Origin of the sequence: Streptomyces sp. NPDC057682 (assembly GCF_042799575.1) — a bacterium.
Lineage (GTDB): Bacteria > Actinomycetota > Actinomycetes > Streptomycetales > Streptomycetaceae > Streptomyces.
Genome location: NZ_JBHVIN010000014.1, coordinates 1 through 57,671 on the forward strand (window position 1 = coordinate 1; position 57,671 = coordinate 57,671).

47 protein-coding genes (1 of these 47 running past the window's edge) are annotated in these 57,671 nt (G+C 72.9%); 15 read left to right on the top strand and 32 right to left on the bottom strand.

Going from position 1 to position 57,671, the window contains the following annotated elements; translation table 11 throughout:
• Positions 1-264: 264 nt before the first annotated feature.
• The 3 genes from ACFVDM_RS24605 to thyX all read right to left on the bottom strand — a co-directional run bounded on the left by ACFVDM_RS24605 (position 265) and on the right by thyX (position 3,871).
• Positions 265-1,950: a ribonuclease J gene (locus ACFVDM_RS24605; RefSeq protein ID WP_383643979.1), complete on the bottom strand. Its 1,686-nt coding sequence runs from the start codon at positions 1,948-1,950 to the stop codon at positions 265-267.
• Between the two features lie 131 nt (positions 1,951-2,081).
• Entirely contained in the window at positions 2,082-2,981 is a 900-nt protein-coding gene (gene dapA / locus ACFVDM_RS24610; RefSeq protein ID WP_383643982.1) for a 4-hydroxy-tetrahydrodipicolinate synthase, read from the bottom strand.
• Between the two features lie 152 nt (positions 2,982-3,133).
• Positions 3,134-3,871, bottom strand: coding sequence for an FAD-dependent thymidylate synthase (thyX, locus tag ACFVDM_RS24615; protein ID WP_383643985.1), 738 nt, complete (start codon positions 3,869-3,871; stop codon positions 3,134-3,136).
• A 188-nt stretch (positions 3,872-4,059) separates the two neighbouring features.
• Between thyX and ACFVDM_RS24620 the strand changes: the two genes are divergently transcribed.
• The gene (locus tag ACFVDM_RS24620; RefSeq protein WP_383643988.1) at positions 4,060-4,299 is read left to right on the top strand and encodes a hypothetical protein; all 240 of its coding nucleotides are present in this window, start codon (positions 4,060-4,062) and stop codon (positions 4,297-4,299) included.
• A gap of 94 nt (positions 4,300-4,393) precedes the next feature.
• Positions 4,394-4,945 carry a hypothetical protein gene (locus tag ACFVDM_RS24625; RefSeq protein WP_383643990.1) on the top strand — a complete coding sequence of 184 codons (552 nt, stop codon included), beginning with the start codon at positions 4,394-4,396 and terminating at the stop codon, positions 4,943-4,945.
• 82 nt (positions 4,946-5,027) lie between these two features.
• Here ACFVDM_RS24625 and ACFVDM_RS24630 read toward each other — a convergent pair whose 3' ends face one another.
• From ACFVDM_RS24630 to eccD, 6 genes are all read right to left on the bottom strand, one after another.
• Positions 5,028-5,504 carry a hypothetical protein gene (locus ACFVDM_RS24630; RefSeq protein ID WP_383643993.1) on the bottom strand — a complete coding sequence of 159 codons (477 nt, stop codon included), beginning with the start codon at positions 5,502-5,504 and terminating at the stop codon, positions 5,028-5,030.
• A 12-nt stretch (positions 5,505-5,516) separates the two neighbouring features.
• A complete protein-coding gene (gene dapB / locus ACFVDM_RS24635; protein ID WP_383643996.1) occupies positions 5,517-6,269 on the bottom strand; it encodes a 4-hydroxy-tetrahydrodipicolinate reductase in 753 nt (250 codons plus the stop codon).
• A 46-nt stretch (positions 6,270-6,315) separates the two neighbouring features.
• Positions 6,316-7,695, bottom strand: coding sequence for a M16 family metallopeptidase (locus ACFVDM_RS24640; RefSeq protein WP_383643999.1), 1,380 nt, complete (start codon positions 7,693-7,695; stop codon positions 6,316-6,318).
• Positions 7,692-9,905, bottom strand: coding sequence for a polyribonucleotide nucleotidyltransferase (locus ACFVDM_RS24645; protein ID WP_383644571.1), 2,214 nt, complete (start codon positions 9,903-9,905; stop codon positions 7,692-7,694). Before ACFVDM_RS24645 ends, ACFVDM_RS24640 begins: the two co-directional genes overlap by 4 nt.
• 270 nt (positions 9,906-10,175) lie before the next feature.
• Positions 10,176-10,466, bottom strand: a complete 291-nt coding sequence (gene rpsO, locus ACFVDM_RS24650) for a 30S ribosomal protein S15 (RefSeq protein ID WP_018551846.1) — start codon at positions 10,464-10,466, stop codon at positions 10,176-10,178.
• Between the two features lie 176 nt (positions 10,467-10,642).
• Entirely contained in the window at positions 10,643-12,133 is a 1,491-nt protein-coding gene (gene eccD, locus ACFVDM_RS24655; RefSeq protein ID WP_383644002.1) for a type VII secretion integral membrane protein EccD, read from the bottom strand.
• A gap of 180 nt (positions 12,134-12,313) precedes the next feature.
• On the opposite strand from eccD, the gene eccCa reads away from it, so the two are divergent.
• Positions 12,314-16,258: a type VII secretion protein EccCa gene (eccCa, locus tag ACFVDM_RS24660; protein WP_383644005.1), complete on the top strand. Its 3,945-nt coding sequence runs from the start codon at positions 12,314-12,316 to the stop codon at positions 16,256-16,258.
• A gap of 129 nt (positions 16,259-16,387) precedes the next feature.
• A complete protein-coding gene (locus tag ACFVDM_RS24665) occupies positions 16,388-16,621 on the top strand; it encodes a DUF397 domain-containing protein (protein ID WP_383644008.1) in 234 nt (77 codons plus the stop codon).
• Positions 16,622-16,695: 74 nt separating this feature from the next.
• Here ACFVDM_RS24665 and ACFVDM_RS24670 read toward each other — a convergent pair whose 3' ends face one another.
• The 4 genes from ACFVDM_RS24670 to eccB all read right to left on the bottom strand — a co-directional run bounded on the left by ACFVDM_RS24670 (position 16,696) and on the right by eccB (position 20,300).
• Entirely contained in the window at positions 16,696-17,001 is a 306-nt protein-coding gene (locus ACFVDM_RS24670; protein WP_383644011.1) for a WXG100 family type VII secretion target, read from the bottom strand.
• A 50-nt stretch (positions 17,002-17,051) separates the two neighbouring features.
• Positions 17,052-17,405, bottom strand: coding sequence for a hypothetical protein (locus ACFVDM_RS24675; RefSeq protein WP_383644013.1), 354 nt, complete (start codon positions 17,403-17,405; stop codon positions 17,052-17,054).
• A 130-nt stretch (positions 17,406-17,535) separates the two neighbouring features.
• Positions 17,536-18,747, bottom strand: coding sequence for a type VII secretion-associated serine protease mycosin (gene mycP, locus ACFVDM_RS24680; protein ID WP_383644016.1), 1,212 nt, complete (start codon positions 18,745-18,747; stop codon positions 17,536-17,538).
• Between the two features lie 35 nt (positions 18,748-18,782).
• Positions 18,783-20,300 (bottom strand): type VII secretion protein EccB, encoded by a 1,518-nt coding sequence (gene eccB / locus ACFVDM_RS24685; RefSeq protein WP_383644019.1) that lies wholly within the window; start codon positions 20,298-20,300, stop codon positions 18,783-18,785.
• 346 nt (positions 20,301-20,646) lie between these two features.
• On the opposite strand from eccB, the gene eccE reads away from it, so the two are divergent.
• The 8 genes from eccE to ACFVDM_RS24725 all read left to right on the top strand — a co-directional run bounded on the left by eccE (position 20,647) and on the right by ACFVDM_RS24725 (position 32,158).
• Positions 20,647-21,819: a type VII secretion protein EccE gene (gene eccE, locus ACFVDM_RS24690; protein WP_383644574.1), complete on the top strand. Its 1,173-nt coding sequence runs from the start codon at positions 20,647-20,649 to the stop codon at positions 21,817-21,819.
• A complete protein-coding gene (locus tag ACFVDM_RS24695) occupies positions 21,819-22,535 on the top strand; it encodes a hypothetical protein (protein ID WP_383644022.1) in 717 nt (238 codons plus the stop codon). The genes eccE and ACFVDM_RS24695 overlap by 1 nt, the downstream gene beginning before the upstream one ends.
• 343 nt (positions 22,536-22,878) lie before the next feature.
• Entirely contained in the window at positions 22,879-25,908 is a 3,030-nt protein-coding gene (locus ACFVDM_RS24700; RefSeq protein ID WP_383644025.1) for an SCO5717 family growth-regulating ATPase, read from the top strand.
• 197 nt (positions 25,909-26,105) lie between these two features.
• A complete protein-coding gene (locus tag ACFVDM_RS24705) occupies positions 26,106-27,986 on the top strand; it encodes an ABC transporter substrate-binding protein (protein ID WP_383644028.1) in 1,881 nt (626 codons plus the stop codon).
• Positions 27,987-28,099: 113 nt separating this feature from the next.
• On the top strand, positions 28,100-29,185 hold the full coding sequence (locus tag ACFVDM_RS24710) for an ABC transporter permease (RefSeq protein WP_383644031.1): 1,086 nt from the start codon (positions 28,100-28,102) through the stop codon (positions 29,183-29,185).
• Positions 29,182-30,150 (top strand): ABC transporter permease, encoded by a 969-nt coding sequence (locus ACFVDM_RS24715; RefSeq protein WP_383644034.1) that lies wholly within the window; start codon positions 29,182-29,184, stop codon positions 30,148-30,150. The genes ACFVDM_RS24710 and ACFVDM_RS24715 overlap by 4 nt, the downstream gene beginning before the upstream one ends.
• Positions 30,147-31,169, top strand: coding sequence for an ABC transporter ATP-binding protein (locus ACFVDM_RS24720; protein WP_383644036.1), 1,023 nt, complete (start codon positions 30,147-30,149; stop codon positions 31,167-31,169). Before ACFVDM_RS24715 ends, ACFVDM_RS24720 begins: the two co-directional genes overlap by 4 nt.
• Positions 31,166-32,158 carry an ABC transporter ATP-binding protein gene (locus ACFVDM_RS24725; RefSeq protein ID WP_383644039.1) on the top strand — a complete coding sequence of 331 codons (993 nt, stop codon included), beginning with the start codon at positions 31,166-31,168 and terminating at the stop codon, positions 32,156-32,158. The genes ACFVDM_RS24720 and ACFVDM_RS24725 overlap by 4 nt, the downstream gene beginning before the upstream one ends.
• Before the next feature lie 49 nt (positions 32,159-32,207).
• Here ACFVDM_RS24725 and ACFVDM_RS24730 read toward each other — a convergent pair whose 3' ends face one another.
• From ACFVDM_RS24730 to rimP, 9 genes are all read right to left on the bottom strand, one after another.
• On the bottom strand, positions 32,208-33,161 hold the full coding sequence (locus ACFVDM_RS24730; protein ID WP_383644042.1) for a bifunctional riboflavin kinase/FAD synthetase: 954 nt from the start codon (positions 33,159-33,161) through the stop codon (positions 32,208-32,210).
• Positions 33,162-33,204: 43 nt separating this feature from the next.
• Positions 33,205-36,840 carry a trypsin-like peptidase domain-containing protein gene (locus ACFVDM_RS24735; RefSeq protein WP_383644045.1) on the bottom strand — a complete coding sequence of 1,212 codons (3,636 nt, stop codon included), beginning with the start codon at positions 36,838-36,840 and terminating at the stop codon, positions 33,205-33,207.
• A gap of 129 nt (positions 36,841-36,969) precedes the next feature.
• On the bottom strand, positions 36,970-37,866 hold the full coding sequence (gene truB, locus ACFVDM_RS24740; RefSeq protein WP_383644048.1) for a tRNA pseudouridine(55) synthase TruB: 897 nt from the start codon (positions 37,864-37,866) through the stop codon (positions 36,970-36,972).
• Positions 37,863-38,315 (bottom strand): 30S ribosome-binding factor RbfA, encoded by a 453-nt coding sequence (gene rbfA / locus ACFVDM_RS24745; protein WP_383644051.1) that lies wholly within the window; start codon positions 38,313-38,315, stop codon positions 37,863-37,865. Before rbfA ends, truB begins: the two co-directional genes overlap by 4 nt.
• A 22-nt stretch (positions 38,316-38,337) precedes the next feature.
• Positions 38,338-38,634, bottom strand: a complete 297-nt coding sequence (locus ACFVDM_RS24750; protein WP_383644054.1) for a DUF503 domain-containing protein — start codon at positions 38,632-38,634, stop codon at positions 38,338-38,340.
• A 137-nt stretch (positions 38,635-38,771) separates the two neighbouring features.
• Positions 38,772-41,840, bottom strand: a complete 3,069-nt coding sequence (gene infB / locus ACFVDM_RS24755; protein WP_383644057.1) for a translation initiation factor IF-2 — start codon at positions 41,838-41,840, stop codon at positions 38,772-38,774.
• A gap of 147 nt (positions 41,841-41,987) precedes the next feature.
• Positions 41,988-42,266 carry a YlxR family protein gene (locus ACFVDM_RS24760; RefSeq protein WP_383644060.1) on the bottom strand — a complete coding sequence of 93 codons (279 nt, stop codon included), beginning with the start codon at positions 42,264-42,266 and terminating at the stop codon, positions 41,988-41,990.
• Between the two features lie 98 nt (positions 42,267-42,364).
• Positions 42,365-43,405, bottom strand: a complete 1,041-nt coding sequence (gene nusA, locus ACFVDM_RS24765) for a transcription termination factor NusA (protein ID WP_147971225.1) — start codon at positions 43,403-43,405, stop codon at positions 42,365-42,367.
• Positions 43,406-43,407: 2 nt separating this feature from the next.
• On the bottom strand, positions 43,408-43,905 hold the full coding sequence (rimP, locus tag ACFVDM_RS24770; protein ID WP_383644063.1) for a ribosome maturation factor RimP: 498 nt from the start codon (positions 43,903-43,905) through the stop codon (positions 43,408-43,410).
• A gap of 177 nt (positions 43,906-44,082) precedes the next feature.
• On the opposite strand from rimP, the gene ACFVDM_RS24775 reads away from it, so the two are divergent.
• From ACFVDM_RS24775 to ACFVDM_RS24785, 3 genes are read left to right on the top strand one after another with little or no spacing between them, the layout of a single operon-like run.
• On the top strand, positions 44,083-44,607 hold the full coding sequence (locus tag ACFVDM_RS24775) for a hypothetical protein (RefSeq protein ID WP_383644066.1): 525 nt from the start codon (positions 44,083-44,085) through the stop codon (positions 44,605-44,607).
• Positions 44,604-45,131, top strand: coding sequence for a ferritin-like domain-containing protein (locus ACFVDM_RS24780; protein WP_383644069.1), 528 nt, complete (start codon positions 44,604-44,606; stop codon positions 45,129-45,131). Before ACFVDM_RS24775 ends, ACFVDM_RS24780 begins: the two co-directional genes overlap by 4 nt.
• Before the next feature lie 28 nt (positions 45,132-45,159).
• Positions 45,160-46,098: an aminoglycoside phosphotransferase family protein gene (locus tag ACFVDM_RS24785; protein WP_383644072.1), complete on the top strand. Its 939-nt coding sequence runs from the start codon at positions 45,160-45,162 to the stop codon at positions 46,096-46,098.
• 72 nt (positions 46,099-46,170) lie between these two features.
• Here ACFVDM_RS24785 and ACFVDM_RS24790 read toward each other — a convergent pair whose 3' ends face one another.
• From ACFVDM_RS24790 to ACFVDM_RS24835, 10 genes are all read right to left on the bottom strand, one after another.
• Positions 46,171-47,871 (bottom strand): proline--tRNA ligase, encoded by a 1,701-nt coding sequence (locus ACFVDM_RS24790; protein ID WP_383644075.1) that lies wholly within the window; start codon positions 47,869-47,871, stop codon positions 46,171-46,173.
• A gap of 73 nt (positions 47,872-47,944) precedes the next feature.
• The gene (locus tag ACFVDM_RS24795) at positions 47,945-48,520 is read right to left on the bottom strand and encodes a GNAT family N-acetyltransferase (RefSeq protein ID WP_383644078.1); all 576 of its coding nucleotides are present in this window, start codon (positions 48,518-48,520) and stop codon (positions 47,945-47,947) included.
• A gap of 49 nt (positions 48,521-48,569) precedes the next feature.
• Entirely contained in the window at positions 48,570-49,412 is an 843-nt protein-coding gene (locus tag ACFVDM_RS24800) for a GNAT family N-acetyltransferase (protein WP_383644577.1), read from the bottom strand.
• Positions 49,413-49,570: 158 nt separating this feature from the next.
• Positions 49,571-50,725, bottom strand: a complete 1,155-nt coding sequence (gene ispG, locus ACFVDM_RS24805; protein WP_383644081.1) for a flavodoxin-dependent (E)-4-hydroxy-3-methylbut-2-enyl-diphosphate synthase — start codon at positions 50,723-50,725, stop codon at positions 49,571-49,573.
• A 193-nt stretch (positions 50,726-50,918) separates the two neighbouring features.
• Positions 50,919-52,229, bottom strand: a complete 1,311-nt coding sequence (locus ACFVDM_RS24810; RefSeq protein WP_383644084.1) for a M50 family metallopeptidase — start codon at positions 52,227-52,229, stop codon at positions 50,919-50,921.
• Positions 52,226-53,479, bottom strand: coding sequence for a 1-deoxy-D-xylulose-5-phosphate reductoisomerase (gene dxr / locus ACFVDM_RS24815; RefSeq protein ID WP_383644087.1), 1,254 nt, complete (start codon positions 53,477-53,479; stop codon positions 52,226-52,228). The genes ACFVDM_RS24810 and dxr overlap by 4 nt, the downstream gene beginning before the upstream one ends.
• 82 nt (positions 53,480-53,561) lie before the next feature.
• Positions 53,562-54,335, bottom strand: coding sequence for a hypothetical protein (locus ACFVDM_RS24820; RefSeq protein WP_383644090.1), 774 nt, complete (start codon positions 54,333-54,335; stop codon positions 53,562-53,564).
• Positions 54,336-54,439: 104 nt separating this feature from the next.
• Entirely contained in the window at positions 54,440-54,934 is a 495-nt protein-coding gene (locus ACFVDM_RS24825; protein ID WP_383644093.1) for a nucleotidyltransferase domain-containing protein, read from the bottom strand.
• Positions 54,935-54,944: 10 nt separating this feature from the next.
• Positions 54,945-56,216: a 3-phosphoshikimate 1-carboxyvinyltransferase gene (gene aroA / locus ACFVDM_RS24830; protein ID WP_383644096.1), complete on the bottom strand. Its 1,272-nt coding sequence runs from the start codon at positions 56,214-56,216 to the stop codon at positions 54,945-54,947.
• Positions 56,217-56,405: 189 nt separating this feature from the next.
• On the bottom strand, positions 56,406-57,671 hold the 3' portion of the coding sequence (locus tag ACFVDM_RS24835; protein ID WP_383644099.1) for an aldehyde dehydrogenase family protein. It continues 180 nt past the right edge of the window; the window shows 1,266 of its 1,446 coding nt (coding positions 181-1,446); its start codon lies off the right edge, out of view — the gene reads right to left on this strand; the stop codon is at positions 56,406-56,408.

A 57,671-nucleotide genomic window follows, 5' to 3' on the forward strand; every position in this document is an offset into this window, starting at 1 on the left:
ACTCTATCAGACTCTTTCGTGTCCGATTCCCGGTCGAAGCGGGTCAAGCGTTTTTCGCTTTCCAGTTCTTCGCTTTCGCGTTTCCCTTTCCGGCGGAACCGACTTTATCAGAAGTTCTGAGTCGGAATTTCCACCCCTCCGCGGGGCTCGCGGCACACACATGTGCGCCGGGCTTCCCGTTGAGGCGGAGACGTAAACGTACTGGAGCGGAGCGCCCCGATGCAAATCGGGGGCCCCGCTCCGTAGTTCGCGCCGGTCGGGAGGTCAGACCTCGACGACGACGGGGAGGATCATCGGGCGCCGGCGGTAGGTGTCGGAGACCCACTTGCCCACCGTGCGGCGGACCAGCTGCTGGAGCTGGTGCGGCTCGACGACTCCGTCCTGGGCGGACTTGTCGAGTGCTTCCTGGATCTTCGGCACGACGGCGCCGAACGCGCCGTCGTCGATCCCCGAACCGCGTGCCTGGATGTGCGGGCCGCCGACGATCTTGCCCGAGGTGCTGTCGACCACGATGAAGACGGAGATGATGCCTTCGTCGCCGAGGATGCGGCGGTCCTTGAGGGAGGTCTCGGTGACATCGCCGACCGAGAGCCCGTCCACGTACACGTAACCGGCCTGGACCTTGCCGACGATCTTGGCCTTGCCGTCGATCAGGTCGACGACGACGCCGTCCTCGGCGATGACGATGTGGTCCTTGGGGACGCCCGTGAGCGCTCCCAGTTCCGCGTTGGCCCGCAGGTGGCGCCACTCGCCGTGCACCGGCATCAGGTTCTTGGGCCGGCAGATGTTGTAGAAGTACAGCAGCTCGCCCGCCGAGGCGTGCCCCGAGACGTGGACCTTGGCGTTGCCCTTGTGAACGACGTTGGCGCCCCAGCGGGTGAGGCCGTTGATCACGCGGTAGACCGCGTTCTCGTTGCCGGGGATCAGCGACGACGCCAGGATCACGGTGTCGCCCTGCACGATGCGGATCTGGTGATCGCGGTTGGCCATCCGGGACAGGGCGGCCATCGGCTCGCCCTGCGAACCCGTACAGACGAGCACGACCTCGTCGTCCGGCAGGTCGTCGAGGGTCTTCACGTCGACGACGAGTCCAGCCGGGACCCTCAGATAGCCGAGATCACGGGCGATGCCCATGTTGCGGACCATCGAGCGGCCGACGAAGGCGACCCGGCGGCCGTACTCGTGGGCCGTGTCCAGGATCTGCTGGATACGGTGGACGTGGCTGGCGAAGCTCGCCACGATGATGCGCTTCTGCGCATTGGCGAACACGTTGCGCAGGACGTTCTGGATGTCCCGCTCCGGCGGGACGAAGCCCGGGACCTCCGCGTTCGTCGAGTCGGAGAGCAGCAGATCGATGCCCTCCTCGCTCAGCCGGGCGAACGCGTGCAGGTCGGTGAGGCGGCCGTCCAGCGGGAGCTGGTCCATCTTGAAGTCGCCGGTGGCGACGGCCATGCCCGCAGGAGTGCGGATGGCGACCGCGAGGGCGTCCGGGATGGAGTGGTTGACCGCGATGAACTCGCAGTCGAAGACGCCGATGCGCTCGCGGCGGCCCTCCGCGACCTCAAGGGTGTAGGGCCGGATGCGGTGCTCCTGGAGCTTGGCCTCGATGAGTGCCAGGGTCAGCTTGGAGCCGATGAGCGGGATGTCCGGCTTCAGGCGCAGCAGGAACGGGACGCCACCGATGTGGTCCTCGTGGCCGTGCGTGAGGACGATGCCCTCGATGTCGTCGAGGCGGTCCCGGATGGTGGTGAAGTCCGGAAGGATCAGGTCGATGCCCGGTTGCTCCTCCTCGGGGAAGAGGACGCCGCAGTCGACGACGAGCAGGCGTCCGCCGTACTCAAAGACCGTCATGTTGCGGCCGATCTCGCCGAGGCCGCCGAGAGGGGTGACCCGCAGGGCTCCCTTCGGGAGCTTCGGCGGGGTACCGAGTTCAGGGTGCGGATGACTCAAAAGACTCTCCTTACCACGCGCGCCACGTACCGCTTGGGCACGTGGCGCGCATGTCATTCGTGCACTTGCTGTTGTCTTGGGTGCTGCTCCGTTGCGAGTGTTCCTCGCGTATTCAGTTGTGAAGTCCGTGGTTACAGCTGTACCCCACCGGCGGCCAGGTCGATCTTGAGCTGCGCCGTTTCCTGTGCGGTGAGTTCCACCAGGGGGAGGCGCAGGGGGCCGGCCGGGAGGCCCTGGAGGGTGAGGGCGGCCTTGGTGGTGATCACGCCCTGGGTGCGGAACATGCCGGTGAAGACCGGCAGCAGCTTCTGGTGGATCTCGGTGGCCTTCTGGACGTCGCCGCCGAGGTGGGCCTCGACGAGGGCGCGCAGATCGGGGGTGACCACATGGCCGACGACCGAGACGAGGCCGACCGCGCCGACCGAGAGGAGCGGGAGGTTCAACATGTCGTCGCCCGAGTACCAGGCAAGGCCCGACTGTGCGATGGCCCAGCTGGCGCGGCCGAGGTCGCCCTTGGCGTCCTTGTTGGCCACGATGCGCGGGTGCTCGGCGAGCCGGACGATCGTCTCGGTGTCGATCGGCACACCGCTGCGGCCGGGGATGTCGTACAGCATCACCGGAAGGCCGGTGGAGTCGGCGATCGCCGTGAAGTGCCGGAGCAGGCCTTCCTGGGGCGGCTTGTTGTAGTACGGGGTGACCGCGAGGAGGCCGTGGGCGCCGATACGCTCGGCGGTACGGGCCAGCTCCACGCTGTGTCGGGTGTCGTTGGTGCCGATGCCGGCGACGATGTGCGCCCGGTCCCCCACCGCCTCCAGCACAGCTCGTACGAGCTGCTCTTTCTCCGCGTCGCTGGTGGTCGGGGACTCGCCGGTGGTGCCGTTGATGATCAGGCCGTCGTTGCCTGCGTCCACCAGATGGGTGGCGAGCCGCTGGGCGCCGTCGAGGTCGAGAGCGCCGTCCGCCGTGAAGGGCGAGACCATAGCGGTGAGGACCCGCCCGAAGGGGGTCTGCGGAGTGGAGATCGGAGCCATGGGTAACACGCTACTCGTTGCTCGACGCGCGGTGCCCCCTCGGGGGGACAAGCAAGAGGAGCCCGGCACTGCCTGCTCGGGGGTTCAAGCAGTGCCGGGTCCGTTTGATCAGCCTAGATGAACTTCTCGAAACGCCGCAATACGGACACCGCCTACGGGGCCACGCGTCCGTTTTTGTTGAAGGCTGCATGGGTGAGCGGCATGAGCCGCGCCCAGTGGGCCTCCATCTGCTCGCCGACCATCTCGATCTCGCGCTGCGGGAACGACGGCACCGTCGCCAGCTCGTGCTGGGTGCGCAGGCCGAGGAAGTGCATCAGCGAGCGGGCGTTGCACGTGGCGTACATGGAGGAGAAGAGGCCGACCGGGAGCACCGCGCGGGCCACCTCACGGGCCACTCCGGCGGCCAGCATCTCCTGGTACGCCTCGTAGGAGCGGCGGTAGGAGTCCTCCATGGACTTGCTCGTGAGCGCGTGCTGCTCGGCGGTGCCCTCGACGAACTCGTACTTTCCGGGGCGGCCCTGCTGGACGAGCTTGCGGGACTCCCCCGGGACGTAGAAGACCGGCTGGAGCTCCCGGTAACGGCCCGATTCCTCGTTGTAGGACCAGCCGACGCGGTGCCGCATGAACTCGCGGAACACGAAGATCGGGGCGCTGATGAAGAAGGTCATCGAGTTGTGCTCGAACGGGCTGCCGTGCCGGTCCCGCATGAGGTAGTTGATGAGCCCCTTGGAGCGCTCAGGGTCCTTGGTGATCTCTTCGAGGGACTGCTCGCCGGCCGTGGACACACGGGCGGCGAACAGCACGTCGGCGTCGCCGGCGGCGGATTTCACCAGCTCGACGGTGACATCACTGCGGAAACTGGGCTGTGCGGATTCGGGGGTCTCGGTCACCGGCGGGGTCCTTCCAATGGCGTCGCTCGGGCGGCGCCCACTCTACGGGCCGCCACTGACAACGCCGTCCGTCACCACCCGCCCCGGGATTTCTTCGGCCAATCCGTCACATCCGGGCACCGATCGGACCTCCCGTGCGTCTGACTGTGCAGGAGCACCCGAAACAACGTTCCCAGGAGAGTCACCCCATGTTCCGCCGACGGGAGTCCGTCCCGTTCTCGTTCGTCGCCGAGGCCGACCGCTTCCGCAGTAACGTCACTCCGCCCCCGCGCGAGCGGGCCTCCGCCTCCGAGAAGGCCGGGCGGGCCCTGATGGGCCTCGTCGTGGTCGCCGGACTCGTCGGATCGCTGCTGCTGGGGCTCCCGGCCCTGTCGCCCGAGCAGTCGCCGCAGCACGCCCAGCAGACCGAGGCCGCGCACGGGCGCTGACTCGTACGGCCCCCCTGGGGTGGTCCGGCCGGTAGCCTCCTCGGTAGCCTCACCGGGCACAGCAATCGAGCGTGCTTGTGAGTGAGGATCAGTCGTGCCCCTGCCCTTCCTGACGGCCGACCGCGCGTTTGACGCGAGCGCCGAGGACGCCGCGCTGCCGTTCGACGACCACGACAGCTGGCGGCGCCCCTACCGTCTCGGCCCCTGGCGGGTCGCGTCGGCGGCCGTCCTGCTGCTGCTGGCCTCGTTCATCCTGTTCGCCGCGATGATCACGGCGTTCGCCGGGGCGGTGCCCGGGGCGGGGGCCTGTCTCGCGCTCGCCCTCGCGGTGATCATCTGCGCGTTGCGGATGCTGCGGATGGGTGCGTGGGTGAGCCGGCACGGGGTGCGCCGGGTCGGCTTCTTCGTGACCACGACGGTGCCGTGGAACCGCGCCACCGCCGTGCGCACCGTGCAGCAGCCCGTGAAGTGGCTCGGCTTCCCCCGTACCGTGCAGGGCCAGGCCCTGATCGTCGTGCGCAAGGGCGGGGACGCGGTGCCGCCGCTGCTCACCGACTCCAACGCGGACTTCCTCGCGCGGGGCGAGGCGTTCGACCGGGCCGCGGACACGATCGAGGCCTGGGGCGAGGAGTACCGGCGCCCCTGAGTTCCGGGGACACGGAGAACGACGCGGGACGGCCGTCCTGCCGCGGGGATTCCCGCGGCCGGGCGGCCGTCCCGTGTGCTGCTCAGGCGCCGGACGGCGTGGAACGCGCCGAAGGGGCCGCCGCGCGGGCGTGCAGGGCGATGGCCCGCTGCATGGCCTTGCGGGCCCTGGGGGTGTCCCGGGCGTCCTGGTAGGCGACGGCGAGGCGGAACCAGCACCGCCAGTCGTCCGGCGCGTCCTCGGCCTCCTCCTTGCGGCGGGCGAAGGCCGCGTCGGCGGAGTCCCGGTCGATCCGGCCGCTCGGGGTACGCGCCAGGTCGTCCACCGGGAGGCCGCCCTCGGCGTCCAGCTCGGCGGCCAGGGCGTTGGCCCGCCGGACGAACTGCGTGTTCTTCCAGAGGAACCAGAGGCCGATCACCGGAAGGATCAGCACGGCGACCCCGAAGGTCACCGTGATCAGGGTGCCGTGCTCGATGAGCAGCACCCCACGGCTGCCGACCAGGACGAAGTAGAAGACCAGGACGGCGGCCGTGACGATGTACGTGATCTTTGCGCGCATGGCGGGGCTCAGTCAGTTCAGGTCGAGGAAGTGTTCCAGGCCGAAGGTGAGGCCCGGAGTGGTCACCACACGGCGTGCGCCGAGCAGGATGCCCGGCATGAAGCTGCTGTGGTGCAGGGAGTCGTGCCGGATGGTGAGGGTCTCGCCCTCGCCGCCGAGGAGCACCTCCTGGTGGGCCAGCAGGCCGCGCAGGCGTACGGAGTGGACGGGGATCCCGTCGACGTCCGCGCCGCGTGCCCCGTCCAGCGCCGTGGCGGTGGCGTCCGGCGCGGGGGCGCAGCCGGCCTCGGCGCGGGCCTCGGCGATCAGCTGGGCGGTGCGGGCGGCGGTGCCGGAAGGCGCGTCGGCCTTGTTCGGGTGGTGCAGCTCGATGACCTCGACGGATTCGAAGTAGCGGGCCGCCTGCTGGGCGAACTTCATGGTGAGGACGGCGCCGATGGAGAAGTTCGGCGCGATGAGCACGCCGGTGCCGGGCGAGCCGGAGAGCCAGGTGTGCAGCTGCGCGAGCCGTTCGTCGGTCCAGCCGGTGGTGCCGACCACGGCGTGGATGCCGTGCCGGGTGCAGAACTCCAGGTTCTCCATCACCGAGGAGGGGGTGGTCAGCTCGACGACGACCTGGGCACCGGCGTCCGTCAGGGCGTCCAGCGAGTCGCCTCGGCCGAGGGCGGCCACCAGCTCCATGTCGTCGGCGGCCTCGACCGCTCGTACCGCTTCGGAACCGATGCGGCCCCGGGCGCCGAGGACGGCCACGCGCAGCTTGCTCATGCTTGCTTCTTTCGGGTGACGGGTGAGGGGTGACGGAAGACGGTGCCTAGGCGACCGACTCGTGGAGGCGGTCGGCCTGCTTGTCCTTGAGGGGGCCGATGACGGAGAGCGAGGGGCGGTGTCCGAGGACCTCGCCCGCCACCGAGCGGACATCGTCGGGGGTCACCTGGGCGATGCGGGCCAGCATGTCGTCGACGGACATCTGCTCGCCCCAGCACAGCTCGCTCTTGCCGATGCGGTTCATCAGCGCGCCGGTGTCCTCCAGGCCGAGGACGGTGGAGCCGGAGAGCTGGCCGATGGCGCGGCGGATCTCCTCGTCGCTCAGGCCGTCGGAGGCCACCCGGTCCAGTTCGTCGCGGCAGATCTTGAGGACGTCGTGGACCTGGCTGGGGCGGCAGCCCGCGTACACGCCGAAGAGCCCGCAGTCGGCGAAGCCCGAGGTGTACGAGTAGACGCTGTAGGCGAGGCCGCGCTTCTCCCGTACCTCCTGGAAGAGGCGGGAGCTCATGCCGCCGCCGAGGGCGGTGTTGAGGACGCCGAGCGCCCAGCGGCGCTCGTCGGTGCGGGCCAGGCCGGGCATGCCGAGGACGACGTGGGCCTGCTCGGTCTTGCGGCCGAGCACCTCGACGCGGCCCGCGGTGCGCAGGGCACGGGTGCCCTGGCGGGGTGCCATGGGCACGGCATCGGTGCGGGAGAGCGCCCCGGCCCGTTCGAAGGCCTTGCGGACCTGGCGGACGACGGTGGCGTGGTCGACGTTGCCGGCGGCGGCGACGACCAGGTGCGTGGGGTCGTAGTGCTTCTTGTAGAAGCGGGCGATCTGGCCCCGGTTCAGGGCGTTGATCGTGTCGACGGTGCCGAGGACGGGGCGGCCGAGCGGGGTGTCGCCGAGCATGGTGTGCGCGAACAGGTCGTGCACGCAGTCGCCGGGGTCGTCCTCCGTCATGGCGATCTCCTCCAGGATGACGCCGCGTTCGGCGTCGACGTCCTCGGAGGCGATCAGGGAGCCGGTCAGCATGTCGCAGACGACATCGATGGCCAGCGGCAGGTCCGTGTCGAGGACCCGCGCGTAGTAGCAGGTGTACTCCTTCGCCGTGAAGGCGTTCATCTCGCCGCCGACCGCGTCGATGGCGGCGGAGATGTCGAGGGCGGTGCGCCGGGCGGTGCCCTTGAAGAGGAGGTGTTCGAGGTAGTGCGTCGCGCCGTTCAGCGTCGGGGTCTCGTCGCGCGATCCGACGTTGGCCCAGATGCCGAAGGTGGCGGAGCGTACGGAGGGCAGGGTCTCGGTGACGATGCGCAGGCCGCCGGGGAGGACCGTGCGGCGGACCGTGCCGATGCCGTTGCTGCCCTTGAGAAGCGTTTGGGTACGGGCGACGGCCCGCCCCTCCGAGGAGGGGCGGGCCGTCGTCGCGGAACTACGGGACGTCACTTGGCGGCGTCGTCCTTCTTCTCGTCCTCGTCACCCTCGATGACGGGGATGAGGGAGAGCTTGCCGCGGGAGTCGATCTCGGCGATCTCGACCTGGACCTTGGCCCCGACACCGAGCACGTCCTCGACGTTCTCCACGCGCTTGCCACCGGCGAGCTTGCGGATCTGCGAGATGTGCAGCAGACCGTCCTTGCCGGGCATCAGGGAGACGAACGCACCGAAGGTGGTGGTCTTGACGACCGTACCCAGGTAGCGCTCGCCGACCTCCGGCATGGTCGGGTTGGCGATCGCGTTGATCGTGGCGCGGGCGGCCTCGGCCTGCGAACCCTGCTGGGCACCGATGTAGATGGTGCCGTCGTCCTCGATCGTGATGTCGGCGCCGGTGTCCTCCTGGATCTGGTTGATCATCTTGCCCTTGGGGCCGATGACCTCACCGATCTTGTCCACCGGGATCTTGACGGTGATGATCCGCGGGGCGTTCGGGGACATCTCGTCCGGGACGTCGATGGCCTCGTTCATCACGTCGAGGATGTGGAGGCGGGCGTCGCGGGCCTGCTTCAGCGCGGCGGCCAGGACCGAGGCGGGGATGCCGTCGAGCTTGGTGTCGAGCTGGAGCGCGGTGACGAACTGCTTCGTACCGGCGACCTTGAAGTCCATGTCGCCGAACGCGTCCTCGGCGCCGAGGATGTCGGTCAGGGCGACGTAGTGGGTCTTGCCGTCGATCTCCTGCGAGATCAGGCCCATGGCGATGCCGGCGACGGCGGCCTTGAGGGGCACACCGGCGTTCAGCAGGGACATGGTGGAGGCGCAGACCGAGCCCATGGACGTCGAGCCGTTGGAGCCCAGCGCCTCGGAGACCTGGCGGATCGCGTAGGGGAACTCCTCGCGCGACGGCAGCACCGGCACGATGGCGCGCTCGGCGAGCGCGCCGTGGCCGATCTCGCGGCGCTTGGGCGAGCCCACGCGGCCGGTCTCACCGACCGAGTACGGCGGGAAGTTGTAGTTGTGCATGTAGCGCTTGCGGGTCACCGGGGAAAGGGTGTCCAGCTGCTGCTCCATCCGGAGCATGTTGAGGGTGGTGACGCCCAGGATCTGGGTCTCGCCACGCTCGAAGAGCGCCGAGCCGTGCACGCGCGGGATGGCCTCGACCTCGGCGGCGAGCGTACGGATGTCCGTGACGCCGCGGCCGTCGATGCGGACCTTGTCCTTGATGACGCGCTCGCGGACCAGCTTCTTGGTCAGCGCGCGGTAGGCACCGGAGATCTCCTTCTCGCGGCCCTCGAACTCCGGGAGGAGCTTCTCGCCCGCGATCTCCTTGATGCGGTCCAGCTCCGCCTCGCGCTCCTGCTTGCCGGCGATGGTGAGCGCCTTGGCCAGCTCGGTGCTGACGGCCTTGGTGAGGGCCTCCAGGACGTCGTCCTGGTAGTCCAGGAAGACCGGGAACTCGCCGGTGGGCTTGGCGGCCTTGGCGGCGAGGTCGGACTGGGCCTTGCAGAGCACCTTGATGAAGGGCTTCGCGGCTTCCAGACCGGCGGCGACGACCTCTTCGGTCGGGGCCTCGGCGCCGTCCTTGACGAGCTGGATGGTCTTCTCGGTGGCCTCGGCCTCGACCATCATGATCGCGACGTCGCCGTCCTCCAGGACGCGGCCCGCGACGACCATGTCGAAGACGGCGTCCTCGAGCTCGGTGTGCGTCGGGAAGGCGACCCACTGGCCCTTGATCAGCGCGACACGGGTGCCGCCGATCGGGCCGGAGAAGGGCAGGCCGGCGAGCTGCGTGGAGCAGGACGCGGCGTTGATCGCGATCACGTCGTACAGGTGATCGGGGTTGAGCGCCATGACCGTCTCGACGATCTGGATCTCGTTGCGCAGGCCCTTCTTGAAGGACGGGCGCAGCGGGCGGTCGATCAGGCGGCAGGTGAGGATCGCGTCCTCGGAGGGGCGTCCCTCGCGGCGGAAGAAGGAGCCGGGGATCTTGCCGGCGGCGTACTGCCGCTCCTCGACGTCCACCGTGAGGGGGAAGAAGTCGAGCTGGTCCTTGGGCCGCTTGGAAGCGGTGGTGGCCGACAGCACCATGGTGTCGTCGTCCAGGTACGCGACGGCGGAGCCGGCGGCCTGCTTGGCCAGGCGGCCCGTCTCGAAGCGGATGGTGCGGGTGCCGAAGGTCCCGTTGTCGATAACGGCCTCGGCGTAGTGGGTCTCGTTCTCCACTAGTGATTTCTCCATACTCGTCGTCTTTCGCCCCGGCGCCCGTGTGGCGCGGGGCGGTGCGGAGAAGCGCACCCTGGGTGCGGGGCCGGTCTTCGATCGAAGCTCCCGGGCATGGTCCCGGGGGCCACTACCGAGGACCGGCGGCGGCGACGGCGCGCTTCTCCTCGTGCGTTGTCGTACGTCCAGGTTACTGAGGTTGTCCCCGGTAGCGCACGTACGGCAAAGGGAGCGGCCCCCTGGATGTGGGAACCGCTCCCTTTCACAGCGTCCTTACTTGGCGCCGCCGGCCGCACCGCGGCGGATGCCGAGGCGGTCGACGAGCGCACGGAAGCGCTGGATGTCCTTCTTGGCCAGGTACTGCAGGAGGCGGCGACGCTGGCCGACCAGGATCAGCAGACCACGACGGGAGTGGTGGTCGTGCTTGTGCGTCTTGAGGTGCTCCGTCAGGTCCGAGATGCGGCGCGAGAGCATGGCGACCTGAACCTCGGGGGAACCGGTGTCGCCCTCCTTCTGCGCGAACTCGGTCATGATCTGCTTCTTCGTAGCGGCGTCGAGCGGCACGCGGTACTCCTCTTGGTGTTCGAAGCGCCCACGAGTGCCCCTGGTCTGGTTCTCAGGGGGGCTTGGGTGACTCGGGAGCGAAGGTCCGATGGGCGCAGTTCCCAGAAACGACCGGGAACGCGTACACAAACGGCCACAGCCAGACTACCAGTCGTCGGCAGCCCGCCCCGACGGGGTTATCGGCCGGTGAGGTCCCGGGCGCGGGCGTACACGTCGAGGACGGCCAGGCAGAGCGGGACCAGGGAGAGCAGGAGCACGCTCTCGGCGAGGTCCAGGACGCGGCCCCAGAACGGCGAGAGCCCGGTGCGCGGGACGATCAGCCCGACGGCGGTGAGCAGGGCCGCGCCGGCGGCGAGCGCCGCGCAGATCCCGAGGGTACGCAGATCGAGGTCGCCGCGTTCGCCGTAGCGGGTGAGCCCCGTCACCAGGTCCTCGGGCGGGTTCAGCGCCAGGCCGAGGACGAGTGCGGCGACCGCGCCGGTCCCGGCGGCCAGGACGCAGACCACCTGGGAGGTGTAGCGGAAGAGCCGGGCCCGCAGGAGCAGGGCGAGACCGGTGGCCAGAGCGAGGAGCCGGCCCCAGGTGGAGCCGGAGAAGCCGAGGACGGCGGCCGACGCGACGGCCAGGGCGGCGCAGCCGCCGACGAGGCCGAGGAGCAGTTCGTGGCCGCGCCGGGCGCGCTCGGCGACGGTCCGGGCGTCGACGGGGGCGGCTCCGTGCGGGCCGTCCGGGCCGGTGAGCGGGTCGGCGAAAAGGTCGGCGTGGCCGGTGGGCGGGGTCCGTGGCGGGACGGCGTCGATGGGGAGCCGGGCGAAGCGGGCGGAGAGACCGGGGAGGAAGGCGATGAGGCCGATGGCGGTGGGGGCGCAGACGGCAGCGGCCGAGGCGGCGGTGGACTCGGTGAGGATCGCGGCGAAGGCGGCGAGGGTGCCCGCGGTGGAGAGCAGGGCGGCGGCGACGAACGGGGCGTCCCCGCCCGGGGTGACCGCGACCAGCACCACGGAGGCGACCAGGACGGCGACGCAGCCGAGCAGGAGCTGGAGCCGTCCGGGGCCCTGTCCGGTGTCGGGGCCGATGACACCGGAGCCGGCGAGGAGCAGGAGGGGCAGCGCGCCGAGGCCGAGGGCGGTGGCGGTGAGCCGGTCCGCGTAGACCCGGGCGCGGACCGCGGCGAAGGCGGTGAGGAGCGTTCCGGCGGTCGCGGCGGCGACGGCGGGCATGCCGTGCGTGTCGTGGTGGACCGGGTCGGCGTACCAGAGGGCGACGGTCATCAGCAGGAGCAGCAGGGCGGCGCCGGCCGCTCCGGCGCCGCGCAGCAGTTCGTCGCTCCACAGGTGGCGGTCGCGGCCGACGGCCGAGGCGACGGCGTCGGAGACGTCGTCGAACACGGCGGGCGGCAGCGAGGCGGCGAAGGGGCGGAAGGTGAGGATCTCGCCGTCCAGGACCTGTTGCTCGGCGAGGGTGCGGGCGCCGTCGAGAACGGTGCCGTCCCGGCGGACGAGGTGGTAGCCCGTGGGAGTGGCGACGGCCTGGGCGCGGCCGGTGAGGCGCAGTATCTCCGGGCCGACGTCGGCGACGGCGAGGTCCTCCGGAAGTGCGACGTCGATCCTGCTGTCGGGTGCCACGACTGTGACGCGGCAGAAGCCGCTCCCCGCGGTCGTACTCACCTGTCTGTTCCCCCTGCGGTCCGCTTCGGCGGTTGCGCGCGCCACCCTACCGGGAGGGTCCGGCCAGTAGGATCACGGTCGCGCGGGGGCCGGTTCCATGGGGCGGCGGCAGCCACGGGGGCGCCGGTGCGGGTCCGCCCCGGCCCTCCGGCGCGCGGCACGGATGGGGTGGTTGTACCGGTGGGCCAGATCGTCGTGAAACGTCCGCCGCGGGCCCTGCCGCCGCGGCTCCCGGCCGAGCCCCTGGATCTGAAGGCTCCTCCGGTGCTGCCGAGGGGGCAGCGGGAGGGGCTGCTGCTCCAGTTGCTGCCGGTGCTCGGCATGGGTGCGTCGGTGGTGTTCTTCTTCTCGCCGCAGGCTCCGCCGTTCATGCGGATCATGGGTGTGCTGATGCTGGTGTCGACGGCCGGGCTGGCGGCGGCGCAGGTGGTCCGGTACCGGCGGGGTGCGCAGGGGCACATGGCCGAGGCCCGGCGCGACTATCTCGCCTATCTGGCGCGCGTGCGGCGCGAGGTGCGGCGCACGGCGCGCGCCCAGCGCGACACGCAGTGGTATCTGCATCCGGCGCCCGACCAGTTGTGGTCGGTGGTGGCCGAGGGGACCCGGGTGTGGGAACGGCGGTCCGGGGACGCGGACTTCGGGCTGGTGCGGGTCGGGCTGGGCCCGCAGCCGCTGGCGACGCCGCTGTCGGTGCCGGAACCCGGTCCGGCGGAGGATCCCGAGCCGGTGTGCGCGGGGGCGCTGCGGCGGTTCGCGGCGGTGCACGGCCGGCAGGAGGGGCTGCCGGTGGTGTTCCCGGTGCGGGAGGTCCCTCGGGTGGCGTTCGCTGGGCCGGTGGAGCAGGCGCGTTCGTTGGTGCGGGCGGTGGTGGCGCAGTTGGTGACGGCGCACGCGCCGGACGATCTGGTGGTCGGGGTGGTGGCGGCGCCGGGCGCGGTGGAGCACTGGGACTGGACGAAATGGCTGCCGCACGCGCAGGCGCCGGGGCCCGGCGACGGGGCGGGGTCGCGGCGGTTGTTCGGGGCGGACACGGCGGCGCTGGAGGAACTGCTGGCCGGCCGGCTGGAGGGGCGGCCCCGGTTCGGCAGGGACGGCGGGCAGCCGGTGGAGCAGCCGCATGTCGTGGTCGTGGTGGACGGGGGCCGGGCGGCGCCGGATTCGCTGCTGGGGGCCCCGGAGGGGCTTCAAGGGGTGACGGTCCTGGAGGTGGTGCGGGGCGAACCCGTTCCGGTCCGGGACGGGTTGACGGTGCGGGTCGGTCCGGGGCTGCTGCGGGTGGAGCCGGCCGGCGGGGACGCGGTCGCGGGGGTGCCGGACGGTCTGTCGCCGGTGGCGGCCGAGGCGCTGGCCCGGCAGCTCGCGCCGCTGCGGCTGGGCGGCGGGCGGGAGGGCGAACCGCTCCTGTCCGATCTGGACTTCACCGAGTTGCTGGGGCTGGGGGACGCGGGCGCGGTGGACGTGGGCCGCACCTGGCGGCCGCGTCCGGCCTCCGAGCGGCTGCGGGTGCCGATCGGGGTCGGCGAGGACGGGCTGCCGGTGCTGCTGGACCTCAAGGAGGCGGCGCAGGACGGCATGGGGCCGCACGGGCTGTGCGTGGGGGCGACGGGGTCGGGGAAGTCGGAGCTGCTGCGGACACTGGTGCTGGGGCTGGCGGTCACGCATCCCTCGGAGACGCTGAACTTCGTTCTCGCCGACTTCAAGGGCGGGGCCACGTTCAGCGGGATGGCGCGGCTGCCGCACGTGGCCGCCGTCATCACCAACCTGGCCGACGATCTGTCCCTGGTGGACCGGATGGGCGACACGATCCGGGGCGAGCTGCGGCGGCGTCAGGAGCTGCTGCGGGCGGCGGGCGACTACTCCGGGATCCACGACTACGAGCGGGCGCGGGCGGCGGGGGCGCCGCTGGAGCCGCTGGCCTCGCTGGTCCTGGTCATCGACGAGTTCTCGGAACTGCTGGCCGCCCGGCCGGACTTCATCGACATGTTCCTGCAGATCGGCCGGATCGGACGGTCGCTGGGGGTGCATCTGCTGCTGGCCTCGCAGCGGCTGGAGGAGGGTTCGCTGCGCGGTCTGGACACGTATCTCTCGTACCGGATCGGGCTGCGGACCTTCTCGGCGGCGGAGTCGCGGGCGGCGCTGGGGGTGGCGGACGCCTTCCATCTTCCGTCGGTGCCGGGCTCGGGGTATCTCCTGTCCGGTACGCGGGAGATGGTCCGCTTCAAGGCGGCGTACGTGTCGGGGGCGTACCGCGCGGATGTTCCGGCGGGGGGTACGGGAGCGGTGGCGCGGCGGGCGGCGGTGTTCCGGGCGCTGCCGGTGCCGGTGGCCGAGGCGGAGCCGGGTGCGGTCGCCGTGCCGCTGCCGGGGCGTGCGGAGTCCGCGCGCGAGACCGTGCTGTCCGTGGTGGTGCGGAGGCTGGAGGGGCAGGGGGTGCCGGCGCACCGGGTGTGGCTGCCGCCGCTGGACCGTTCGGTGCCGCTGGACCAGGTGCTGCCGGGGCTGGGTCGGCAGGAGGGGCGGGGTTTCACCGCGACGGGGTACAGCAGGCCCGGTGGGCTGACGGTTCCGCTGGGGCTGGTCGACAAGCCGTTCGAACAGCGGCGGGAGGTGCTGTACCAGGACTTCTCGGGGGCGGAGGGGCATCTGTTGGTGGTCGGCGGGCCCCGGTCGGGGAAGTCGACGCTGCTGCGGACGCTGGTGGCGTCGTTCGCGCTGACGCACACGCCACGGGAGGTGCAGTTCTACGGGCTCGACTTCGGCGGGGACGGGCTGTCCGCGCTGGCGGACCTGCCGCACGTGGGGCAGATCGCCTCGCGCCTGGACCCGGAGCGGGTGCGGCGGACCGTGGCGGAGGTGGCGGGGGTGCTCGGCCGCCGGGAGGAGCTGTTCCGGGCCCGGGGCATCGGCTCGATGGCGGCGTACCGGCGCGAGCGGGCCGCGGGGAGGCTGCCGGACGAGGCGTGGGGCGATGTCTTCCTGGTCGTCGACGGCTGGGGCGCGTTCCGTGCCGAGCACGAGCCGCTGGAGCAGGTGGTCACGGACATCGCGGCGCGGGGGCTGGGCTACGGCGTGCACGTGGTGCTGTCGGCCGCGCGGTATCCGGACGTCCGGGCGGCGCTGAAGGACCAGGTGCTGGGGCGGCTGGAACTGCGGCTGGGCGACGCCCTGGACTCCGAGTTCGACCGGAAGGTCGCCGCGCGGGTGCCGGCCGGGGTTCCGGGGCGCGGCCAGATCGCGGAGAAGCTGCACTTCATGGCGGCGCTGCCGGTGATCGACGCGGTCAGCGACACCGCGGATCCGGACGAGGGCACGGCCGCTCTGGTGGACCGAATCCGCACGCACTGGACGGGCGATCCGGCCCCCGCCGTGCGGCTGCTGCCGCACCGGCTGCCCGCCGAACGGCTGCCGAAGGGCTTCGAGTTCCCGGACCGGGGCATCGCCCTCGGTGTCGCGGAGTCGGATCTGGAGCCGGTCTTCGTGGACTTCGACAGCGATCCGTTCCTGCTGGTGTTCGGCGAGGGCGAGTCGGGGAAGACGAATCTGCTGCGGCTGGTCGTCAAGCAGCTGGCCGAGCGGTACTCCCCCGAGGAGGCGCGGCTCGTCGTCGGTGACTACCGGCGCGGGCTGATGGGGGCGCTGCCGGAGACCCATCTGCTGGAGTACGCGCCGACGGCGGACGCCCTGCGCACCCATATGGAGGCTCTGGCCCGGGTGTTCGCGCGGCGCCAGCCCCCGGCGGACGTGACACCGCGGCAGTTGCGCGAGCGCAGCTGGTGGTCGGGGCCGCGGATCTTCGTGGTGGTGGACGACTACGACCTGGTCGCGACGGCCTCGGGCAGTCCGCTGGCGCCGCTGGCGGAGTATCTGCCGTTCGCCCGGGACGCCGGGGTGCGCTTCGTCGTCGCGCGGACCTCGGCGGGGGCCTCGCGGGGGCTGTACGAGCCGTTCCTGCAGCGGGCCGGGGAGTTGGGGGCACAGGGGCTGGTGCTCTCCGGGGATCCGGGCGAGGGCGATCTCGTCGGGTCGGTGCGCGCGCGTCCGCTGCCGCCGGGGCGCGGGTATCTCGTCGGACGGCGCGGCGGCGCCCGGCTGGTGCAGACGGGATGGCTGGCCGAGCGTCCCTGACCCGTGCGCGGGGGGCGCGTGGGGGAGGCACGGAAGCACACGTACACGCTGTTCCCCGGCCGTGTCCAGGGGCGGTGCCGGTGCCTGTACGGTGCCGTGCAGAGCCACGTACGGAGAGGACCCTTGACCATGGGCACACAGGCGGAGAAGGACGAGCTGTACGCACTCGACATCTCGGGGGTGGAATGGCTGAGCGCCCCCGGGACCGAGCAGGAGGAGGAGCGCGTGGAGATCGCTCATCTGCCGGGCGGAGCGGTGGCGATGCGCTCGTCGCTGGACCCGGACACGGTGCTGCGTTACACGGAGGCGGAGTGGCGCGCGTTCGTCCTGGGCGCCCGGGACGGCGAGTTCGACCTGACGTAGCCGTCCGGCGGTGCAGGGGGCGCGTCCGGGGGAAGCGCCCCCTCCTTCTCTTTCCGCCGGTGCGGGCGGGGTGTTCAGTACGCCTCGGTGAACAGGCCCGAGGCCTTGAGGTCGGTGGCGCGGTAGTGGTCCTTGCCGTTCTCGACGATCCGCGCGATGTGCTCCAGACGGTTCCTCATGTGGTCCGCCCTGCCGCGGTAGTCGTTCTGGAGCGTGACGTACGCCGCGTGCGCCTCGCCGTCCCAGGTGTCGGTGACGACCTTGAGGGCGGTGTCCATCTCCTCCAGGTCGTGGCAGATGTTCCGGGAGACGGCGCGGATGCGGTTGGCCATCTCCTGGACGCTCTCGTAGCGGACCTTGGTGTGCGGGTCGTGGCCCATGGGTGTTCCTCTGCGGTGGAAGGGTCGGCCCGGCCGTCCGGCGGGCGGGGTCAGATGCCGTCGAGGCCGGAGCCGCCGCGTGCGGCCGGGGCCTGTTCCCCGACGGCGCCGAAGGCCGCGCGGACCTCCTCGTCGGTGGCGTTGCTCAGGTTCTTGGTGCTCGCGACCGCGTGGAGGAGCACGGTGAGGAGGCGGCGGATCCGGTCGTGGTCCTCGTTGAGCGCGAGCTGCGCCGAGGTGAAGCCGGAGGCGCCGACGCCGGTCCAGCCGGCTCCGGCCGTGGCGAGGATGTCCGCCAGTTCCCTGGACTGCCGGGAGACGGCCTCGGCGGTGTCGACGATGCGGTTCCTGGCCTGGACGAGCGGGTCGTCGGCGAGGGCGAAACCACCCGCGGGGCTGGTCATGCGGAGGTCCTCTCCGAGGGCGCCGGAGGGCGCGGTGACGGGGGTGTGGGGGCTGAACCCGGCGCTCACCCTAGCCACTTCGGTGCCGCTCCCCGGACGGCCGCCGGTGGCACTCCGGTCCCTTCGGCGGTCAGCGGGGGCGCGGGGAGCGGCGGCGCCGGAGGTCGCGGGCGACGGTCGTGGTGCCGGCCACCGCGCCGACCAGCACCACGGCAGCGGACAGCGCGTAGGCCGCGTAGCGCTTGGTGCGCCGCCGCTCGGGTCCGTCCGCCGACAGCCGCGCGGGCTCGGGGGCGAGGGCCCCGGCGGGTGCGGGGCCGGGGTGCGGCGCGTCCTGCGGGGCGGCGTCGCCGGACAGTGCGCGGACCGGGTCGACTACACCCCATCCGACGAAGGGGTCACGGCCGTTGACGGAGCGCTGCGCCGTCTGTTCGATGCGGGCGGCGATCTGCGGCGCTGTCCAGTCGGGGTACTTGGCGCGCAGGAGGGCGGCGACGCCGCTGACGTAGGGCGCGGAGAAGCTGGTGCCGTTGTCGGTGCACTGGCCGTTGCCCGGGACGGTGGAGACGATGTCGACGCCCGGGGCGGCGACGTCCACGAAGTCGCCCGGCTGGGAGAAGGCGGCCCGTTCGTCGTCGCGGTCGGAGGCGGCGACGGCGAGGACGCCGGGGAAGGCGGCCGGATAGGTGTTCCCGGACCGGCCGTCCGCGCCGTCGTTGCCCGCCGACGCGACCACGACGACGTCCTCGGCGACGGCGCGGGCCACCGCGCGGCCGAGCACGGAGTCCTCGGTCAGCGGCCGGGAGGTGTCCTGGGAGATGTTGATGACCCCGGCGCCCTCGGCGACCGCGTGGTCGATCCCGGCGGCCATGGTGCTGTCCCTGCCGCTGTGCCGGCCGTCGTTCTGGCGGACCGGGATGACGGTGGCCTCGGGGGCCAGGCCGACGAAGCCCGTGCCGGCGCGGGGGCGGGCGGCGATGATGCCCGCGACCTTGGTGCCGTGGCCGGACTCGTCGAGTGTCCCGTCGCCCCCGGTGCCGGTGTAGTCGATGCCGGCGGACCGGTCCACTGCGGCGGTGAGCTGCGGATTGGTGGTGTCCACGCCGGTGTCGACGACGGCGACGCGGACGCCCTTGCCGCGGGTGTCCTTCCACAGGGCGTCGAGCAGCACGCGCTGGAGCGGCCAGGGGCGGCCCTCGAACTGCTCCCGCATCGGGAAGGCGCACTCCCCGCCGCCGTCCAGGTGCGGTCCGGGGTCCGCGGCGGCGTACGCGGCCTGCGGTGCCGCGAGCAGGGCCAGGGCGGCGGCCGCCGCCGGCAGCGCCCCCGTCCGGTGTCGCATCGTGTCCTCTCCCCCGTCCGTCCCCGTGCCGCCCGTCAGGAGCCCTGGGGCCTGCGGGCGCTCTCAGTGTCGAGCCTCGGCCCCCGGGCCAGGAACTCCGACCAGGCGTGCGGCACCGGGACGGGGACCGTCTTCCCGTATCCCAGCCGGATCTGCGCCTCGCCGGGCACCGGCCGGGTGCCGGGCCGCGTGGTGCCGCCGTCGCCGTTCGTCCGGACCGCGTACCGCAGTCCGGTGTCCGTCACCAGGAAGAGTGAACCGTCCGGGCCCGTCCGGCCCTCGCGGACCGGGGTGTAGAGGAGCCCGCTGCCCGGGGTGACGTAGGTGCTGGTGCCGCCGGTTCCGACGGCGGCGGGATAGGCGGTGCCCGCCCAGGTGCTGAGGGTCGTGCGGCCGGAGCCGTCGGTGGAGCGCAGCACGCTGCACACGGTGTCGCGCGCGGCGGATCCCGTGTCGGTGCTGTTGACGCGGACGGCCCGGTGCGTGGGCCAGCGGAGGGCCGGGTCCTCGAACGGCTCGGTCGCGGGGACGAAGTCCTGGAGCCCCGCGGGGCGTGCCTCGCCGGCCAGGTCGAGGACGGCGGTACGCGGCGCGTTGATGAGCAGCCAGGCGGTGAACTCCGAGACCGGCCGGACCTCGCGGTCGAGGACGACGTAGTACGCCGTGCCCTCCCCGTTCCTGGTGCGCAGCACCGTGCCGACGCGGTTCTCGCGCGCGGACAGGTGCCCCTCGATGTGTGCCGGGGCGCCGGTCTCGCCGGGGATGTCCGGGAAGGCGAGGGGGCTGCCGTCGTGCAGGGTGGCCAGCCAGTCGTCGGTGACGGGCTGCGGTGGGGCGCTGCCGACGAGGGCGTCGGTGAGGTGGCCCTGGTCCTCGGGGGTCTCGTCGACGCGGTACTTGGTGCCGCGGGCGTCCACGAGGTAGCGGGTGCCGTCCTGGCCCCGGACGTAGAGGACCTGTCCCCCGGTGAGCCGGCCGGCTCCCTCGGTCAGGTCCCGGTCGCGCGCTCCGAGGACGAACGCGGCCTTCTGCACGGAGCCGCCCCCGCCACCCGGCTGCACGCAGACCGCCCAGCGCTTGGCGGTGCCGGCGTCCTCGGGCTCCGGCAGCCGGTCGGGGGCGTACGGGATGCCGAGGACGGGTCCGCGCGCCGGGTCACCGGCGTCCAGGACGGAGTCGTCGACCTGGACGACTCCGTACTGCCTCGGGTCCAGCAGCAGCCGGGCCGAGGCGAGGTTCAGCACGGGGTGCAGCAGGGTCCTGCGGTCCGCGCCCCGGCCGGTGGTGAGCACGACGTACCGGGTGGTCGACGTCTTGCCGACGACGACCTTGGCGCCGGGGCGGTCCCAGTCGCGGGGCGCGGCCGGGCGGAACATCCCGTACGCGCCGAATCCGGCGAGGATCAGCGCACCGGCGACCAGTCCGGGCAGGACGGCGCGCAGGGGGCGCGGGGCCCCTTCGTCGGAGCCGGTGGGAGAGGGCCGCAGAAAGGCCGCCACCACGCGCCGCTTCGAGAAGGTGTACGCGTTCAGCTCGTCGCGCCGCGATGTCATGGATCCGCCCCCGTCCGTCCGCACGGCACCGGGGAGCGCCCCGGCCGGCGTCCCGTGCCGGGCCCCCGCTGCCTGACCGGCCCCCTACTATGCCTGTCGGTCCCCGGGGCGTCGGGCGCCGGGTAGGGTGATGGGCCCCGTCGGACGGTTCGGCGGGCGTACGTGCACGGGCTCTCTTCGGGGGCGGACGAACGGGGGTGCCGCGATGAGGGCTTCCGCGACGCGAACGGTTCCGGTCCCGGGCGCGCGGCCCGCCGGGGCGGACGCGGACGGCGTCCCGGTCCCCGGCGCCGGGACGGGCATCACCCGGCCGAGTGAACGGGTGGGATTCCGGAGGCCGTTGCGGCTGCACCAGCTGGTCCTGTGCGAGCTGGCCGGGGCGTTGCTGCTGTGTGCCTATGTCGTGGACCCGCTGCTGCTGGCGCCCGCCTCGGTGCTCGCCGGACTGCTCGCGGTGCTCGCGCTGGTGCGCCGGCGGCGCCGTTCCCTTCCGGCGCTGCTGCGGACGGTCCTGGCCTTCCGGGCGCGCGTCCGCGCGGCCCGCACCCCGCCGGTGGCGGACGGGGGCGGCGGAGCGGTCCCGGCCCCTCTCTCCGAGTGCGAACCGGCGCTGCGGACCTATGCGTTCGGCGGCGGCGAGCGGCGTCCGGTGGGCATGATCGGCGACGGCACCTGTCTGACGGCGGTCCTGCGCGTCGGGGCGGACGGCGCGGCGCTGCGCCCCGGCCGCTCCGCCCGGCCGCTGCCCCTGGAACTGGTACGGGACGCGCTCGACGTGGACGGCATCCGGCTGGAGTCCGCGCAGATCGTCCAGCACACCCGGCCCGCACCCGCGCCGGGGCTCCCGGAGGATTCGGTGGCCGCCCGCAACTACGCGCCCCTGCAGGCGGATTCGGGTACTCCGGCGGTGCGGATCACCTGGATCGCGCTGCGGCTCGCCCCGGAACTCTGCCCGGAGGCGGTACGGGCCCGGGGCGGCGGCCTCGTCGGGGCGCAGCGGTGCGTGGTGCGCGCTGCGGACCAGCTGGCCGGGCGGCTGAGCGGGGCCGGGCTCGGCGCGACGGTACTGACGGAACCGGAGCTGGGCGCGGCGCTCACCCTCTCGCTGGGCGCGGATCCGGCGGTGACGGCACGGGCCGCGCGGGACGGGGCGACCGTCCGTCGCACCCGGGAGACCTCGCGGACCTGGAGCTGCGACGGCCGTCCGCAGACCACCTACTGGGTGCGCCGCTGGCCGGAGCCGGGCGGCGGACGGGCCGCGCTGCCGGAACTGGTCGCCCTGCTCACCTCGGTCCCGGCCCGCGCCACCACGTTCGCGCTGACGCTGGCGCACGGCGACCGGCAGGAGACCGCGCTCACCGGCCATGTCCGGGTCGGCGGCGAGGACGAGCGCCAACTGCTCGCGGCCCGGCACGCGTTGGAAAGGGCGGCGCGCGGGGCGCGGGCCTCGCTGGTGCGGCTCGACCGCGACCAGCTGCCCGGTCTGCTGGCCACGCTGCCGCTGGGAGGGACCCGCTGATGGCGGTACGCGGGCGGGGGCGGCCGGTGTTCGGGCGGTTCGCGCCCCCGCGCCCCCGGCACTCGGTCCGGCCGGAGCAGTTGGCGTCGCTGGCGCTTCCGGTGGGCGACGACGGGGTGGTGATCGGGGTCGACGGTGAGGGCGGTCCCGCCGTCCTCGGGCTGTTCCGGCCGACGCCGTACGACGTCACCCTGGTCGGCGGGCTGTGGACCGCGCAGGTCCTGGCCCTGCGCACGGTGGCGACCGGGGCCCGTGTCGTCGTCGAGACGGGCCGGGCAGCGGCCTGGGCGGGGCTGGTGCGCGCGGCGGGCGGTGCGGACCACGGCATCGCGCTGCACGAGGTGGGCCGGGTACCGCCGCTGGGGGCGTCCGCCGGTGCGCCGGTAGTCGTGGTGCGGGACTGCGGCACGCGGCCCCCGCGCGGGCGGGTGGCCTCGGCGCCCTGGCAGTCGGTGGTGACGCTGGTGCCGTATCCGAGTCCGGTGGCCGCCGGACTGATGGAGAAGGCGTCCCTGGTCGGGGTGCAGCGGGTCTCCCCGGACGAGGCCGGCGCGATCGGCCGGCTGATGCTGCTCGGCGCGGAGGAGGTGCGGGCCCTGTCGACGATGGCGGACGGTGTCACCCTGTGGTGCACCCGGCGGGACCGGCGGTTCGTGATGACCCGGCCGACCGACGCGGAGAGCGGTCTGCTGGGCGGCGCACGCCGGGTGGACTGACCGGCTCGCCCCGGAAGGTGTCCGACACGTCCCCACAGCACCGCTTCGTGAATGAATGGGGTGGATTTCCCCCTACAGATGTGCATGTTTGAGCGCTTTTCCCTTCACTTTCCGCTGCGCTCAGTCCACTTGAGGTCCGTACCTGGCGAAGGGGACGGTGTTCGCGGTGCCGTACGGCCTGCCGTAGCGAGGCCGATGACGATTAGGGTGGGTCCGGGCGCGGCAGAAGAACCTGCGGGTAGGTGTCGCGTCCCCGGGGGGAGAGCCGGGCGGCTCGCGTTGCGGAAACGGTCGCCCCCACCCACCACGGCACAAGGGTGCTCGACCACACCAGGAGGCAACAGTGAACGGCGATCGGGACGGAATCCGCGGGGGCTGGGACAAGCCCGTCGACGAGTCGTCCGACGCGGAGCCCGCCGAGCTGACGGGTGAGTTCACCATCGACTACACCCCGCCCGCCTGGTACACGCAGAACGCGCCGGGTGACTCCTCGGGCGGTGCGGGCACGCCTCTGGCACCCCCGCCGCCGCCCGGCGGCGCACCGGTGTCGCTGCCCGGACTGCCGCCGGGGGGCGGCTTCGAACCCGACTGGACGCCGGCACCCCCGGCGCCCGCCGCCGACGCCTCGGCCTTCCCACCGCCGCCCGCCGCCGACGCCTCGGCCTTCCCGCCGCCGGGCGCGGGGGACGCCGGCGGCGCTCCCGACGCCTTCGGGAGCGGCGATGTGGAGAGCGGGGCGACCATGCGGTTCTCCTCCGCCGCGCTGAAGCGGGAGATCGCGGAGCTGGAGGCGGCTGCCGCCGGCGGCGGGTCCGGTGCCGGCGCGGACGCGTCCGGCCCCTCCGACGAGGCGCGGGACGCCGGCGCGGAAGCGTCGGCGGACGCCGGGGACGCCCCGGCGGCCGGGAACGACGGAACGGACGGCGAGGACGACGAGGGCCACGGCTCCTCCGTGTCCGCCCCCTCCGCGTCCCTCCCCTCCGACGAGGTCCCGTCCGACGAGGTCCCCGTGGACGCCGTGCCGTCCGACGCCGTGCCCTTCCCCGCCGAGCCGAACGACGCCGTGCCGTCGTCCGACGCGGAGGCGGACGCGCCCGCCCCGTCGTCCGACGCGCCCGCCGGGGACGACGGGGACGACGCCTCGTCCGGCGGCATTCCGCACGCCGTCTCCGGCCTTCCCCCGCAGGCCCCCGAACCGTCGGACGCCGTGCCGCCGGCCCCGGCCCCGGCCGCGCTCGATCTGCCGGGTGCCCCGGCGCCGCAGGACGCCGCGCCGGTTCCGTGGACGCCGGGCCCGCCGCCCGGCGGGCTGCCGCCGCTGCCGCCCGCGTTCCAGCCGGCGGCGCAGCAGCAGCCGGCCGCGCCCCAGCCCGCCTCCCACTGGCCGCCGCAGGCGCCCGCCGCTCCGGCCCCGGCCGCCCCCGCCGACCAGGGCGGTTACGGCTTCCCGCAGCCCGCCGCCGCACCGGCCCCGCAGCCGCCGGCCCCGGCCGCGCCTCAGGGGGGCTACGGCTTCCCCCAACAGACGCCCGCTCAGCAGACCCCGGCGCCGCAGACGCCGCCCCAGCAGCCCCAGCAGCCCCAGCCGAACGCCGCGCTCCCGGCCCCGATCCCCCAGCAGCCCGCACCGCAGGCCCCGCAGGCGCCCCAGGCCCCGCAGCCGCCCACACCGCAGGCGCCCCAGTGGCCGGCGCAGCAGGGCTCGGCCCTGCCCGCGCCCCAGGCACCCCAGAGTCCGCAGGGCGGGTACGGCTTCCCGCAGCAGGCGCAGCCCCCGGCCCCGGCCCCGGCCCCGCAACTGCCCGGACTGCCCCCCGCACCGAACCTGCCCGCCCCGCTTCCTCAGCAGCCCGCGCACCCGCAGGGGCTGCCGGCCGGCCAGCCGGGCCAGGCGGGTCCGGTGCCGGGCCAGCAGGCCCAGGGCGCGCCCGGTCAGCAGCCGGTGCCGGGGGCGCCGCCCGCCGACCCCCGGACCGGGAACGCCTGGCCGACACCGGTCACGCACGACCAGCGCGAGCGGTCGATGCCGGGCGCGCCGATCGGTTACACGGCCGCCGTCGAGCTGTCGTCGGACCGGCTGGTCCGGGGCAAGCAGAAGGCGAAGAGCAGCCGCAATCCCTCGGGCGCCTCGCGGTTCAAGCTGGGCGGCAAGAAGGAGGAGCAGGAGCGGCAGCGCAAGCTGGACCTCATCCGCACCCCGGTGCTCTCCTGCTACCGGATCGCGGTGATCAGCCTCAAGGGCGGCGTGGGCAAGACCACGACCACCACCGCGCTCGGTGCCACGCTGGCCACCGAGCGGCAGGACAAGATCCTCGCCATCGACGCCAACCCGGACGCGGGCACGCTGGGACGGCGGGTGCGGCGCGAGACCGGTGCGACCATCCGCGACCTGGTCCAGGCCATCCCGCACCTCAACTCGTACATGGACATCCGGCGGTTCACCTCGCAGGCGCCCTCCGGTCTGGAGATCATCGCCAACGACGTGGACCCGGCGGTCTCGACGACGTTCAACGACGAGGACTACCGGCGCGCGATCGACGTGCTGGGCAAGCAGTACCCGATCATCCTCACGGACTCGGGCACCGGTCTGCTCTACAGCGCGATGCGCGGGGTGCTCGACCTCGCCGACCAGCTGATCATCATCTCGACACCGTCCGTGGACGGCGCGTCGAGCGCCTCGACCACGCTGGACTGGCTCTCGGCGCACGGGTACGCGGAGCTGGTCTCGCGCTCCCTGACGGTCATCTCGGGGGTCCGCGAGACCGGCAAGATGATCAAGGTGGACGATATCGTCCAGCACTTCCAGACGCGCTGCCGCGGCGTGGTCGTCGTGCCGTTCGACGAGCACCTGTCGGCGGGCGCCGAGGTCGACCTGGACATGATGCGTCCGAAGACCCGGGAGGCGTACTTCAACCTCTCCGCCCTGGTCGCCGAGGACTTCGCGCGCGCCCAGCAGCAGCAGGGGCTGTGGACCTCGGACGGCAGCGGCCCGCCGCCGCAGTACGCGCCGCCGATGCCCGGTCAGCCGCTGCCGCCGGGTCAGCAGGTACCGGGCCAGCAGCCCTACGTACCCCAGCAGCCCGGTCAGCCCCAGCAGCCGTACCCGCCGCAGCAGCCCGGTCAGTGGGGCGGACAGCCGCAGCAGCCCTATCCGGCGCAGCAACCGGCTCCCGGGGCCGGGCAGAACTGGCAGCGGACGCCGCCCTCCCAGGCGCAGTCCGCGGCCGGTCCGGCGGGGCAGCCGCAGCCCTCGCAGTTCGGGGGACAGCCTGGTCAGCCGGGTGGGCCGACGCCTCCCGAACTCCAGGGTCCGGTGCCGCCCGCCGGCTGGCAGCAGCAGCCGCCCCAGCCGCCGTCAGCGCCTCAGCAGTAAGGCGTCAGAGGTCTGAACCAATGAGGGTCCTCCTCGCATTCGCGAAGGGGACCCTCATGGCATTACCGCAGACCACACGCCGTTTCGGGGACCGTTGACGCGGCTCGACCACCGCTGATAAACCTTCGCTTCACCAGCTGGCGAACCACAGATCAACCCGCCTTCTCCGTGCGAGTCCTGACGCGAGGTCCCTGACCATGGTCGTAAGAGTTCCACCGCCCTCAGCCCAGCCACGTTCACGTCTGCGCATTCTCCTGGCCTCCGGTGCCGCCGCCCTCGCGCTCGCGGCCGCGTCCGTCGTCCCGGGCGTTCCCCTCGGGTCCGCCCCCCAGCAGGCGCAGGCCGCCGACGCCGGGTCCGGCAAGACACTGACCGTCGCCGTCGCCCAGAGCATCGACTCCCTGAGCCCGTTCCTCGCCCAGAAGCTGCTGAGCACCAGCATCTCCCGGCTCATGTACGACTTCCTGACGAACTACGACCCCAAGGACAACCACGCGGTCCCGGGGCTCGCCACGAAGTGGGAGCCGTCGGCCGACAAGCTGACCTGGACGTACACCATCCGGCCCGATTCGAAGTGGTCGGACGGGCAGCAGGCCACCGCCGAGGACGCGGCGTGGACGTTCAACAAGATGATGACGGACGACGCCGCCGCGCAGGCCAACGGCAGCTTCGTGTCCAACTTCAAGAAGGTCACGGCTCCCAGCCCCACGCAGCTGGTCATCGAGCTCAAGGAGCCGCAGGCCACCATGGCCGCGCTCGACGTCCCGATCGTGCCCAAGCACGTCTGGGAGAAGGTCACCGACTTCTCGAAGTTCAACAACGACAAGGACTTCCCGGTCGTCGGCAACGGCCCCTTCATCCTGACCGACTACAAGGTCGACCAGTACGTGAAGCTGAAGGCCAACCCGGACTTCTGGCGCGGCAGGCCCAAGTTCGACGAACTGGTCTTCAAGACGTACAAGGACCAGGACGCCGCCGTGGCCGCCCTCCGCACGGGTGAGGTCTCCTTCGTCGCCGGTTCGCCCGCGCTCACCCCCGCCCAGGCGGACTCGCTCAAGAGCGAGAAGAACGTCAAGGTCAACGAGGGCCCCGGCCGCCGCTTCTTCGCGCTGGCCACCAACCCGGGCGCGCAGACCAAGGACGGCAAGAAGTTCGGCGACGGCAACAAGGCGCTGCTCGACCAGAAGGTCCGCCAGGCGCTGTTCCTGTCGATCGACCGCAAGACGATCATCGACAAGGTCTTCCGGGGCCACGCCGTCGAGGGCCAGGGCTACATCCCGCCGCGCTTCCCCGCGTACTACTGGCAGCCCTCCGCCGACCAGGCGCTGGCCTACGACCCCGCCAAGGCGGGGCAACTGCTGGACCAGGCGGGTTACACCCTCAAGGGTGACAAGCGCGTCGGCAAGGACGGCAAGCCCCTCGATCTGCGCATCCTGTGCCATGCGACCGACCCGAACGACAAGGCCATCGGCAAGTACCTCAAGGAGTGGTGGGGCAAGCTCGGCATCGGCCTCAAGGTCGACTGCCTCGACGACGTCTCCGTGCCGTGGTACGCGGGCGAGTACGACCTCGCCTTCGACGGCTGGTCCGTCAACCCGGACCCGGACTTCGTCCTCGGCATCCACACCTGCGCCGCCCTGCCCGCCAAGAAGGCGGCGAGCGCGGCCACGGACAACTTCATCTGCGACAAGACGTACGACGGCCTGTACAAGAAGCAGCTCGCCGAGTACGACCCGGCCAAGCGGGCGGACATCGTCAAGGAGATGCAGTCCTGGCTGTACGACTCCGGGTACATGAGCGTCCTCGCGTACCCGAACGCGGTCGAGGCCTACCGCACCGACCAGATCAAGTCGATCACGACCATGCCCGAGGCGGCCGGCAACATCTACGGCCAGGACGGGTACTGGAGCTGGTGGTCGGCGGTTCCCGCGGACGGTGCCGGTGACGGTGACGGCGGCAGCGGCTCCGGTTCCTCCACGGGCGTCGTGATCGGCGTCGTCGTGGTGGTCCTGGTCCTCGCGGGCGGCGGCTTCCTCTTCGCGAGGCGTCGGCGCACCACCGCGGACGACCGCGAGTAGTCCCTCGCGCCGCGGCACCGACCGCGGACGGAACCAGAGGAAGACCGGTGGGGTCCGGACGGCCGGACCCCACCGGCGTCCTCCAGGCGCAGCACGAGTAACGAGAGTTCCCCATGACAGCTGACAGCACTCCGGCGCTCGTGAAGCCGGCGGGCGCGGACGAGGAAGGTCCGGCGGCCGCCGGACCCCCGGCCGCGCGCGGTCCACGGGCGCGCGACACCCAGGCCTATCTGAAGTACGCGGCGGCCAAGATCGGCGGCGCGATCGTCTCGCTCTTCGCCGTTCTGGTCACGAGCTTCTTCCTCTTCCGGCTCATTCCGAGCGACCCGGTGAAGCAGATGACCGGCGGACGTCCCACGTCCGCCGAGCAGATGGACGCCATGCGGCACCAGCTCGGTCTCGACCAGTCCATGGGCCGGCAGTTCGTCGACTACATCCGCGACGCGCTGACCGGTGACTTCGGCACGTCGTTCGCGTACCACGCGCCGGTGATGGACAAAATCGTCGAACGGCTGCCCGCCACGCTGCTGCTCACCGGAACGGCGTACGTCCTCTACAGCGCGCTCGGCCTCTGGCTGGGCACCCGGACCGCCTGGCGCAACGGGTCGAACAGCGACCGGTTCCACACCGCGCTGGCGCTGACCCTCTACTCGGTGCCGTCGTTCTGGCTGGGGCTGCTGCTCATCATCGTCTTCTCGGTGGGCGTCGGCCCGATCCCGGGGATCTTCCCCACCGGCGGCATGGCGTCGAGCGACGGCGCGACCGGGTTCGCGTACGCGGTCGACGTGGCGCACCACATGGTGCTCCCGGTGGTCACCCTGGTCGCGGTCGGTTACGCGCAGACGCTGCTGGTGATGCGTTCCTCGCTGCTCGACGAGATGGGCAGCGACTATCTGACGACCGCGCGTGCCAAGGGGCTCCGGGACGATCTGGTCCGCCGCCGGCACGCGGTGCCGAACGCGATGCTGCCGACCTTCACCCTGATGTTCGTGAACCTCGGGCATGTGGTGGCGGGTCAGATCCTGGTGGAGACCGTGTTCTCCTGGCCGGGCCTGGGCGGGCTCTTCTACACCGGACTGAGCACCCCCGACCTGCCGCTCGTGCAGGCGCTGTTCTTCTTCTTCGCCACCGCGGTGATCCTGGCGAACACCTTGGCCGATGTGCTGTATCCGCTGCTCGATCCCCGGGTGGGCCGATGACGACCGAATCCGTGCCCGCGTCCGCCCCGGACGCCGAGGCCCCGACGCCCGAAGAGCGCGAGAGCGCGGCGGCCAAGAGCCCGCGTGCGCTGGCACGCGCCCGCAAGCGCCGTTCCCTGGTCCGTTTCTGGACCGCGTACCGCAGCCACCGGGGCGGCCTCTGGGGTCTCGCCGGGCTCGTGCTGATCGCGGTGATCGCCCTGCTCGCCCCCGTCCTGGCCGGCGGTGACGCGCAGAGCGTCACCAAGGCATCGGGCGGACTGCTGGAGGCGCCCAGCGCCGAGTACCCGCTCGGTACCGACCAGTTCGGCCGCAGCGTGCTGGCCCTGCTGGTGTGGGGCGCCAGGGTCTCGCTGACCGTGGGGCTGCTCGCCGCGTTCCTCTGCGTGGCCATCGGCACCGTCGTGGGCATCGTCGCGGGCCACTTCCGCGGCTGGTACGCGACGGTCCTGATGCGGGTCACCGACTGGTTCCTGGTGATGCCGACGCTGGTCCTGGCGGTCGCCCTCGCCGCGGTGATGGACCGTTCGCTGTGGACGGTGATCATCGCGATCGGCGTCACGACCTGGCCGACCACGGCCCGGCTGGTGCGCGCCCAGACGCTGGCGGTGGAGTCCCGCCCCTACATCGAACGGGCCCGCGCGCTGGGCGGTGGACACGGGCACATCATGCTCCGGCACGTGCTGCCGAACGTGATGCCGCTGGTCCTCGCCCAGACCACCCTGGCGATCTCCGGAGCCATCCTGACCGAAGCCACCCTGGCCTTCCTGGGGCTCGGCGACCCGACCATCACCTCCTGGGGCGGGATGCTCCAGGACGCCCGGGAGGCCGGCGCGGTGAGCGCGGGCGACTGGTGGTACCTGGCGCCGCCCGGCATCGCCATCGCCCTGGTCGCCCTGGCGTTCACGCTCTGCGGCCGCGCCATCGAGTCCGTCCTCAATCCGAAGCTGGGGGTGGCCCGTTGAGCACGACGAGCATCCGCAAGACGCCGCTCCTGCGGGTCCGCGACCTGACGGTGACGTATCCGGGCGGGGCGCGGGCCGTGCGCGGGGTGGACCTGGAGGTCGAGGCCGGCCGCAAGCTCGGCATCGCCGGCGAGTCCGGCTGCGGGAAGTCGACGCTGGCCCTCGCGCTGCTGCGGCTGCTGCCCGCGGGCGCCGAGGTCAGTGGCGAGATCCTGCTGAACGGCGAGGACGTCCTCGCCATGAAGTGGGGCCAGGTCCGGGCCGTGCGCTGGGCCGGCGCATCGATCGTCTTCCAGGGCGCCATGCACTCGCTCAACGCGGTGCACCGCATCGGCGACCAGATCGCCGAACCGATCCTGCTGCACACGGAGACGACCCGGGCGGCCGCCCGGGAAAGGGCCGGTGAGCTGCTGGAACAGGTGGGACTGCCCGCCGCCCGGGTGGACGCCTATCCGCACGAGCTGTCCGGCGGACAGCGGCAGCGCGTCATGATCGCGATGGCGCTCGCCTGCGGACCCGAACTGATCATCGCCGACGAACCGACCACGGCCCTCGACGTGATGATCCAGGCCCAGATCCTGCGGCTGATCGAGCAGCTCGTGGCCGAGCAGGACCTCGGACTGATCATGATCAGCCACGATCTGGCGGTGCTCTCGGACACCTGCGACCGGCTCGCGGTGATGTACGCGGGCCGGGTCGTCGAACAGGGGCCGGCATCCGAGGTCTACGCCCGCGCCGTCCACCCGTACAGCCGGGCACTGTCGGGCGCCTTCCCCCGGATCGGGGACCCCGCCTCGCGGTTCGCCCCGCAGGGGCTGCCCGGTGATCCGCCCGACCCGGTCGCCCTGCCCGCCGGCTGCACCTTCCACCCGCGCTGCCCGTCGGCGACGGAGGCCTGCGCCACCCAGGACCAGGTGCTCCGTGTGGCGGGTCCCGGCCGGGAGGCCGCCTGTCTGCTGGTGGGTCCCCGGGAGGCCGGGGCCGCCGAGGGCGCCGAGGAAGCAAGGAGCACATCATGACCACCCCCACGGACCTGCTCAGCGCACGCGATCTGCGGGTCACGTTCCCCGGCCGGCACGGCGCCGACCCGGCACGCGCCGTGGACGGGGTCGATCTGGACATCGCGCCCGGCGAGATCGTCGCCCTGGTCGGCGAGTCCGGATGCGGCAAGACCACGCTGGCCCGCTCGCTGCTCGGGCTGGTCCCGCCGACCGCCGGACGGGTCACCTTCGACGGCAGGCCCCTCGACTACGGCAACCGCGCGCTCAAGGCGTACCGCAAGCGGGTCCAGCTGGTCCTCCAGGACCCCAGCGGTTCGCTCAACCCCCGGCACACGGTGTACGACGCGGTCGCCGAGGGCCTGCGCATCCACGGCTACCGGGGCGACGAGCACCAGGCGGTCACCGAGGCCCTGTCCCGGGCCGGGCTGCGTCCGCCGGAGCGTTTCCTGCTGCGCTACCCGCACGAGCTGTCGGGCGGTCAGCGCCAGCGCGTCGTGATCGCCGGGGCGCTGGTGCTGGAGCCCGAGCTGATCGTGGCGGACGAGCCGGTGGCCTCCCTGGACGCCTCCGTGCGCGGCGAGATCCTGGCGCTGATGCTGCGGCTCAGGGACGAGCTGGGCCTGTCCGCGCTGGTGGTCACGCACGATCTCGGTCTGGCGTGGAACATCGCGGACCGGGTGGCGGTGATGTATCTGGGCCGGATCGTGGAGACGGGGCCCGTCGAGCAGATCCTCACGGCGCCCCGGCATCCGTACACCCAGGCGCTGCTGTCGGTGCTGCCGGAGGCGGAGGGCGATCCGGTGGTGCTGACCGGCGAGCCGCCGGACCCGTCCAAGGTGCCGGGCGGCTGCCGCTTCCACGTCCGCTGTCAGGTCCTCGCCTCGGGCGAGGCCGCGCGCGCGGGGGTGGCGGACAACTGCCGGACGAAGGACCTGCCGGTGCTGTCCGGCGGCGGTACGACCCAGGTGGCCTGCCACTGGGCGAACGCGGAGACCGAGAAAAGCTAGAAGGCACGGACGGGCGGCCCCTTCGCGAAGGGGCCGCCCGTTCCCGTGTTCAGTCCCGGTCGTGGGCGGCGATCAGCTCGCTGCACCGCTTCACGTCCGCGGCCATCGCCACGAGCAGATCGTCGATCGAGTCGAACTTGAGCATGCCGCGCACATAGGCCAGGAAGTCCACGGCGACGTGCAGCCCGTACAGGTCGAGACCGACGCGGTCGATCGCGTACGCCTCGACCGTGCGCTCCGTGCCGTCGAACTGCGGGTTGGTGCCGACCGAGATCGCGGCGGGCATCGCCTCGCCGTCCACGTGCAGCCAGCCCGCGTACACGCCGTCGGCGGGGATCGCGGTGTGCGGCAGGGTCTCCACGTTGGCCGTGGGGAAGCCCAGCTCGCGGCCGCGCTGCGCCCCGCGCACCACGATGCCCTCGACGCGGTGCGGGCGGCCGAGGATCTCGGCGGCCCCGGCCACATCGCCCTCGGCGACCAGGCGACGGGTCAGGGTCGAGGAGAACGGCTCGCCGCCGCCCGCCTCACCGCGGACCCGCAGGTCGATGACCTCGACGCGGTAGTCGTAGGTGGCGCCCAGCTCGGCGAGCAGCTCCACATTGCCCGCGGCCTTGTGGCCGAAGCGGAAGTTGGGGCCCTCGATGACCAGCGTGGCGTGCAGCTTGTCGACGAGCACCTTCACGATGAAGTCGGCCGGGGAGAGCCGGGAGAACTCGGTGGTGAACGGCAGGATCAGCACCGCGTCCACGCCCAGTTCCGCCATCAGCTCGGCGCGGCGGTGGTGCGGGGCGAGCAGCGGGGGGTGGCTGCCGGGCCGGACGACCTCGCTGGGGTGCGGGTCGAAGGTGACGACGACCGCCGGCACGCCCAGCTCGCGGGCGCGCTCGACGGCCCGGCCGATGATGAGCTGGTGTCCGCGGTGCACCCCGTCGTAGGACCCGATGGTGACGACGCTGCGTCCCCAGTCCTGGGGGATGTCCTCCAAGCCACGCCAGCGCTGCACTCTGACCGCTCCTCGCCCGAACCTGTGTACGTGGGTGTATGTCTTACGCAGGTCTAAGACTGCCATGCTCACGCCCTGCGGCCTGCATCGGCATGGTCATCGGGACCCCCAGCGCCTCCAGGGTGCGCCGTGCGCTGGGCCCGACGAGCGCCGCCCATTCCTGCGGGGCCTCGGAGAGCCAGCCGATGACCAGGGCGCCGAATCCCGGCACGGCGCGGGCGAGCGCGACCAGCCGGCGGTCGAAGAGGGCGGCTCCCTCGGGCGTCCGGACGAGCAGCATTCCGGTGCGGTGGACCAGGGCCCGGGTACGGGCGGGGGCGCGGCCCGCGCAGCCGGCCGCGGCGGCCCGGAGCAGCGCGTCCAGCACGACCGGCTGCCGGTGCTCGGGGCGCTGCTCGAAGTCCAGCAGCACCTCCAGCAGTTCGTCGCGGGTCTGCTGGGAGGCGGGGCTGCCGGGCGAGGCGAGGACGGCGGCCAGCGCACCCCGGACCGGCGGCGCGACGGGCCGCTCCCGCAGCAGTCCGGTGAGGAGCGGCAGCAGCAGGGCGCGTGCGGCGGGCCCGTTCTCCAGCCGGTGTTCGAGATAGGCGGCGGTGTGCGCGGTGTCGTCCGGGTGGCTGTCGGCGTAGGCGCGGACGAGCCCGGCGGCGTGCAGGACGAGGGCCGGGGCCTCGGTCCCGGCGAGCGCCCGGAGCACGTCCCCGGCGTCCTCGCCCGGACGGGTGAGCCGCTCCCGGTAGGCGGCGAGCACCGGCTCCGGGTGGGTGGGCAGGGCGACGGCGAGGGCGGCGGCCGTCAGGCCCGGAGCGCCGGCCGCGAAGGACCGCAGCGCCTGTGGCAGACAGCGGTCCCTGGTCCGCGGATCGGCGACGAGCAGGGCGAGCAGCGGTCCGTGCAGGTCGGTGTCGGAGGGGCGGGCCAGCAGGGCGAGCGCGGCGCGGCGCAGCAGGACGCGGTCGGGGTCGCGGGTCAGGCGCGGGGCGAGCAGCGCGGCGCAGGAGGCCGCGGCGCTCCGGCGGGCCCGGTGGTCGTCGTCGCGGGACCACCGCTCGACGGCCCGGCAGAGCGCCTCGGGTTCGTCCTCGGCCAGGGCGGCGAGCAGTTCGTCGGCGCGCGGATGGGCGGCCTCGACGAGGGCGTCGGCCAGGTCGTCCACGGCGAGGTCGCGGCGGGCGTGCAGCAGTGCCTGGGCGGCCTCCGCGACGGTGGGCCGGACGCCCGCGCCGTCCTCGGCCGCGAGCGGGTGCTCGTCGGAGAACCAGGCGCAGAGCAGGGGCTGGAGGGTACGCGGATGGGCGGCGAGCCGCCGCGCCACGGCGTCCAGGAACCGGGTGCCCTCGCCGTCCGCGCGTGGCGGTCCGTCGGCGGGCACCAGCCGTCGGAACAGGTCCATCCGATCGGCCTCGGGCAGCCGCAGCCGCCGCCAGAACCACGGTCCGAACTCGGCGTACGGGCCGCACGGCCCGGTGCCGCCCGCCTCCGTCGAGCTGTGGACGATGCGCCCGGTGAGAACGCGCAGCACACCGAGGTGGGGCCGGGCGTCGGGCACCCGCAGCAGGGTCTCGGAGAGCAGGTGCACCGCCCACCAGCGGGCGTCGGCCGCGGGTGGGCGCTCCCCGGCCGGCCCCCCGCCGTCGGGGCCGTCGCCCTCCCCCGCCGTGAGCCGGTCCAGGGCCTCGATCAGATCGGCCAGCCGGTGCGAGAGCGCGGCCGGTCCCTGGCGCCGGCCGAGCAGCAGCAGCGCCTGGACGACGGGGCCGATCCGGTGACGGGGCACCGGCAGGGTGTGCGGATCGGCGGGTCCGGTGGGGGCGGTGGGCTCCGCCGCGCCCCGGACGCCGGGCCGGCGGGGCTGCGGGACCCGGCCGCCGGGCTGCTCCGCGCTCCCGGTGTGCCAGCGGTGCACCAGGGCGCGCAGTGCCGCGTCCACGTCCAGATGCGCGCCCTGGACCCAGTCGCCCAGCTCCTCGTGGGCGAAGCGGTACCCGGCCCCGGCGGGCACCAGCAGTCCCTCGGTGAGCACGGCGGAGGCCCAGCCCGAGCGCCACGGGAAGACCTCCTCGAAGGCCGTGCGGTCCAGTTCGCCCTGGCCGGGGCCCAGACAGCGGCGGGCCGCCTCGTGGACCTGTCCGGCGACCCGGGCCGCGAGGCGCCGCACCTCCGTACCGCCGGGCGCGGGGTGCCACTGGGCGGCGATCCGGACGGCGACGCGCAGGCACATCAGGTCCAGATGGGCGCCGAAGACCTCCTCGGTGCCGGGGCGCCCGGGGGTGTCCGCGGGCAGGGCGCCGCGCACCTCGGCGAGGAGGCGCAGGGTGAGGGGGTGACGGTCGTGGCCGGGGGCGAGGGCGTCGGGGGCCAGTCCGTACCGCTCGCGGGCCCGTTCGGCCTGGGCGGGGGTGAAGTCGCCGATCCGGACCGCCGGGGGCAGCCGGCGGGCGGGGCGGGCCGGGCGGTGCAGCGCGCCGGGCGGGCAGAGCGCCCCGGCCGTCTCCCAGTGCTCCGGCCGACAGGCGACGACGAGCCGGGCCCCGTGCGCGCGCAGCCAGTCGGCGGTGCCGGCGGTCCAGGCGTCCAGCCGGTGCGCCAGGACGGGCGGCATCTCCTCGGGGGCGTCCAGCAGCACGAGCAGCGGGGCACCGGCCTCCGCGGCGAGCCGGGCGATCCGCTCCGGGGTCGCGCCCTCCATGTCGCCCCGGGCCCCGGCGGCGGTGACGATCCGGCCGGCCTGCCGCAGCGTCCGGGTGATGGCGTCGGCCACGGAGTCGTCCTCGGCCAGCAGGTCGGCGCCGCGCAGCCAGAGCGTGAGCGCGGGCACCGGACCGCGGGCCCGCCGGGCGGCGAGCGCGGCCAGTTCCGTGGTGCGTCCGGTGCCCGGTTCGCCGACCAGCCCGAGGAGTACGGCGGGCTCCGCCCCGTCGGCCGCCGCGAAGGCCTCGAACTCGGCGAGGGTCTCGGGGCGCTCCACGGGGTCGGAGCAGGTGGCGGGGGTGTCGGCGGAGCCCACCGACATGGCGGTGAGCTGGAGCGCCCCGGCAATGTTCAGATCGCGTCCGTAGGCCGGGATGCCCGTGGCGTTGCGCCGCAGCAGGTCGGCCAGCGGTCCCTCGCGGCCGGGTCCGGCCAGGGGCACCGCGCAGCCGGCGGCGGCGTGGCCGGCCCGCAGGGCGGTGCCGAGCACGGCGATGACGGCGCCGCTCTCCGGATCGAGGACGGGTCCGCCGACGGCCGTTCCGCCGAGCCGGAGCGCATCGCTGCCGTCCGTGCCGAGGGCCAGTTCCAGCGCGTGTGCGATCCGGTGGGCGGAGCCGCGCGCGGTGTAGTCGACGGAGGCGGTGCCCAGGACCCGGGCCTCGCGCCAGCCGTGCGCGGCGATGGTCACATAGCTGCCGGGCTCGATCCGCTCCCGGCACGCGATCGGCAGCGGCCGTACGCCGAGGACGTCGGGGCCGCCGGTGGGCAGCAGGGCGAGGTCCAGTCCGGGGAGCGCGGTGATGTCCAGGGCGTCGACGCGGCAGCTGCGGCCCTCGGTGCCGTGCAGAAGGAGATGGGGCAGACCGTCGACCGCCTCGTGGCTGGTGACCACCGTGCCCCGGTCGTCCGCGACGAAGCCGGTCCCCCGTGGCCGGCCCGCCGGATCGCACAGTCGTACCAGTGTCGCCCGGTCCCCGCATCCCATGATTCCGACGGTAGGTCGGCCCGGTTCCGCGCGAGAACCACTCGTATCGAAAGCGCCCCGTTTGCCCCTCTGATTCACTCCGAGCGCTTGCCCGTTGGAGTGAATCAGAGGGATTTGCCGGACACGGGGTCAGGCGAAGACGGCGAGGCTCTTGGCCTTGCCCTTCTGCTCCTCGACGAGGACGAGGAAGCGGCCGTCGGGTCCGAAGACCGCGACCGGGCCGGGCGGGTACGCGGGCATGTCGAGCCGCACCCCGTTCAGCAGGAGCTTCGCCCGCTTCTCGTCGACGTCCCAGCGCGGGAACGCCGAGTCGGCGGCCTCCGCCACCGGCATCACGGTCAGCTCCTCCTGGTGCTGGTCGAGCGTGCGCGCGGCGTCCAGCCCGTACGGGCCGACCCGGGTCCGCCGCAGGGCGGTCAGATGGCCGCCCACACCCAACGAGGCCCCGAGGTCACGGGCGATCGCCCTGATGTACGTACCGGAGGAGCAGACCACCGAGACGACCAGGTCGGTCACGGGTGTGCCGTCCTCGGCGACGGCTTCGCGGACGTCGTAGACCCGGAAGGAGGAGATGGTCACCGGCCGGGCCGGGATCTCGAACTCCTCGCCCCCGCGCACCCGCGCGTAGGACCGCTTGCCGTCGATCTTGATGGCGCTGACCTTGGACGGCACCTGCATGATGGCACCGGTCAGCGCGGCCACCCCCGCGTCGATGGCCTCCCGCGTCACCCCGGAGGCGTCGGCGGACGAGATGATCTCGCCCTCCGCGTCGTCCGTGATCGTGTTCTGGCCGAGCCGGATCGTACCGAGGTACTCCTTCTCGGTCAGCGCGAGATGGCCAAGGAGCTTGGTCGCCCTCTCGACGCCGAGCACCAGCACGCCGGTCGCCATCGGGTCCAGCGTGCCGGCGTGGCCGACCCGCCGGGTCCGGGCGATCCCGCGCATCTTGGCGACGACGTCGTGCGAAGTGAAGCCGGACGGCTTGTCGACGATGACCAAGCCGTCCGGCGTGTTGTTCTGCGTCATTCGGAGGCGTTGTCCTCGTCGTTCTCGTCCTCCGGCTTGCGGTACGGGTCCGCCTCGCCGGCGTACGTGGCGCCCGAGGACGCCTCGCGCACCTTGGCGTCCGAGGCCCGCGCGCGGTCGAGGAGGTCCTCGATCGCCCGCGCGTTCTCGGGCAGCGCGTCCGCCACGAAGGCGAGGGTCGGGGTGAACTTCGTCCCCGCCGCCGAGCCGACCGCCGACCGCAGGATGCCCTTGGCGCTCTGCAGACCGGCCGCGGCGCTCGCCCGCTCCTCGTCGTCGCCGTAGACCGTGTAGAAGACCGTGGCCTCCCGCAGGTCGCCGGTGACCCGGACGTCCGTGATGGTCACGTGCGTCCCCAGGCGCGGGTCCTTGATTCCGCGCTGAAGTTTCTGGGCGACCACCTCCTGGATGAGGTCCGCCAGCTTCTTAGCCCGCGCGTTGTCGGCCACTGGTCCGTCTCCTTCGCCTTGCTCAATCGTCTTCGTCGCTGTGCAGCCGCCGTCGTACGGACAGCAGCTCCACTTCCGGCCGGGCGGCGACGAGGCGCTCGCACCGGTCGAGTACGTCTGTGAGGTGCCGGGTGTCCCCGGAGACCACGGCGAGGCCGATCTCGGCCCTGCGATGGAGGTCCTGCCCGCCCGTCTCCGCCACGCTCACCGCGTATCTGCGCTGGAGTTCGGCGACGATCGGACGGACCACGGAACGCTTCTCCTTCAGCGACCGTACGTCGCCGAGAAGCAGGTCGAAGGACAGTGTCCCCACATACATGTGTGCCCGGATGTCCCGCCGGTTCGGGTTCGCGCCCCGCCGGTCGATGGCAGGGACATCAGAACCGTACACGGAACGGCCGGGGCCGATCGACGGAAATACGTCCCGTCGACCGGCCCCGACTGTTGAGGTACGGGTCAGCCTCGCGGCTTCTCGCGCATCTCGTACGTCGCGATGACGTCGTCGATCTTGATGTCGTTGAAGTTGCCGAGGTTGATACCGCCCTCGAAGCCTTCGCGGATCTCGGTGACGTCGTCCTTGAAGCGGCGCAGACCGGAGATGGTGAGGTTCTCCGCGATGACCTTGCCATCGCGCAGCAGGCGCGCCTTGGTGTTGCGCTTGACCTCTCCGGAGCGGACCAGCACACCGGCGATGTTGCCGAGCTTGGACGAGCGGAAGATCTCGCGGATCTCCGCCGTGCCGAGCTCGACCTCTTCGTACTCCGGCTTGAGCATGCCCTTGAGGGCCGCCTCGATCTCCTCGATCGCCTGGTAGATGACCGAGTAGTAGCGGACGTCCACACCCTCGCGGTCGGCCATCTGCTGCGCACGCCCGGCGGCGCGCACGTTGAAGCCGATCACGATGGCGTCGGAGCCGGTCGCCAGGTCGATGTCCGACTCGGTGACCGCACCCACACCGCGGTGCAGGACCCGGATGTCGACCTCTTCACCGACGTCGAGCTGGAGCAGCGAGGACTCGAGAGCCTCCACCGAACCGGACGCGTCGCCCTTGATGATGAGGTTGAGCTCCTGGACCAGACCGGCCTTGAGCGCCTCGTCCAGGTTCTCCAGGGAGAACCGGACGCCCTTGCGGGCGAAGTTGGCGTTGCGCTCGCGGGCGGCACGCTTCTCGGCGATCTGACGGGCCGTACGGTCCTCGTCGACCACCAGGAAGTTGTCGCCGGCGCCCGGGACGTTGGTGAGACCGAGCACGAGGACGGGGGTCGAGGGACCCGCTTCCTCGACGTTGTTGCCGTTGTCGTCGAGCATCGCCCGGACCCGGCCGTACGCGTCGCCGACCACCATCGTGTCGCCGATGCGCAGCGTGCCTCGCTGGACGAGGACGGTCGAGACCGCACCGCGACCGCGGTCGAGGTGGGACTCGATCGCGATGCCCTGCGCGTCCTGCTCCGGGTTGGCCCGCAGGTCGAGCGAGGCGTCGGCGGTGAGGACGACGGCCTCCAGCAGCTGGTCGATGTGCAGACCCTGCTTGGCGGAGATGTCGACGAACATCGTGTCGCCGCCGTACTCCTCGGCCACCAGACCGAACTCGGTGAGCTGACCGCGCACCTTGGTCGGGTCAGCGCCCTCGACGTCGATCTTGTTGACCGCGACCACGATCGGCACGTCGGCCGCCTTGGCGTGGTTCAGCGCCTCGATCGTCTGGGGCATCACACCGTCGTTCGCCGCCACCACGAGGATCGCGATGTCGGTGGACTTCGCACCACGGGCACGCATGGCGGTGAACGCCTCGTGACCCGGGGTGTCGATGAAGGTGATCCGACGGTCCTCGCCGTTGACCTCGGCGGAGACCTGGTAGGCACCGATGTGCTGCGTGATGCCGCCGGCCTCGCCCGCGATGACGTTCGTCTTGCGGATCGCGTCCAGCAGTCGGGTCTTACCGTGGTCGACGTGACCCATGACGGTCACGACCGGCGGACGGGAGACCAGGGCCTCTTCGCCGCCCTCGTCCTCGCCGAACTCGATGTCGAAGGACTCGAGCAGCTCGCGGTCCTCCTCCTCCGGGCTGACGATCTCAAGGACGTAGTTCATCTCGTCCGCGAGGAGCTTCAGCGTGTCGTCGGAGACCGACTGCGTGGCGGTCACCATCTCGCCGAGGTTCATCATCACGGCGACGAGCGACGCCGGGTTGGCGTTGATCTTCTCCGCGAAGTCGGTCAGCGAGGCACCGCGCGACAGCCGGACGGCCTGCCCGTTGCCACGGGGCAGCATGACGCCGCCCACCGACGGGGCCTGCATGGCCTCGTACTCCTGGCGCCTCTGCCGCTTCGACTTGCGACCGCGACGCGCGGGACCGCCGGGACGACCGAAGGCGCCCTGCGTGCCACCGCGGCCACCGGGACCGCCGGGACGGCCACCGAAACCGGGACGGCCGCCGAAGCCACCGCCACCACCGGGACGGCCCGCGCCGCCACCGCCGCCGCCACCGGGACGGCCGGCGAAGCCGCCGCCACCGCCGCCGGGACCGGCCGGACGGCCGGCGAAGCCACCGCCGCCGGGACGGCCCGCGCCGCCGGGACGACCGCCGCCGCCACCGGGACCACGGCCGCCGGGGCCCGGACGGGGACCGGCAGCGGGACGCTGCGGCATCATGCCCGGGTTCGGACGGTTACCACCGGGGGCGCCGCCGGGACGGGGCGCCTGCGGACGCGGCATGCCGCCGGGGGTCGGGCGTGCGCCGCCCTGGCCCTGGCCCTGCGGACGCGGGGCGCCACCGGGGCCGCCCTGCGGACGCGGGGCGCCCGGACGCTCCTGGCCGCCACCGGGACGCGGGGCGCCGCCGGGACGGGGCGCCTGCGGACGGGCCATGCCCGTCGAGCCGCCGGAGGTGAAGGGGTTGTTGCCCGGACGGGGACCCGCCGGACGTGCGCCGGGGCGCGGGGCGCCCTGGCCGGCGGGACGCGCGGGGCGCTCGCCGCCGCGGCCGCCGTCGCGCTGGCCGCCGGCCGGACCGGGACGCGCCGAGCCGCCCGTGGGACGGGGTCCCGGGGTGGCGCCGGCGGGGCGCGGTGCCTGCGGCTGCGGGGCCGAAGGCTGGGCCGGGGCCGGGGCCGGGGCCGAGAACTCGGCCGCGGGCACCGGGGTGGCCGGGCCGGGCCGGGGCGCCGGCTTCGGGCCCGGTCGCGGACCCGCCGACGGGGCGGGGGTGCTGCGCGGGGCCTCGGCGGCGGCCGGCTTGGGGGCCGGGGCGCCGGGCTTCGGGGCAGCGGGACGTGCCGCGGCGGCCGGAGACGGCGCCGCGGGCTTGGCGGGGGCGGCCTTACGGGGCGCGCCCGGCTTGGCAGCGGGCTTGCCGGCGTTGCCGCCGGGCCCCTGCAGTGCGTCAGTCAACTTGCGTACAACCGGCGCCTCGATCGTCGAGGACGCCGAACGGACGAATTCACCGAGTTCCTGGAGCTTGGCCATGACGACCTTGCTCTCCACACCGAACTCCTTGGCGAGTTCGTATACCCGGACCTTAGCCACTTCGCTCCTTTTAGGTCCGGGTTACCGCCGGACCGTCGCTACTTCATGGGCGTACTCATCGCGTACTCATCGAGTGCTCATCGCAATCTCGACCTACTTCCAACTCGCGAGGTACCTGACCGCACGGGGTCCCGTGCCGTTCATTTCCTACGGTGTCACCCGCTCGACGAACCGCTGCACCGCAGTGGGGTCGAACGGCCCCTTGGCCTTGAAGGCCCGGGGGAATGCCCGGCGGCGAACCGCCAGGTCCAGACAGACGGAGACGGGGTGCACATACGCACCCCGGCCGGGCAGCGTACCGCGAGGATCGGGGACGCAGGCGTCCCCGTCCGCCACGATGCGCAGCAGCTCGCTCTTGCCCGCTCGCTCCCGGCATCCCACACAGGTTCGCTCGGGGCAAGCGCGGGCGTGCGTCCGGCCAGACACGATTAAGTCTACCTCCCCGCACCGACCTCACCCCTTTGGGGCAAAAATCGAACGGATGTTGTCGTGATCTCAGCGGCGTGCCGTCGAGATCTATTCCCTCAGCGGCGCTCGGAACGCTCCCGGGCCCGCTCGGCCCGCTCCCGGTCCGCGACGTCGCGCTCGGCGTCCGTCTCGGTGTCGGGGCGGATGTCGATGCGCCAGCCGGTCAGCCGGGCGGCGAGCCGGGCGTTCTGGCCCTCCTTGCCGATCGCCAGCGAGAGCTGGTAGTCCGGCACGGTCACCCGGGCGGAACGGGCCCCGAGGTCAACGACCTCGACCTCGCTCACCCGTGCGGGTGAAAGCGCGTTGGCGACCATCTCCGCCGGGTCGTCCGACCAGTCGACGATGTCGATCTTCTCGCCGTGCAGCTCGGCCATCACGTTGCGGACCCGGCCGCCCATCGGGCCGATGCAGGCGCCCTTGGCGTTGAGCCCGGAGCGGGTGGAGCGGACCGCGATCTTGGTGCGGTGGCCGGCCTCGCGGGCGATCGCGCAGATCTCGACGGAACCGTCGGCGATCTCCGGGACCTCCAGCGCGAAGAGCTTCTTCACCAGGTTGGGGTGGGTCCGCGACAGCGTCACGGACGGACCGCGGACGCCCTTGGCGACCCGGACGACATAGGTGCGCAGCCGCAGGCCGTGGGTGTACTCCTCGCCCGGCACCTGCTCCTGGACGGGGAGGATGGCCTCCAGCTTGCCGATGTCGACCAGGACGTTCTTCGGGTCCTTGCCCTGCTGGACGACGCCGGTGACGACATCGCCCTCGTGCCCGGCGTACTCGCCGAAGGTCCGGTCGTCCTCCGCGTCGCGCAGCCGCTGCAGGATGACCTGCTTGGCGGTGGTCGCGGCGATCCGGCCGAAGCCCGACGGGGTGTCGTCGAACTCCTTGGGCTCCTGGCCCTCCTCCAGATCGGCCGGGTCCTCCTTGGCCCACACGGTCACATGGCCGCGCTCGTCCAGCTCGACCCGCGCCCGGCGGTGGCTGCCGTCGGTGCGGTGGTACGCGATGAGGAGGGCCGACTCGATCGCCTCGACGAGCACGTCGAACGGGATCTCCTTGTCCTGCGCCAAGCCCTTCAGAAGCTTCACATCGATGTCCACGGCTACGCCTCCTCTTCCTTCTTGTCCTTGCGGTTGAATTCCAGTTCCACGCGCGCCCTGGCGATGTCGTCGAAGGCCATCCGGCGGGAGGTGGGCTTGCGGCCCTTGACGCCGGGGACCTCCAGATCGAGGCCCTCCTCGTCGACGTCCAGCACCCGGGCGACCAGCTCGGCGCCCTCGCGCGGGACGATTCTGACCAGCCGGCCGGTGGCGCGGACGTAGTGGCGGTGCTCGGTCAGCGGGCGGTCGGCGCCCGGGGAGCTGACCTCCAGGACGTACTCGTCCTCGCCCATCACGTCGGTCTCGTCCAGCCGGGCCGAGATCGCGCGGCTCAGATCCGCGCAGGTGTCGAGCTCCACGCCCTCGTCGGAGTCCACGATGATCCGCAGGACCCGGCGACGGCCGGCCCGGGACACTTCGATCTCTTCCAGATCCAGCTGCTCGGCGCTGACGAGCGGTTCGACCAGCCCGCGCAGCCTCTCGCTCTGGGTGGTGCTCATCCGGGTGACTCCTCGGCCGCGTGTGCTGTTGTGGGGATCGTCGCGTGTCAGGTCAAAGGGTATCCGGTCGCAAGGGGTGTTGCCGTCCGCCTGCCCGCCGGGCGCGGGTACGCTCGCCTGCGGTGATCACTTCAGGACAGATCCAGTCACAACAGGTTCAAGCCCGAAGGAGAACAAGTGCGGCGCACGGGGACGACGCGCAGGGGGGCCCTCACCGCCGCGGGAGCGGTGGCCACGGGGGCGGTGCTGGCCGGCTGCGGCGGCGATGACGGGGACGGTGCCCGCGCGGGCACCGGGACCTCCGCCGACCGGGTATCGGCGGCGCGCACGGAGACCACCCTGCGGACGGCGGCACGGCAGGTCGGCACCACCCTGCTGGCCCGGTACGACAGCGTGATCGAGGCCCATCCGGCGACCGCGTCCGGTCTCGCGCCGCTGCGCGACGCGGTGCGCGCCCATGTCCTCGCGTTCGGGAAGGGCACCGGCGCCTCGCTCTCCATGGTCCGGACCCGGCCGGGCACCACGACCGCCGCGGCGGCCGTACGGGCCCTGGCCACCGCGGAGCGGCAGGCCGCGGCCGCGCACACCGAGGCGCTGATGAAGGCCCCGCCGGAACTGGCCCGGCTGCTCGCCTCGGTCGCCGCCGCGGCCTCCGCCCACGCCTATCTGCTGACCGCGCTGGCGAAGGAGACCGAGGGATGAGCGAGGACGACGGGACGCTGCGGGCCGCCCAGGCGGCGCTGGCGGCCGAGCACGCCGCCGTGTACGGCTACGGGGTCGCCGGGGCCCGGGTGGCGCCGGCCCGCCGCCCGGAGGCGACCGCCGCGCACCACGCCCACCGCGCCCGACGCGACGCGCTGGTGCGCACGGTCCGGGACCTGGGCGGTGAACCGGTGGCGGCGGCCGCCGCGTACGCTCTGCCCTTCGCGGTACCGGACGCGGCCTCGGCCGTCCGGCTCGCCGCCGCGCTGGAGGACGGGGTGGCCGATGTCTACTCCGACCTCGTGCGGGCCTCACAGGGGCCGCTGCGGCGGTCGGCGGCGGACGCCCTGCGGGAGGCCGCGGTGCGCGCCGTGCGCTGGCGGGGCGGCGGCGTAGCCTTTCCCGGGCTCGCCGAGCGGGCCCCGGACGGGTCCCTGAAGGACGGGACCGCGGAGAGGAAGGCGGCCGGGCCCGGCACCCGGGCCGGGTCCGATGCGAAGGCCCGGGACGGCGCGACGCACTGAAGAAGCTCTGAAAGGGAACACGGCACGTATGGGTTTTGAACCGCCGCAGCGTCTGGTGCGAGCGCTCGGCGAGTCGTACGGGGATACGGCCGCCGGGGACTGGCTCGCAGGGCTTCCGGAACTGACCGAGCGGGCCCTGGCGGCCGGCGGCCGGGAGCTGACCGTGGAACGGGTCGCCGCGCCCGGCGGGCGCTCCAGTCTGGTCCTGCTGGTCCGGGCGGCCGACGGCACCCCCGCGGCGCTCAAGCTCGCCCCCTCGGGGGCGGCGCCGGAGTGCGAACGGGCGGCGCTGGCGCACTGGAACGGCTGGGGCGCGGTGATGCTCCTCCCGGGGCCCGGCGAGGACCCCGCGGGCGACGGGCGGGAGGCCGGCGGGGCGCTGCTGCTGGAGCGGCTGCACCCCGAGATGTCGCTGCGCTCGCTGCCGGAGGCCAAGGCGCTCCTGGAGGCCGCCGGCACGGTGCGGCGGCTCTGGGTGGAACCGCCGGCCAGGCACGGCTTCGAGACGGTCGCCGAGCGGACCGGGCGCAGGACCGCCCCGATGCGGGAGGCCGCCGAGGCCGATCCCGCGCTCGCGGACATGGTCGCGGCGGCGCTCTCGGCCCGCGAGGAACTGGTCGCGGACTCCCCCGAGACGCTGCTGCTGCACGGCAACTTCCGCCAGAGCAAGGTGCTCTCGGGCGAACGCGCGCCCTGGCTGACGGTCGGCCCGGAGCCGGTCGTGGGGGAACGCGCCTACGATCTGGCGCGGCTGGTGCGGGACCGGGTCGAGGACCTGATCGCCTCGCCCAGCGGGGCGGGGACCGCGCGGCGCCGGATCCGGAAGCTCGCCGACTCCCTGGACGTGGACCAGGACCGGCTGTACGGCTGGACGCTGTTCCGCGCGGTCGAGTCCGGCACCCGGGCGCTGGCCGCGGGCCGCCGTGAGGAGGGCGAGGTGACGCTGGAGTTCGCCGGCTGGCTGTAGCCGGACCTCTCCCGTACACCCCGAAGGGCCCCGCACGGTCGTCCGTGCGGGGCCCTTCGGCGTTCGGCGGGATCAGTCGCGCGCGGTCAGGCGGGCGATGGCCTCCTCGACCGTCAGTTCCTCGCGCTCGCCGGTGCGGCGGTCCTTCAGCTCCAGGACGCCCTCGGCCGAGCGGCGGCCGGCGACCAGGATCTGGGGGACGCCGATCAGCTCGGAGTCGGTGAACTTCACGCCGGGCGAGATGCCGGGGCGGTCGTCGACCAGGACCCGCAGACCGGCGGCGCCCAGCTTCTCGGAGACGTCGAGGGCCAGCTCGGTCTGGAGCGCCTTGCCGGCGGCGACGACGTGCACATCGGCCGGGGCGACCTCGCGGGGCCAGCACAGGCCCTTGTCGTCGGCGGTCTGCTCGGCGAGGGCGGCCACCGCGCGGGAGACGCCGATGCCGTACGAGCCCATGGTGACGCGGACCGGCTTGCCCTGCTGGCCGAGGACGTCGAGCGAGAAGATGTCGGCGTACTTGCGGCCGAGCTGGAAGATGTGGCCGATCTCGATGGCGCGGTCCACCTGGAGGCCGGTGCCGCACTTGGGGCAGGGGTCGCCCGCCTCGACGACCACGACGTCGAGGTAGTCGTCGACCTCGAAGTCGCGGCCCGCGACGACGTTCTTCGCGTGCTTGCCGTCCTTGTTGGCGCCGGTGATCCAGGCGGTGCCGGCGGCGACCCGGGGGTCGGCGATGTAGCGGACCTTCTCCAGGCCCTGGGGGCCGACGTAGCCGCGGACCAGGTCGGGGCGGCCGACGAAGTCCTCGGCCGTGACGAGTTCGACGACGGCGGGGGCCAGGTGCTCGCCCAGCTTGCCGAGGTCGACCTCGCGGTCGCCGGGCACGCCCACGGCGACGATCTCGCCGTCGACCTTGACCAGGAGGTTCTTCAGGGTGGCGGAGGCCGGGACGCCGAGGTGGGCGGCGAGGGTCTCGATGGTCGGGGTGTCGGGGGTGTCCAGCTCCTCGACCGGGCCGGCCGCCGATCCGTCCACCTCGGTGGCGACGAAGGTGACGGCCTCGGTGTTCGCCGCGTAGTCGCAGTTCGGGCAGTCGACGAAGGTGTCCTCGCCGGCCGGGGCCGGGGCCAGGAACTCCTCGGACGCGGAGCCGCCCATGGCGCCGGAGACGGCGGAGACGATCCGGTGGTCGAGGCCGAGGCGCTCGAAGATCCGGATGTAGGCGGCGCGGTGCAGCTGGTAGGCCTCGGCCAGGCCCTCGTCGCTGGTGTCGAAGGAGTACGAGTCCTTCATCTGGAACTCGCGGCCGCGCAGCACACCGGCGCGGGGGCGGGCCTCGTCGCGGTACTTCGTCTGGATCTGGTACAGGATGACGGGCAGGTCCTTGTAGGACGAGCACATGTCCTTGACGACCTGGGTGAAGATCTCCTCGTGCGTGGGGCCGAGGAGGTAGTCCGCGCCCTTGCGGTCCTGGAGGCGGAACAGCAGGTCGCCGTACTCGTCGTACCGTCCGCTCGCCTCGTACGCCTCCTTGGGCAGCAGGGCGGGGAGCAGCACCTCCTGGCCGCCGATGGCGTCCATCTCCTCGCGGACGACGCGGGTGATGTTCTCCAGCACCTTCTTGCCGAGCGGCAGCCAGGACCAGATGCCGGCCGCGGTGCGGCGTACGTAACCGGCGCGGACGAGGAGCTTGTGGTTGAGCGTCTCGGCGTCCGCCGGGTCGTCGCGCAGTGTCTTGATCATCAATCGGGACATGCGCTGGACCTGGGCCATGATGAACTCCTGCTCGGAAGGGTGATGTGCAGGAGGTTAGCCGGGCAGCGGCGGCGGGCGGAAATCGATTCGCTCAGGCGGGTTCGCGCCGGGGCAGCGGAAGCGGTGCTCCCATGACCGCGTACGGCAGCGGGGCACTGGGGAAGAACACCTGCCGGGCCAGGTCGCGGTAGCCGAGCGAGTGGTACAGGCCGCGGGCGGGGCTGTCCGTGTCGATGGCGGAGAGGATGGAGCGGGGCTCGTCCACGCCGTCGGTGACGGTGGTGATCAGGGCCCTGCCGACGCCCCGGTTCTGGTGGTCGGGGTGAACGTGCAGTTCGGTGATGACGAAGGCGTCGTCGAGCCAGCCCGCCGAGCCGGTGGCGCGCAGATACGGCTCGACGACGGTGGACCACCAGTGGCCGCGTTCGTTGGGCATGCCGTAGACGAAGCCGACCAGGTCGCCGGCGGGGGTCAGCGCGCCGAGCGCGCGGGCCTCCGGGTGCTCCAGGTGCCGGAGCACGATGTGGCGGCGGATGTTGACCTCGTCGGGTCCGAGACCGAAGGCGACGGCCTGCACGGCGAGCGCCTCGTCCACGCGTGCGGCGAGATCGATCGGTGCGATCCGGACGCCGGGAGTGCGGGGGCCTTCCCCGGGAAGTGCTGCCATGAACCGACCCTACTGTCCGCGGCGCGGTGCGGGGTACGGTCCGGCCGGGTCAGAACAGGACGCTCATGAAGGCGCCGGTCTCCCGGAAGCCGATGCGGCGGTACGCCTTGCGGGCGGGGGTGTTGAAGTCGTTGACGTACAGGCTGACGACCGGGGCGACATCGGCGAGCGCGTAGCGCAGGACGGCGGCCATGCCGGTCTCGGAGTGGCCCCGGCCGCGGAACTCCGGGGCGACCCAGACGCCCTGGATCTGGCAGGCCTGCGGGGTGGTGGCGCCGATCTCCGCCTTGAAGACGACCTTGCCGTCGTCGATCCGGGCGAAGGAGCGGCCGGCGCCGATGAGCTCGGCGACCCGGGCCTGGTAGAGCAGGCCTCCGTCACCGGCGAGCGGGGAGATGCCGACCTCCTCGGTGAACATGGCCACGCAGGCCGGCATGAGCACCTCCATCTCGTCCTTGCGGACGCGGCGCACCAGCGGGTCGGGGGCGATCTCGGCGGAGGGGCTCTCGGTGACCATGAGCGGCTGGTTGGCGCGGACCTCGCGGGCGGGGCCCCAGCCCGGCTCCAGCAGCCGCCAGAGCTGGGCGGTGGGCTCGGCCGGGCCGACGATCGACGAGCAGCGGCGGCCGGCCCGGCGGGCGCGGTCGGCGAAGGCGCGGACGGCCTCGGGTGTGGCGCAGATGGGGACGAGGTTGGCGCCGGAGTAGCACAGGGAGCGCAGGTGCCCGTCGGCGTACCAGCCCCACATCTCGCCGCCGAGGCGCCAGGGGTCGAGGCCGGCGATCTGGACCCGGGAGGTCACGAAGGCGTTGGCTACGGGGTCGCTCTCCAGCACCGCGAGGGCGGCGCCGAGGTCGCTGGGTTCGAGGACCCGGGTGGTGGTGTGCGTCAACACGAGGGGGCCTCACCATACGGTCTGCTGATTTCCGCACTGTACCCGCAGAGGCTGTGGACCGCCGCTCGTGGCCGGGATCGGCCGCCGCCCCGCTCACGGACCGCGCCCCGCGCGGAGCGGTGCTCCGGCGGGGCGCGGTCGGGAGGGACACGGGGTCAGCTGATGGAGACCTCGGGCTCGCCGGAGGCGATGCCGTCCTTCTCCATCTGCTCGGCGATCTTCATGGCCTCTTCGATGAGGGTCTCGACGATCTTCGACTCGGGGACGGTCTTGATGACCTCGCCCTTGACGAAGATCTGGCCCTTGCCGTTGCCGGAGGCGACACCGAGGTCGGCCTCGCGGGCCTCGCCGGGGCCGTTGACGACACAGCCCATGACGGCGACGCGCAGCGGCACCTCCATGCCTTCGAGCCCGGCGCTGACCTGGTCGGCGAGCTTGTAGACGTCCACCTGGGCGCGGCCGCAGGAGGGGCAGGAGACGATCTCCAGGCGGCGCTGGCGGAGGTTGAGCGACTCCAGGATCTGGATGCCGACCTTGACCTCCTCCGCGGGCGGGGCGGAGAGGGAGACCCGGATGGTGTCGCCGATGCCCTCGCTGAGCAGGGCGCCGAAGGCGACGGCGGACTTGATGGTGCCCTGGAAGGCGGGGCCGGCCTCGGTGACGCCGAGGTGCAGCGGGTAGTCGCACCGGGCGGCGAGCTGGCGGTAGGCGTTGACCATGACGACCGGGTCGTTGTGCTTGACCGAGATCTTGATGTCGTGGAAGTCGTGCTCCTCGAAGAGCGACGCCTCCCAGAGCGCGGACTCGACCAGGGCCTCGGGGGTGGCCTTGCCGTACTTCTGGAGGAGCCGGGCGTCCAGCGATCCGGCGTTGACGCCGATGCGGATCGGCGTGCCGGCGTCCTTGGCCGCGCGCGCGATCTCCTTGACCTTGTCGTCGAACTGCTTGATGTTGCCCGGGTTGACGCGGACGGCCGCGCAGCCGGCGTCGATCGCGGCGAACACGTACTTCGGCTGGAAGTGGATGTCCGCGATCACCGGGATCTGGGACTTCGCGGCGATGGTCGCCAGCGCGTCCGCGTCGTCCTGGGTCGGACAGGCCACGCGCACGATCTGACAGCCCGAGGCGGTCAGTTCGGCGATCTGCTGGAGGGTGGCGCCGATGTCCGAGGTGCGCGTCGTGGTCATCGACTGCACCGAGACCGGTGCGTCCCCGCCGACCGCCACGGAGCCGACCTGGATCTTGCGGCTGACCCTCCGGTCGGCGAGCTTGGTCGGAACGTCGGGCATTCCGAGAGAAATCGCAGTCATGCGCTGAGCATCCCCAAGGTGTGGATCAAGGTCCCGAGATCGGCGGGCTCCGGCCTTCGAGGTTACGTCACCGCGTGCGGCCCGGAGCACACCGCGTCCGGGAGCCCGGGAAAAATCCGGCGGCCCGGACGCACCGCGCGCACCACCCGTCACTCGGGGTGTACGGGGACTCGCGCGGCGCGTCCGGGAGCGGTCAGGAGATCTTGACCGGATTGACGACGTCGGCGACCAGGACGAGCAGGGTGAAGCAGATGAACACCCCGGCGACGACGTAGGCGACCGGCATCAGCTTGGCCACGTCGAACGGGCCCGGGTCGGGGCGCCGGAAGACCTTGGCGAGGTTGCGGCGCAGCGCCTCCCAGAGGGCGCCCGCGATGTGTCCGCCGTCCAGCGGGAGCAGCGGGAGCATGTTGAAGAGGAACAGCGAGAGGTTGAAGCCGGCCAGCAGGAACAGCATCATCGCGATCTGGTTCTGCGCCGGGACGTCCAGCGTCATCACCTCGCCGCCGATCCGGGCGGCGCCGACGACGCCCACCGGGGAGTCCGCCGCGCGCTCGCCGTCGCTGAAGGCCGCGTCCCAGAGGTCCGGGATCTTGGAGGGCAGGGCGATGATCGAGTCCACGCCGTTCTCGATCATGTCGCCCATGCGGACGACGGATTCACCGAAGGTGAGCGGGAGGATCTCCGTCTTGGCCGCGAAGCCGAGGTAGCCGGCGTCGACGAACTTCCCGGGGATCACCTCGCCGTCGGAGTCCTTCTTCGCCACCGAGTTCCGCTTGAGTACGGCGTGCAGGGTCTGCTCCTGCCCGTCGCGCTGGACGGTGAGGGTGGCGGGGCCGATCGTGTCGCGGATCCGGTCGGAGAGCGTGGACCACTCGTCGACCTTCTGGCCGTTGAAGGCGACGATCTTGTCGCCCACCTTGAGCCCCGCGGCCTGGGCGGGCGAGACCGGGTCGGACGCCTTGCAGGTCTCGCGCTTCTCGCTCTGCGCGATCACGCACTTCTGGACGCCGGCGACATCGGTCGTCTGGGTCTGGAAGCCGAAGGTCATGGCGACGCCGAGGAAGATCGCCACGGCCAGGACCAGGTTCATGAAGGGTCCGGCGAACATCACGATGACGCGCTTCCACGGCTTGCGCGTGTAGAAGAGGCGGGTCTCGTCGCCCGGTTCCAGTTCCTCGAAGGCGGCGGAGCGGGCGTCCTCGATCATGCCGCGCCACGGCGAGGTGGAGCGGGCCTCCAGCCGGCCGTCCGGGCCCGGCGGGAACATCCCGATCATGCGGATGTAGCCACCGGCCGGAATGGCCTTGATGCCGTACTCCGTGTCCCCCTTCTTCCGGGACCAGATCGTCGGCCCGAAGCCGACCATGTACTGGGGGACGCGGATGCCGAAGAGCTTGGCCGTGGAGAGGTGGCCGAGTTCGTGCCAGGCGATGGAGAAGAGCAGGCCGAAGGCGAAGACCGCGATGCCGAGGATCGTCAGCAGGATCGTCGTCAAGCTCATGCGCGCGCCTCCGCGGTGGCCTCGGCCGAGAGTTCCCGGGCCCGGGTCCGCGCCCAGGCCTCCGCTTCAAGGACGTCCGCGACCGTCAGCGAAGTTCCCGCCGCCGGTGTGCCGTGTTCCTCGACGACGGCGGTGACCGTGTCCATGATCCCGTTGAACGCCAGCCGCCCGTCCAGGAACGCGGCCACGCACTCCTCGTTCGCCGCGTTGAACACGGCGGGGGCGGTGCCGCCCAGGGCGCCCACGTGCCGGGCGAGCCCGACGGAAGGGAAGGCCTCCGTGTCCAGCGGGAAGAACTCCCAGGTGGAGGCCTTGGTCCAGTCGAAGGCGGGGGCGGCGTCGGGAACCCGCTGCGGCCAGCCCAGTCCGATCGCGATGGGGCCGCGCATATCGGGCGGGGTGGCCTGGGCGAGGGTGGATCCGTCGGTGAACTCGACCATGGAGTGCACGTACGACTGGGGGTGGACGACGACCTCGATGCGCTCGAACGGGATGTCGTAGAGGAGGTGCGCCTCGATGACCTCCAGGCCCTTGTTGACCAGGGTCGCCGAGTTGATCGTGATGACCGGGCCCATGGCCCAGGTCGGGTGGGCGAGCGCCTGTTCCCGGGTGACGCCGGAGAGTTCGTCCCGGGTACGGCCCCGGAAGGGTCCGCCGGAGGCGGTGACGACGAGCTTGCGCACATCGGCGCGGGTGCCGGCGGCGAGCGCCTGGAAGAGGGCGGCGTGCTCGGAGTCGACGGGGATGATCTGGCCGGGCGCGGCGAGTGCCTTGACCAGCGGGCCGCCGACGATGAGCGATTCCTTGTTGGCGAGCGCCAGGGTGCGGCCCGCCTTCAGCGCGGCCAGGGTCGGCGCGAGGCCGATGGAGCCGGTGATGCCGTTGAGCACGGTGTGGCAGTCGCTCGCGGCCAGTTCGGTGGCGGCGTCGGGTCCGGCGAGGATCTCGGGGGGCTGTTCGCCGGTGCCGTACTCCGTCGCCAGCGCCTCGCGCAGGGCGGGCACCGCGTCGGCGGAGGCGACCGCGACCGTACGCACCCGCAGGCGGCGGGCCTGTTCGGCGAGGAGGGCGACGCGTCCGCCCGCGGCGGAGAGCGCGGTGACGCGGAAGCGGTCGGGGTTGCGCAGGACCAGATCGATGGCCTGGGTGCCGATGGACCCGGTGGAGCCGAGGATGACGAGATCCCGGCGGCCTTCCACGGCGTCGAAGACGAGATGCGGGTCGGCGAGGGGGGCGGGGCTGTCGCTCATGCCCCCCATTGTTGCCGCATCGGCTGTGTGCGAGGACAGGGCGCCCCCGGCGCCGCGTCGGGACGGTTCGCTCACGGTGTCCTCAGCCCTTCGCCGAACGGAACGCGGTCCAGGCGGCGGTCATGATCTCCGGGGGTACCCCGCCGATGTCCCGGGTGCCGGTGATCTCCCCGCGGAAGGCGAGGGTCGTGGTGCCGGAGCGGACCACCGTGAGGTACTCGTACAGCGTGGCCTTCCCCTTCACGTCGAGGATCGTGAAGCGGTACGCCTTCGCCTCGTCGGCCTCGGACGCGAAGGCGGGGGCCTTGGCCGGTTCGACCTTCAGGTACTTCGCGGAGGCGATCGCGCGCTCCTCGGTGAATCCGCCGGCGCAGTCCTTCCCCGCCTTGTCGAGGGACTTCATCACGGCGGCGGCCCCGTCGCCGCCGTAGCTGCGCAGGGTGACGTCGACGGTGAGACCGAGCATCTCGTCCGGGATGTCGACCTTGCGCTGGACCTGTGCGGCCGGGTCCGGGTCGGCGGCCTCGGCGGCGAGGCTGACGAGCGGCTGGCAGACGGCGGGGGACGCGGTGTAGCCGTCGCCGAGCGGGCCGTCGAGGACGTACTCGGAGGCCGTGTAGCGGCCGATCTTCTGGCCGTCGGTGAGGGAGGCCGCCGTCAGCCGGGCCTCGTCGGGCGCACCGGCCGTCGGCGCCGGGGTCCCGGTGGCCGGGGCGGACGCCTTGGCGTCCTCGGCCGCCCCGGCGTCCTCGTCCTTGTCGCTGCCGCAGGCCGACGCCCCGAGCACCGTCGCGACGGCGATCCCGACGGCCGCCGCCCGGCGCCACCGGACCCGCTGGTTCCTCACCCCGTGCATGCCTGTCCCCATTTCCTGATCCTCCGGCGCCCGCGCTCGCGCCGCCGGCCGACGGTCGATTGTGCTGGATGTCCGCGGTCCGGGGTCCGCCGGGCCGCTCGGTCTCAGAAGTGCGTCGTCACGCCGCACCTGTCCCGCAGCAGGGCCGTGTCGTGCAGGTCCTGCGGGCGCGGCTCGTAGCCGCGGTGGAAGTCGGCCTGCCGGGCGGCCGAGACGCAGCGCACCCCGCGCCCGCCGACCGTCCCCCTGACGAAGCAGTCCGCCGGGTAGGCGAACGGCTCATCCGGGTCGAACGAGGACTGGACGGCCGAGCCGTCGGCGGCGAAGCGGAGCGGGTGCAGATCGACCGAGGCGCCGTCGGGGCGGCTCATGACGAAGCGCACGGGGCGCTGGTCCACCGTCTCGGCGTACCCGGCGGCCGCCAGCGCCGCGACGACGGCCGGTTCCTGTTCCTGCCGGTGCAGGAGGTCGAGGTCGCCGTGCGCGCGGGTCTCCTCGCCGACGAGGGCGTCGACCCCCCAGCCGCCGGCCAGCGTCACCTCCGTACCGGCCTCCTCCAACAGAGCGAGTACGGACAGCACTTCGGACGCGGACATCATGCCGCGGAGCCTATCCTCCCGTGCCGCGCGGGATCTCCCGTACGAGCCGCTCCGCGAAGGCGGCGAAGGCGTCGTGGAAGCCGGGGAAGGTCTTGCGGACGCAGCCGGGGTCGTCGTACGTGATGCCCGGCGTGCGCAGCGCGGTGACGGCGAAGGACATGACGATGCGGTGGTCGCCGTGGGTCTCGATCCGGGCGGGCGCCGGGGTGCCGGGCAGGATCTCGATCCAGTCGGGGCCGGTGGAGACGGTGATGCCCATGCGCCGGAGGTTGTCCGCGCACGCCTCCAGCCGGTCGCACTCCTTGACCCGGGTGTTGCCGACGTCCTCGATGCGGACCGGTCCGGAGGCGAAGGGGGCGATCGCGGCGAGGGTCGGCATGGTGTCGGAGATGTCGCGCATGTTGACGGTGAGGCCGTCGAGGCGGCCGGTGGAGCGGACCGTCGTGGCCTCGGCCGTCGTACGGACGTCCGCGCCCATCCGCCGCAGCACGTCGACGAAGGCCAGATCGCCCTGGAGGGCCCCCTCGCCGAGGCCGGGCACGGTGACCTCGCCGCCCGTGAGGGCCGCCGCCGCGAAGAAGTAACTGGCCGTGGAGGCGTCCGGTTCGACGGCGTAGGTGGTGGCCCGGTAGCCGCCGGGCGGCACGGTGAAGACGGTCCCGCCGGGGCCGCTCCGGGCGACCTCGACGCCGAAGTCCCGCATCATCGCCAGGGTGATCTCGATGTACGGGGCGGACACCAGATCGGTGACGGTGATCGTGAGGCCGTTCTCGGTCAGCGGCCCGAGCATCAGCAGCGCGGTGAGGTACTGGCTGGACTGGCCGGCGTCCAGGGTGAGCGCGCCGCCCTTGATGCCGGCGGCCTCGATGCGCAGCGGGTGGTGGCCTTCGGCCTCCTCGTGGCGGAGGTCGACGCCGAGGGCGCGCAGCGCCTCGGTGAGCGGGCCGAGCGGGCGGCGGCGCATCTGGGCCGAGGCGTCGAAGCGGAAGCTGCCGCGTTCGCCCGCGGCGGCCAGGGTCGGCAGGAAACGGGCGGTGGTCGCCCCGTCCCGGCAGTAGACGTCGGCCTCGGCGGCGGCGGGCCCGGACGGCCGGCCGGTGAGCCGCCAGGCGTCCGGCCCGCGCTCCACCGGGTAGCCGAGTGCGCCGAGGCCCTCGGCGAAGCCTTCGGTGTCGTCGGAGCTCAGCGGGCGTACGAGGGTGGTGGTGCCGTGCGCGGCGGCGGCCAGGAAGAGGGCGCGCGCGGTGACGGACTTGGAACCGGGGACATGGATGACGGTCACGGGCGTCCATCCTGCCGTGCGGGGCTCGCGGCGGCGGCGCGCGTCCATCGGGTGGACGCCCCGGCCGGGCACCGGAGCGGCCCGAACCCCCGCACAGTTCCGGGTTCGGGCCGCTCCCCTGCCGTCCGCCGCCGCCGTCTCACTGTCCGGGCGGAAGCGTGCGGCGGCCGGCAGGGCCTGGGGTTGTCTCTAGAGGGCGAGGCCGGTGAGGACCAGGACGCGCTCGTAGGTGTAGTCGTCCATGGCGAAGCGGACGCCCTCGCGGCCGACGCCGGACTGCTTGGCGCCGCCGTACGGCATCTGGTCCGCGCGGTACGAGGGGACGTCGCCGATGATCACGCCGCCGACCTCCAGGGCGCGGTGGGCGCGGAAGGCAGCCTGGATGTCGTGGGTGAACACGCCTGCCTGGAGGCCGTACTTGGAGGAGTTCACGGCGGCGAAGGCCTCGTCCTCGCCGTCGGCCCTCCGCACCGAGAGGACCGGACCGAAGACCTCCTCGTGGGCGAGGGTGACGTCGTCGGGGAGTCCGGCGAGGACGGTCGGCGCGTACGTCGCCCCGTCGCGCGTCCCGCCCGCGAGGAGTTCGGCGCCGGCCCGGACGGCCTCGTCGACCCAGGACTCGACGCGCCGGGCGGCCTTCTCGTCGACCAGCGGGCCGACGTCGGTGGCGGCGTCCGAGGGGTCGCCGGTGACCTGGGCCTCGACGGCCGCGACGATCCGGGGCAGCAGCCGGTCGTAGACGGCGGCGTCGGCGATGACGCGCTGCACCGAGATGCAGGACTGGCCGCCCTGGTAGTTGGAGAAGGTGGCGATGCGGGTGGCGGCCCAGTCGAGGTCGGCGTCGGAGGCGTAGTCGCCGAGGACGACGGCGGCGCCGTTGCCGCCGAGTTCCAGGGTGACGTGCTTGCGGGGCACCGAGTCCATGATCGCGTAGCCGACCGGGGCGGAGCCGGTGAAGGAGATCACGGGCAGCCGCTCGTCCTGGACGAGGGCGGGCATCCGGTCGTTGGGGACCGTGAGGACCGACCAGGAGCCGGCCGGGAGGTCGGTCTCGGCCAGCAGCTCGCCCAGGATCAGCGAGGAGATCGGGGTGGCCGGGGCGGGCTTGAGGATGATCGGGGCGCCGACGGCGATGGCCGGGGCGACCTTGTGGGCGCTCAGGTTGAGCGGGAAGTTGAACGGCGCGATCCCGAGGACCGTGCCGCGCGGGAAGCGGCGGGTCAGACCGAGCCGGCCGGTGCCCCCGGCGTCGGTGTCCAGGCGCTGGGCGTCGCCGCTGTTGAAGCGGCGGGCCTCCTCGGAGGCGAAGCGGAACACGGAGACGGCCCGGCCGACCTCGCCGCGGGCCCACTTGATGGGCTTGCCGTTCTCGGCGGAGATCACCTGGGCGATCTCCTCGGTGCGCTCGGCCAGCCGCCGGGCGACGTGGTCGAGGGCGGCGGCGCGGACGTGCGC

Bases quoted from the DNA above. Each gene is read 5' to 3' on its own strand.
- ACFVDM_RS24820 (WP_383644090.1), bottom strand. From the start codon at position 54,335: ATGCACGGGGTGAGGAACCAGCGGGTCCGGTGGCGCCGGGCGGCGGCC.
- ACFVDM_RS24780 (WP_383644069.1), top strand. From the start codon at position 44,604: ATGAGCGAGGACGACGGGACGCTGCGGGCCGCCCAGGCGGCGCTGGCG.
- ACFVDM_RS24715 (WP_383644034.1), top strand. From the start codon at position 29,182: ATGACGACCGAATCCGTGCCCGCGTCCGCCCCGGACGCCGAGGCCCCG.
- rimP (WP_383644063.1), bottom strand. From the start codon at position 43,905: ATGAGCACCACCCAGAGCGAGAGGCTGCGCGGGCTGGTCGAACCGCTC.
- dapB (WP_383643996.1), bottom strand. From the start codon at position 6,269: ATGAGCAAGCTGCGCGTGGCCGTCCTCGGCGCCCGGGGCCGCATCGGT.
- dapA (WP_383643982.1), bottom strand. From the start codon at position 2,981: ATGGCTCCGATCTCCACTCCGCAGACCCCCTTCGGGCGGGTCCTCACC.
- ACFVDM_RS24810 (WP_383644084.1), bottom strand. From the start codon at position 52,229: ATGAGCTTGACGACGATCCTGCTGACGATCCTCGGCATCGCGGTCTTC.
- truB (WP_383644048.1), bottom strand. From the start codon at position 37,866: ATGACGCAGAACAACACGCCGGACGGCTTGGTCATCGTCGACAAGCCG.
- ACFVDM_RS24695 (WP_383644022.1), top strand. From the start codon at position 21,819: ATGGCGGTACGCGGGCGGGGGCGGCCGGTGTTCGGGCGGTTCGCGCCC.
- dxr (WP_383644087.1), bottom strand. From the start codon at position 53,479: ATGAGCGACAGCCCCGCCCCCCTCGCCGACCCGCATCTCGTCTTCGAC.
- ACFVDM_RS24675 (WP_383644013.1), bottom strand. From the start codon at position 17,405: ATGACCAGCCCCGCGGGTGGTTTCGCCCTCGCCGACGACCCGCTCGTC.
- ACFVDM_RS24710 (WP_383644031.1), top strand. From the start codon at position 28,100: ATGACAGCTGACAGCACTCCGGCGCTCGTGAAGCCGGCGGGCGCGGAC.
- ACFVDM_RS24750 (WP_383644054.1), bottom strand. From the start codon at position 38,634: ATGTATGTGGGGACACTGTCCTTCGACCTGCTTCTCGGCGACGTACGG.
- ACFVDM_RS24630 (WP_383643993.1), bottom strand. From the start codon at position 5,504: ATGCGCGCAAAGATCACGTACATCGTCACGGCCGCCGTCCTGGTCTTC.
- ACFVDM_RS24705 (WP_383644028.1), top strand. From the start codon at position 26,106: ATGGTCGTAAGAGTTCCACCGCCCTCAGCCCAGCCACGTTCACGTCTG.
- ispG (WP_383644081.1), bottom strand. From the start codon at position 50,725: ATGACTGCGATTTCTCTCGGAATGCCCGACGTTCCGACCAAGCTCGCC.
- eccB (WP_383644019.1), bottom strand. From the start codon at position 20,300: ATGACATCGCGGCGCGACGAGCTGAACGCGTACACCTTCTCGAAGCGG.
- ACFVDM_RS24790 (WP_383644075.1), bottom strand. From the start codon at position 47,871: ATGGCCCAGGTCCAGCGCATGTCCCGATTGATGATCAAGACACTGCGC.
- ACFVDM_RS24670 (WP_383644011.1), bottom strand. From the start codon at position 17,001: ATGGGCCACGACCCGCACACCAAGGTCCGCTACGAGAGCGTCCAGGAG.
- ACFVDM_RS24785 (WP_383644072.1), top strand. From the start codon at position 45,160: ATGGGTTTTGAACCGCCGCAGCGTCTGGTGCGAGCGCTCGGCGAGTCG.
- mycP (WP_383644016.1), bottom strand. From the start codon at position 18,747: ATGCGACACCGGACGGGGGCGCTGCCGGCGGCGGCCGCCGCCCTGGCC.
- ACFVDM_RS24825 (WP_383644093.1), bottom strand. From the start codon at position 54,934: ATGATGTCCGCGTCCGAAGTGCTGTCCGTACTCGCTCTGTTGGAGGAG.
- ACFVDM_RS24665 (WP_383644008.1), top strand. From the start codon at position 16,388: ATGGGCACACAGGCGGAGAAGGACGAGCTGTACGCACTCGACATCTCG.
- ACFVDM_RS24725 (WP_383644039.1), top strand. From the start codon at position 31,166: ATGACCACCCCCACGGACCTGCTCAGCGCACGCGATCTGCGGGTCACG.
- ACFVDM_RS24735 (WP_383644045.1), bottom strand. From the start codon at position 36,840: ATGGGATGCGGGGACCGGGCGACACTGGTACGACTGTGCGATCCGGCG.
- ACFVDM_RS24620 (WP_383643988.1), top strand. From the start codon at position 4,060: ATGTTCCGCCGACGGGAGTCCGTCCCGTTCTCGTTCGTCGCCGAGGCC.
- ACFVDM_RS24795 (WP_383644078.1), bottom strand. From the start codon at position 48,520: ATGGCAGCACTTCCCGGGGAAGGCCCCCGCACTCCCGGCGTCCGGATC.